General features: G+C 48.9%; 38 protein-coding genes, 2 pseudogenes and 1 riboswitch. Of the genes and pseudogenes, 22 read left to right on the top strand and 18 right to left on the bottom strand.

Features of this window, described 5'->3' with window-relative positions:
• Together WG89_RS32270 and WG89_RS20405 are read right to left on the bottom strand one after the other, a co-directional pair.
• A pseudogene (locus WG89_RS32270) lies at positions 1–168 on the bottom strand (IS5/IS1182 family transposase); the annotation flags it as partial.
• Positions 169–256: 88 nt separating this feature from the next.
• Complete coding sequence (locus WG89_RS20405) at positions 257–1,438, bottom strand: retropepsin-like aspartic protease (protein WP_062269264.1); 1,182 nt, start codon at positions 1,436–1,438, stop codon at positions 257–259.
• Positions 1,439–1,705: 267 nt separating this feature from the next.
• On the opposite strand from WG89_RS20405, the gene elbB reads away from it, so the two are divergent.
• Positions 1,706–2,359, top strand: a complete 654-nt coding sequence (gene elbB, locus WG89_RS20400; protein WP_062269262.1) for an isoprenoid biosynthesis glyoxalase ElbB — start codon at positions 1,706–1,708, stop codon at positions 2,357–2,359.
• Between the two features lie 29 nt (positions 2,360–2,388).
• Here elbB and WG89_RS20395 read toward each other — a convergent pair whose 3' ends face one another.
• Positions 2,389–2,898, bottom strand: coding sequence for an ankyrin repeat domain-containing protein (locus tag WG89_RS20395; RefSeq protein WP_062269261.1), 510 nt, complete (start codon positions 2,896–2,898; stop codon positions 2,389–2,391).
• Positions 2,899–2,955: 57 nt separating this feature from the next.
• Positions 2,956–4,458, bottom strand: a complete 1,503-nt coding sequence (locus WG89_RS20390; RefSeq protein WP_172806872.1) for a catalase — start codon at positions 4,456–4,458, stop codon at positions 2,956–2,958.
• Positions 4,459–4,878: 420 nt separating this feature from the next.
• Here WG89_RS20390 and WG89_RS20385 point away from each other — a divergent pair, with 420 nt between their 5' ends.
• The 6 genes from WG89_RS20385 (at position 4,879) to WG89_RS20360 (ending at position 14,037) form a co-directional block, all read left to right on the top strand.
• Positions 4,879–6,546, top strand: a complete 1,668-nt coding sequence (locus tag WG89_RS20385; RefSeq protein WP_245662948.1) for an amino acid adenylation domain-containing protein — start codon at positions 4,879–4,881, stop codon at positions 6,544–6,546.
• The gene (locus WG89_RS20380; protein ID WP_062269257.1) at positions 6,546–7,862 is read left to right on the top strand and encodes a ferredoxin reductase domain-containing protein; all 1,317 of its coding nucleotides are present in this window, start codon (positions 6,546–6,548) and stop codon (positions 7,860–7,862) included. The genes WG89_RS20385 and WG89_RS20380 overlap by 1 nt, the downstream gene beginning before the upstream one ends.
• Positions 7,863–8,013: 151 nt before the next feature.
• On the top strand, positions 8,014–8,778 hold the full coding sequence (locus WG89_RS20375) for an enoyl-CoA hydratase (RefSeq protein ID WP_062269255.1): 765 nt from the start codon (positions 8,014–8,016) through the stop codon (positions 8,776–8,778).
• A gap of 123 nt (positions 8,779–8,901) precedes the next feature.
• On the top strand, positions 8,902–9,630 hold the full coding sequence (locus tag WG89_RS20370; RefSeq protein WP_062269272.1) for a winged helix-turn-helix domain-containing protein: 729 nt from the start codon (positions 8,902–8,904) through the stop codon (positions 9,628–9,630).
• 24 nt (positions 9,631–9,654) lie between these two features.
• Positions 9,655–11,127: a sensor histidine kinase gene (locus WG89_RS20365; RefSeq protein ID WP_062269253.1), complete on the top strand. Its 1,473-nt coding sequence runs from the start codon at positions 9,655–9,657 to the stop codon at positions 11,125–11,127.
• Positions 11,128–11,364: 237 nt separating this feature from the next.
• Positions 11,365–14,037 carry a hypothetical protein gene (locus tag WG89_RS20360; RefSeq protein ID WP_062269251.1) on the top strand — a complete coding sequence of 891 codons (2,673 nt, stop codon included), beginning with the start codon at positions 11,365–11,367 and terminating at the stop codon, positions 14,035–14,037.
• Positions 14,038–14,046: 9 nt separating this feature from the next.
• Here the strand turns inward: WG89_RS20360 and ftnA are convergent, their stop codons facing one another.
• Complete coding sequence (gene ftnA / locus WG89_RS20355) at positions 14,047–14,562, bottom strand: non-heme ferritin (RefSeq protein WP_062269249.1); 516 nt, start codon at positions 14,560–14,562, stop codon at positions 14,047–14,049.
• Between the two features lie 107 nt (positions 14,563–14,669).
• Here ftnA and tenA point away from each other — a divergent pair, with 107 nt between their 5' ends.
• Both tenA and WG89_RS20345 read left to right on the top strand, forming a co-directional pair.
• Positions 14,670–15,356: a thiaminase II gene (tenA, locus tag WG89_RS20350; protein ID WP_062269270.1), complete on the top strand. Its 687-nt coding sequence runs from the start codon at positions 14,670–14,672 to the stop codon at positions 15,354–15,356.
• An 867-nt stretch (positions 15,357–16,223) separates the two neighbouring features.
• Complete coding sequence (locus WG89_RS20345; RefSeq protein ID WP_062269247.1) at positions 16,224–17,354, top strand: porin; 1,131 nt, start codon at positions 16,224–16,226, stop codon at positions 17,352–17,354.
• Positions 17,355–17,544: 190 nt separating this feature from the next.
• Here the strand turns inward: WG89_RS20345 and WG89_RS20340 are convergent, their stop codons facing one another.
• A complete protein-coding gene (locus tag WG89_RS20340) occupies positions 17,545–18,075 on the bottom strand; it encodes a hypothetical protein (protein ID WP_062269245.1) in 531 nt (176 codons plus the stop codon).
• Between the two features lie 247 nt (positions 18,076–18,322).
• Positions 18,323–18,646, bottom strand: coding sequence for an iron donor protein CyaY (gene cyaY / locus WG89_RS20335; RefSeq protein WP_062269243.1), 324 nt, complete (start codon positions 18,644–18,646; stop codon positions 18,323–18,325).
• 147 nt (positions 18,647–18,793) lie between these two features.
• Between cyaY and lptM the strand changes: the two genes are divergently transcribed.
• The 7 genes from lptM to WG89_RS20305 all read left to right on the top strand — a co-directional run bounded on the left by lptM (position 18,794) and on the right by WG89_RS20305 (position 25,302).
• Positions 18,794–18,916: an LPS translocon maturation chaperone LptM gene (gene lptM, locus WG89_RS32800; protein WP_079253950.1), complete on the top strand. Its 123-nt coding sequence runs from the start codon at positions 18,794–18,796 to the stop codon at positions 18,914–18,916.
• Positions 18,917–19,021: 105 nt separating this feature from the next.
• Positions 19,022–20,290 carry a diaminopimelate decarboxylase gene (gene lysA / locus WG89_RS20330; RefSeq protein WP_062269241.1) on the top strand — a complete coding sequence of 423 codons (1,269 nt, stop codon included), beginning with the start codon at positions 19,022–19,024 and terminating at the stop codon, positions 20,288–20,290.
• Between the two features lie 10 nt (positions 20,291–20,300).
• Positions 20,301–21,131, top strand: a complete 831-nt coding sequence (gene dapF, locus WG89_RS20325) for a diaminopimelate epimerase (protein WP_062269239.1) — start codon at positions 20,301–20,303, stop codon at positions 21,129–21,131.
• Positions 21,128–21,856, top strand: a complete 729-nt coding sequence (locus WG89_RS20320) for a DUF484 family protein (protein WP_062269237.1) — start codon at positions 21,128–21,130, stop codon at positions 21,854–21,856. The genes dapF and WG89_RS20320 overlap by 4 nt, the downstream gene beginning before the upstream one ends.
• 127 nt (positions 21,857–21,983) lie before the next feature.
• Positions 21,984–23,441: an AlkA N-terminal domain-containing protein gene (locus WG89_RS20315; RefSeq protein ID WP_062269235.1), complete on the top strand. Its 1,458-nt coding sequence runs from the start codon at positions 21,984–21,986 to the stop codon at positions 23,439–23,441.
• 146 nt (positions 23,442–23,587) lie between these two features.
• The gene (xerC, locus tag WG89_RS20310; RefSeq protein ID WP_079253951.1) at positions 23,588–24,586 is read left to right on the top strand and encodes a tyrosine recombinase XerC; all 999 of its coding nucleotides are present in this window, start codon (positions 23,588–23,590) and stop codon (positions 24,584–24,586) included.
• A complete protein-coding gene (locus WG89_RS20305; protein WP_062269233.1) occupies positions 24,586–25,302 on the top strand; it encodes an HAD family hydrolase in 717 nt (238 codons plus the stop codon). Before xerC ends, WG89_RS20305 begins: the two co-directional genes overlap by 1 nt.
• Positions 25,303–25,369: 67 nt before the next feature.
• Here WG89_RS20305 and WG89_RS20300 read toward each other — a convergent pair whose 3' ends face one another.
• Together WG89_RS20300 and WG89_RS20295 are read right to left on the bottom strand one after the other, a co-directional pair.
• Positions 25,370–26,842 (bottom strand): SLC13 family permease, encoded by a 1,473-nt coding sequence (locus tag WG89_RS20300; RefSeq protein WP_062269231.1) that lies wholly within the window; start codon positions 26,840–26,842, stop codon positions 25,370–25,372.
• Positions 26,843–27,029: 187 nt separating this feature from the next.
• A complete protein-coding gene (locus WG89_RS20295) occupies positions 27,030–28,457 on the bottom strand; it encodes a class-II fumarase/aspartase family protein (RefSeq protein ID WP_062269229.1) in 1,428 nt (475 codons plus the stop codon).
• A 206-nt stretch (positions 28,458–28,663) separates the two neighbouring features.
• Here WG89_RS20295 and WG89_RS20290 point away from each other — a divergent pair, with 206 nt between their 5' ends.
• Complete coding sequence (locus tag WG89_RS20290) at positions 28,664–29,566, top strand: LysR family transcriptional regulator (RefSeq protein ID WP_062269227.1); 903 nt, start codon at positions 28,664–28,666, stop codon at positions 29,564–29,566.
• 196 nt (positions 29,567–29,762) lie between these two features.
• Here the strand turns inward: WG89_RS20290 and WG89_RS20285 are convergent, their stop codons facing one another.
• From WG89_RS20285 to mutM, 7 genes are all read right to left on the bottom strand, one after another.
• Entirely contained in the window at positions 29,763–30,740 is a 978-nt protein-coding gene (locus tag WG89_RS20285; protein ID WP_245662947.1) for an ABC transporter substrate-binding protein, read from the bottom strand.
• A 37-nt stretch (positions 30,741–30,777) separates the two neighbouring features.
• A complete protein-coding gene (locus WG89_RS20280) occupies positions 30,778–31,518 on the bottom strand; it encodes an ABC transporter permease (protein ID WP_062269225.1) in 741 nt (246 codons plus the stop codon).
• Positions 31,515–32,279, bottom strand: a complete 765-nt coding sequence (locus WG89_RS20275) for an ABC transporter ATP-binding protein (protein WP_062269223.1) — start codon at positions 32,277–32,279, stop codon at positions 31,515–31,517. Before WG89_RS20275 ends, WG89_RS20280 begins: the two co-directional genes overlap by 4 nt.
• Before the next feature lie 10 nt (positions 32,280–32,289).
• Positions 32,290–33,102: a bifunctional hydroxymethylpyrimidine kinase/phosphomethylpyrimidine kinase gene (gene thiD / locus WG89_RS20270; protein WP_062269221.1), complete on the bottom strand. Its 813-nt coding sequence runs from the start codon at positions 33,100–33,102 to the stop codon at positions 32,290–32,292.
• A 68-nt stretch (positions 33,103–33,170) separates the two neighbouring features.
• Positions 33,171–33,273, bottom strand: a riboswitch (TPP riboswitch).
• 234 nt (positions 33,274–33,507) lie between these two features.
• On the bottom strand, positions 33,508–34,260 hold the full coding sequence (locus tag WG89_RS20260) for a hypothetical protein (RefSeq protein ID WP_062269217.1): 753 nt from the start codon (positions 34,258–34,260) through the stop codon (positions 33,508–33,510).
• 647 nt (positions 34,261–34,907) lie between these two features.
• On the bottom strand, positions 34,908–35,534 hold the full coding sequence (locus WG89_RS20255; protein ID WP_245662946.1) for a lysophospholipid acyltransferase family protein: 627 nt from the start codon (positions 35,532–35,534) through the stop codon (positions 34,908–34,910).
• A gap of 14 nt (positions 35,535–35,548) precedes the next feature.
• A complete protein-coding gene (mutM, locus tag WG89_RS20250) occupies positions 35,549–36,379 on the bottom strand; it encodes a bifunctional DNA-formamidopyrimidine glycosylase/DNA-(apurinic or apyrimidinic site) lyase (protein WP_062269215.1) in 831 nt (276 codons plus the stop codon).
• A 270-nt stretch (positions 36,380–36,649) separates the two neighbouring features.
• On the opposite strand from mutM, the gene WG89_RS20245 reads away from it, so the two are divergent.
• On the top strand, positions 36,650–37,996 hold the full coding sequence (locus WG89_RS20245) for an MATE family efflux transporter (RefSeq protein WP_245662945.1): 1,347 nt from the start codon (positions 36,650–36,652) through the stop codon (positions 37,994–37,996).
• 59 nt (positions 37,997–38,055) lie between these two features.
• On the opposite strand, the gene WG89_RS20240 is transcribed toward WG89_RS20245, so the two are convergent.
• Positions 38,056–39,147, bottom strand: a complete 1,092-nt coding sequence (locus WG89_RS20240; protein WP_062269210.1) for a hypothetical protein — start codon at positions 39,145–39,147, stop codon at positions 38,056–38,058.
• A 166-nt stretch (positions 39,148–39,313) separates the two neighbouring features.
• Entirely contained in the window at positions 39,314–40,258 is a 945-nt protein-coding gene (locus WG89_RS20235) for a hypothetical protein (protein ID WP_153301716.1), read from the bottom strand.
• 252 nt (positions 40,259–40,510) lie between these two features.
• On the opposite strand from WG89_RS20235, the gene WG89_RS20230 reads away from it, so the two are divergent.
• The 4 genes and pseudogenes from WG89_RS20230 to WG89_RS20215 form a co-directional block, all read left to right on the top strand.
• Entirely contained in the window at positions 40,511–41,194 is a 684-nt protein-coding gene (locus WG89_RS20230) for an outer membrane protein (RefSeq protein ID WP_062269206.1), read from the top strand.
• A 273-nt stretch (positions 41,195–41,467) separates the two neighbouring features.
• Positions 41,468–42,142: a response regulator gene (locus WG89_RS20225; RefSeq protein ID WP_062269204.1), complete on the top strand. Its 675-nt coding sequence runs from the start codon at positions 41,468–41,470 to the stop codon at positions 42,140–42,142.
• Between the two features lie 24 nt (positions 42,143–42,166).
• Positions 42,167–43,573, top strand: coding sequence for an ATP-binding protein (locus WG89_RS20220; RefSeq protein ID WP_062269202.1), 1,407 nt, complete (start codon positions 42,167–42,169; stop codon positions 43,571–43,573).
• A 309-nt stretch (positions 43,574–43,882) separates the two neighbouring features.
• Positions 43,883–44,113, top strand: a pseudogene (locus WG89_RS20215) (hypothetical protein); the annotation flags it as partial.

Raw genomic sequence — 44,113 nt, 5'->3', positions numbered from 1 at the left:
TTTTGATCCTGTGCCTCGATAAGAATTGATCAGTGGAGACAGGTCGAGCTGGTCAACAACATCCACCACAAAGCGAGCCATATGACCTTCTGGAAGATAATCCTGGATGCTGGCAGGGAAAAGGTCGGGAGTGTTTCGGTCGACCGGTTTGAACTTCCACTTATTCATAGTGCTTTGAGTGTTACTGGTACTGGAATCAGGATTTTACCTGTTTTGCTGGTTAAGTCCGACAGGCTCCTAGGGGTAACACTCGTTTTTAGCGAGGTGACAGAATCAGGTGATTACGATCCTGGTCTATCTGAAAGTGAAACTGACCCAATGCATTCATGCCCAGCAGGCCGTCTGCAAACGGGTATCCCAGGTCCAGTCCGGCCACTTCCAGATTTTTGAGAATGTACTGACCCAGATGTAATTCCTTGACCTGATACAGAGGCGCGAATGCCATGCCATTGGCGGTTTTTAATTCTGTATGTCCGACCCTATAGGCCATCTTTCTTCTCTTGAGTTCCTGCAAAAGTGTATTGGGTAGAGTGGTCAGGCTGGCACCGGTATCGATCAATAAACGGGAGTGACTTCTGTCCAGTGTCTGGGCGGTGGCAATGTAATGATGACCCTCATTCAAAAGTGGAATGGCTGAAGAAGGGATCTCTTCAGGTTCCTCAGGAATGGATGGCAACAGTTGAGCCAGCTGGCGGGAAGCCATGCGGCCAAACTCTTCATCGGTTTGCAGTAATTCCAGTTCCCGGATCGCACTGTCATGATCATCCAGAACTATGTACCCCTGAGCCAGCGCAAATCGGTAGAAGGCATAATCCGGTTCCAGATTGGCCAGTTTCTGGAAGAAGGGCAGGATTTCATGCAGTTGCTGGTTTTTTTGTTTGTTGTTGTAGAGCGTTCGGCTCAACTTGTGGATTTTGTCTGAAGACTTTTCCAGCTCATCAGGGTTGAACGAGAAAGAGCGTGCACTGATCAGTACATCAATGGATTTCTCTAACGCCTGCTGTTCTGTGTAGAGTTCAGACAGTTTATGAAGGAAGGCCAGGTCCTGGTAATAATGCTGGGTAAATCGTTCCAATGCATCGATACCATCGTCCTGGTGGTCGGACCACTCATCAATTTTCTGCAGAAATACCTTTTTCAAACGTTGGCTAAGCTCTGTGTCCTGACGCTCCTGTTGCTGATAAATCACCAGGGCATCATCGTATTTCCGTTCTTCCAGAGCACGCTCAAAATCAATGACTTCCCGGGGAGTATCGGGAAGGTTTAAGGTTGTGCTGTAGTCCTGAATAGGGAACCAGTCACGATAGTCCTGTTCATCAGAGGGTGGCCTTTCCCCTTTCCGGTTCAAAAGTTCATGCCACCACCAGCCCGTGATCAGGCCTGTGGCAAACATCATGATGGAGAGTGTGAGTAGCCTGAATACCAGCAGCTTTTTCAATCGGATTTAGACTCCATTCGAGCTTTTTTGAATCAGTCTAGCTCGACTCTAAAGGGGTAGTCGAAGTAATCTGTTTGGGTCCCTGTATTTGTCGTGAATGTTTTTCATTCATGGCTGATTGGTTTTTGGAATTCGCTGACTGTTCCTCTCTTTTGTCGGCGGACTCTTATGCTCATGATGGGGTTGCGCTGGTGGGCCTATTTGCATTTAAAACAAGAATATTCGGCCTGCTCTTCCCATCATGGCGGTATGAAATGGAGACTCGATATGAGTAAAACAGTAGCTGTCATTTTATCTGGCTCAGGCGTTTTTGACGGCAGTGAAATTCATGAAGCAGTGTTAACTTTGCTCAGCCTTGATCGTCGTGGTGCCAGTTATCAGTGTTTTGCTCCCGACATTGCCCAGCATCATGTCATCAACCATATGACCGGTGAAGAAATGGACGAGAGTCGGAATGTACTGGTCGAAGCGGCCCGTATTGCCCGGGGTGAAGTTCGTCCGGTTCGTGAACTGAAAGCGGATGAGTTTGATGCCCTGATTGTGCCCGGTGGTTTTGGTGCGGCAAAAAATTTATCGGACTTTGCTTTCAGTGGCAGTGACCTCAGGGTTCAGATTGGTGTCAGTACTGCGGCCAAGTCTTTTGCAGAAGCCGGAAAGCCGGTTGGGCTTATGTGCATTGCCCCTGCTATTGCCGGGCGTATTTTTGGTGAAGGTGTCAAGGCGACTATTGGTAATGATGCGGATACTGCCGCTGCACTGGAGCAAACCGGCGTCAAACATGTGGAATGCGCTGTGGATGATATTGTGGTGGATGACAACCACAAGCTGGTGACCACACCGGCTTATATGACTGCACAGAGCATCAGTGAAGCAGCAGAAGGTATCGACAAGCTGGTGGATCGTGTTTTGTTGATGGCTTGATGTTCAGAACATAAGCCACTGTTGCCAGTTCACAGTGGCTTCTTGTCAGTCAGTAGCTTTTCCAGGACTTTTTCCTGACCAAACACCCGGGCAAACTCTTCAGCGGTTTGTCCTGCATTGTTTTTCTGTTGCGTATCACACTCACTCTTCATCAACCGGTAAGCCATTTTCAACTCACCCCGGAAGATGGCTGCCATTAATGCGGTATTACCTCTGTTGTCCTGAAGGCAAGGGTCTGAACCCTCTGACAAGAGCAGTTGAAAAACATTGGGTTGGCCATTGTAAGTAGCGACCATCAGAGCGGTGTAACCTTTGTGATTTTTAGCATTGATTGGAAACCCGGCTTCGACAAAGGTGCTGATGACTTCTGTGTCATTAGTGCGTGCCGCTGCAAAGAAAAAATCCATCAACTGTTGTGCAGCCTGGCTTTGATCAACCATTTCAGAAGTGGGTTGTGTCTCTGCAGGTTCAGCTGCTTCTACCTGTTGATCAAAAGCTGCAAGCCCTAAAAACCATGAAAACAAGATTGCATAACGCATAGTGTCATCCTTCGAAGGATAACTGTGGCACACCCGAAGTGCGCCACAGTATTCAAGTTACCTGGACATGCTCTTGACGGTTTTCATATTTCCGTCCACAGCTTTTGCCAGTTGTTCACCAAATTCCTTATCCGCCTGATAGAAGTGGCTGAGCATGATGTACTTCACTTCTTCGTTGGTGACCCTGCCAAGATCTCCTGCCAGATTGTTAATCAGGTTTTTCCTCTCCTGCTTGCTAAAGCTTCTGTAGAGCTCACCCGCCTGAGCAAACGGCAACTGTTTACTAATGGCGCGTTGCAGGTATTCGCCTTCAACGGGTAAGGAGCTGTAGCGACCTTTGGCTTCTTCCTTTCTTGGGTCCAGTCGGCTGGGCTGATAGTTCACGTCAGATTTCTGGTTCCCCTGGTTGCCTGCACCGTCCTGATTCCAGTTGTTCACAGCCACTTTTGGTCGGTTGACGGGGATTTGTTGATGGTTTGCTCCCAGGCGATACATCTGTGTGTCGGCATAGGAGAAGACCCGGCCCTGCAGCAGTCGATCTTCAGAGGGCTCTATGCCCGGTACGATATTGGCCGGAGCAAAAGCAGATTGTTCTGTTTCCTGAAAGAAGTTATCCGGAGTCCGGTTCAAGGTCATGGTGCCCACTTTGGTTTCTTTCACATCCAACCACATCTTGGTGGCGTCCAGAGGGTTGTAGTCAAAGTCGTCTAGCTGCGAAGGCTTGAGTACTTTGATAAAGAGATCCCATTTCGGATAGTCACCTTTAGCGATGGCGTCATACATGTCGCGGGTCGCATGACTGAAATCTTTGCCCTGGACTTCCATAGCTTCTTTAGCGGTCAGGTTTTTAATGCCCTGACGGCTTTTCCATTGAAATTTCACGTAGGAAACGTCACCACCGTCATCAACCAGTTTGTAGGCATGAACGCCAAACCCATCCATTTGACGCAGGTTGGCAGGTGTTCCGAAATCAGAATAAACCCAGGTCAGCATATGGGTGGATTCAGGAACGTGGCTGAAGAAGTCAAAGAACCGGTTGGGATCCTGCTGGTTGGTGACTGGTGAAGGTTTGAGGGAGTGAACCATATCCGGGAACTTGATGGCATCGCGAATAAAGAAGACCGGAAGGTTGTTACCCACCAGATCCCAGTTACCTTCACGGGTATAAAACTTGGTCGCAAAGCCTCTCGGATCGCGCAGGGTTTCCGGAGAGCCTTTGCCGTGAATAACCGTTGAGAAGCGCACAAAAACCGGTGTGGTTTCACCTTTGTTGAAGACTGCTGCACGGGTCAGGTCGGAAATATCCCGAGTTGCTTTGAATTCACCGTAAACGCCTGTTCCCCTGGCGTGAACCACTCGCTCAGGAATTCTTTCCCGGGCAAAGCGCTGGAGTTTCTGAATAAGCTGTACATCCTGTAGCAAGACGGCGCCGTTCTCACCGGCGGTGTAAGAGTTTTGGTTGTCACCTACAACAGCGCCGTTATCTCTCGTCAGAGGGGCAGCCTGAATACTGGTGGATATGGCAAGGGCAAGTAATGTGCAACGAGCAATGGGTTTCATGGTGATTGTCTCCAACCCCGAGTGCATATTCAAAAACGAAATGCCTGAAGGGGTTATCTCTCATCGTTTTAGTGGGATCTGTCAGAACAGCTGTTTTCAGCTGCCTACGACTAAGGCTGAATTCATTGAATCAATTGGGGCACTGTGGAGACAGTTGGTTTTCTCTATCCGGATCATAGAGAAATCTAATCACTTTGAGTGTGTACTCTGGTTGTCATTCAGGGAGGAATAAAAGTATCGATTGAGGAAAAAGAGAGGTATGGCCGCGGATTTTAAAAATTAGTGAGAAGCCCGTGATAATTCTGTGAGATTTTCCTGTGATGTTTTCAGTCACCGCAATGCAGGTGAAAAGTGTTGTGAGCCCCATCAATTGGCTCCCCCTCTTTTCATCATCTTGTCATTTGACTGGAGATAAAAACAATGAGGATGGAAAGTCACAGTGATCCGGTGAACGCCCTATCGTTGAATCGGTCCCTTGAAGAAGCCGCTGAAAATCGAGGGTTCAACCGACAGGCTCTAAGAGGACTCAGTCCCGACGATCAGAAAAAATTTGAAAGCTATGGCAGGGGGCCGGATCGACAGATCCCACACCCTGCGATACATCAGGCCTTTGAATCTCAGGCTCAAAAGCATGAGAACATGATTGCTGCGCAGCATAAGCAGCAACAGATCACCTATGGCGAATTGAACCGAAAAGCCAGTTGGCTGGCCGCTGAGCTTGCAGCGATGGGTATTGGTCGAGGAGATAATGTCGGACTGTTTCTGGAGCGCTCGATTCCCATGCTGACTGGCCTGATCGGCATACTAAAGACTGGCGCCGCTTATGTCCCTCAGGATGTCAGGATTACACCTCAAACAACACTGGCTGATGTCATGGAATCGGCGGGTATCAGAGTTGTTCTGACTCTGTCGCATCTGGCTGACAACATTCCTGTTCGGGACAATCAAAAGGTACTGGCCATTGATAGTCTCGACTTCCCTCAGGAAGGCGATCGCAATTACTGGTCAGTGATGGTGCCCCGTTCAGCGGCCAGCCACCATGATAATTGTTTTATCCTTTTTACCTCGGGTACTACTGGAAAGCCTAACGGAGTTCAGGTCACTCACGGGAATGTCTGTAATATTCTGCTGACTGAGCCCGGTAATCTGGGCATAAAGCCCGGCTATAAAGTGTCGCAGCTACTGAACATTGCCTTTGACATGGCAGCCTGGGAAATACTGGGGTGTCTTGCCCAGGGTGGCACTCTGGTTATTCGGGAAAAGGATTTTACCGAAGCTGTACGACACTGTGATGTTGTTATTGCGACGCCCAGTATTCTTGCCAAAGTCGATGTCTCCCAGTGTCACAAGATCAAGACTGTAGCGGTTGCCGGTGAACCTTGCCCCAGACCCCTGGCAGAGAAATGGGCTGCAAAATGCCGGTTTATTAACAGTTGCGGCCCTACTGAAACCACCATCATCAATACCGCCCAGCATTTCCGCTCCCATTCTCTGAATCTCACCATTGGCAAACCTACGCCTAACAATACGGTTTATGTACTGGATGAGCACAAACAGCCATGCGCTATCGGTGAAGTTGGTGAAATCTGGGCTGGAGGAAAAGGTGTTTCAGCGGGATACATCAATAATCCGCTGCTGAACACAGAGCGTTATCAGCCCGATCCTTTTATGGCGGATGGCAGCTTTATGTTCAGAACCCGAGATCTGGCCCGGTGGAATGAAGATGGCGAACTTGAACACTTTGGGCGTACCGATGATCAGGTCAAGGTGAAAGGTTTTCGGGTTGAGCTGGATGCTATCTCCAACACGATGGAATCCTCGGGAGCGTGTCAGCAGGCAGTGACCCTGAAGTTGAATGATAAAGAGCTGGTGACCTTCGTCAGACCGGCCAATGCCAGCATTCAAAAATGCCTCAAAGCGGTTGAGAGCAAACTGCCTTACTACTGTCTTCCATCTTCTATCGTGGCACTCCCCGAGTTTCCTGTGACGGCACGAGGAAAAACCGATAAGCGGGCATTGCTCAGCATGATTCAGAAAAAAGACAGTTCGATAAACACCAGAACAGAAAAAGAAGGAGTCATTGCGTGATGGACACGATAGTAGATGAACCATCAGTTGAACCTAGACAGAGCCTTTTCCGAAGAGTGATCAGGCATCGCTATCTTGAGCATTACAATCGTCTGGTTTTTCTGGTGTTTTCCGTCAATGCCGCGATGCTCTGGTATGGACTGACCGAAGCAGGGTGGTGGTCACAGCAGGGCATTAATCTGTCGGCTTTATCCGACATGGTGCTGGCTAACTTTGCGGTGGCCGTTCTGGTGCGACAGCAATATGTCATTAACTTCTTCTTCTGGGTGGCTACCCGGGCTCCGGTCAGCTGGCCGCTCTGGATTCGCTGGACGCTGGCCAAGGTTTATCACTTTGGAGGTCTGCACAGTGGCAGCGCCTTTGCCGGGACACTCTGGTATGGGGCTTTTCTGGCCGGGTTGATCTATCACCAGAGTCATCAGCTCCCAGGTGTGCCTGAGGGGGTAATGGCTGTGACGGTCTCTCTGATGGCATTGCTGGTCTTCATTGTGGCCATGGCCATGCCGCCAGTGCGAAGCCGATTCCATAATCAGTTTGAATGGGTACATCGTTTTGGTGGCTGGTCTGTGCTTATTCTTTTCTGGGTACAAAGCTATATGTTTGCGGGCAGTGTTTCCGAATTGGTTCAGAGCACGTCTTTCTGGGGGCTCTGCGTTATGACCTTCAGTGTCATGCTTCCCTGGTTACGATTGAAAAAGGTCAAAATCAATATTGATTCCCCTTCTTCCCATGTTGCTCTTACCCGATTTGATCATGGTGTGACACCTTTTGCTGGATCATCCACAGCCATCAGTCGAAACCCGCTGTTGGAATGGCATTCCTTTGCCAACGTTCCGGCACCGGGCGAAGAAGGATTCAGATTGACGATTTCCAGAGCCGGAGACTGGACTGGCCAGTTTATTGATGATCAGCCTGAACATATCTGGGTCAAGGGTATGCCTACGGCGGGTGTCGCCAATATTGAAGTTCTGTTCAAGAGAGTGGTCTATATCGCTACGGGCAGTGGCATTGGCCCATGTCTGCCTCACCTGTTGGCAAAAGAAGTACCTGCCAGTCTGGTTTGGTCGACACGGACTCCCCGAAAAACCTATGGCGATGAGCTGGTGGATGAAATCCTTGAAGCCGTGCCCGATGCGCTGATCTGGGATACCAGCAGCAATGGCAAACCGGATCTGGTGAAGCTGGCTCACGAAGCGCTTCTGGCAAGCGGTGCAGAGGCGGTGATTTGTATTGCCAACCAGCCACTGACCCAGAAGGKCGTTTATGAAATGGAGTTAAGAGGTATTCCAGCCTATGGAGCCATTTGGGATTCATGAGTGAAGCCAAGCGTTAGACACTCCGTTCATCCTGAGCCTGTCGAAGGATGCTGTTGGTGCACTTCGACTGGCTCAGCGCGAATGGTACGGATCACAACGCTTGGCTGCACTATAAAGCGATCACCATTAACAATCCGGAAGGAAATAGCTTATGAGCATCATCGTTGAACATAAAAATAAAGTGGTCCTAATCAGGCTAAACCGACCTGAAGCCCTCAATGCACTGAATACAGAAACATTGAATGAGCTACTGGAAGTCATGGAGCCTCTGGATCGTGATCCTGAAGTAGGGTGCTTTGTGATTACCGGCTCTGGGAAGGCGTTTGCTGCCGGTGCCGATATCCGTGAAATGTCAGACAAGTCTTTCTCCGAGATGTTTCAGGAAGATTTTTTTGCCGGTTGGGAGCGTTTTGCCCGACTGCGTACCCCAAAAATTGCTGCCGTATCGGGTTATGCACTGGGTGGTGGCTGTGAGCTGGCCATGATGTGCGACACACTCTATGCATCAGACAATGCAAAGTTTGGTCAGCCTGAGATCAAATTGGGCGTGATCCCCGGGATTGGAGGTACCCAACGATTAACCCGGCTGGTGGGCAAAGCAAAAGCCATGGATATGATTCTGACGGGGTGCATGATTACTGCCCGGGAAGCAGAGCAGGCTGGAATGGTTGCCCGGCTTTTCAATGCTGAAGATCTGATAAAAGAGACGATCAAAGCTGCAGAGGCTATTGCTCAATTCAGCAAACCTGCGGTGATGGTCGCTCGTGAAGCGGTTGATCAGGCTCTGGAGCTGACTCTGAATGAGGGGCTGCTATACGAGCGCCGCGTATTTCATTCTCTGTTTGCGACCCAGGATCAGAAAGAAGGTATGGCAGCTTTTCTGGAAAAAAGGCAGCCGGATTTCAAGGGAATGTAATCCAGTTGTCATGATTTGACAAAGGAAGCCTGCACCTATCACAGTTTTCCTGGTGCAGGCTTCACTCCTTTCCTTTTCTGCGATACAACCAACAGAATGTTCCATTCTGGGTCAGATCAAGCCATGGAAAACAAACGTATCCTGATTGTGGAAGATGAACAGGAGATCGGCGATCTGGTGTCGCTGCATCTGGGAGACCTGGGGGCTCAGGTTACCCATGTGAATGATGGTAATAAGGGCTTGGCAGCGGCCGTTTCTGGAAAGTGGGATCTTCTGATTCTTGATATCCAGCTGCCAGGTGCCAGTGGTCTGGATATATGCCGGCATTTGCGAAGGCAGAATCAGGTGATCCCCATTCTGTTATTAACCTCACGTTCTACTGAACTCGATCGCGTACTCGGGTTGGAAGTGGGTGCTGATGATTACATTTCCAAACCGTTCAGCATGATGGAGTTGATTGCCCGGGTAAAAGCCATTTTTCGCCGGGTTGCTGTCATGACGGATCATCAGAGTTCTGAAGAGGTTATTCAGATAAGAGATCTGGAGATCATGGAAACCCGACGGCTGGTGAAGTTGTCTGGCAGGGCCGTCGAGCTAACTGCCAGGGAGTTCAATCTCCTGATGCATTTTGTTCGACATCCGGGTCGGGTATTCAGCCGAACTGAATTATTGGATCAGGTGTGGGGCTATAACCATGAGGGTTATGAACACACGGTCAACTCTCACATCAATCGTTTGCGCAGTAAGCTCGAACTGGATCCACGACATCCGGAGTATATTATTACCTGCTGGGGAGTGGGTTATAAGCTGCAGGACAGTCCAATCATCTGTACTCAAAAAACGGCTGTTTAGAAAGCATCTGTCAGGAATAGGGAAATGCTGAATACATTGAACAGGAAACTGTCGCTGGCATTGCTGATTATTGTGTCCGGTGTGGGTTTGGCGGCATTGGTTATCGGTCAGTGGGGAATGCGGCTCTACTATGAAGAGCTGACCCAGAAGCTCAATCAGAGCATTGCCATGTACGTGACCAGTGAGCATGAACTGATTGAAGATGATGTCGGCAGTGAGCGAGCCATCAGGATGCTGGCGCATCAGGCCATGATCATTAATCCGGCAGTGGAAGTGTATTTGCTGGACCCTCAGGGCAAAGTATTAACTCACACTCTTGAAGAAGGCGAGCTGGTTCGAGATCGAATCGATCTGGAGCCTGTAAAAAGATTCCTTTCAGGTGATGAGCGTTATCCCATTCGAGCCAACGATCCCCGGCACAGTAATATTGACAAGATTTTTTCAGCTTCCGAAATTCGTGATGCTCACGGGCTTAGAGGGTACTTTTATGTCGTACTGGGTGGCAGGCTTTACGACAATATCAGCGACCGTATTGCCTGGAGCCATATCAGTAAACAGATGTTCTGGTCATTGCTGATCATTGTTGCCAGCAGTGCTCTGGTGGGTTTATTAATTTTCCGGTTGCTGAGCCGACCACTGACTGAGCTTAGTTGTGATATGTCGGAGTTTGCCCAGACAGAGTTGGGTTCTGAGAATCTGTTTTCTCAGGCAGAAGGCCAGAAAACCGATGAGGTGGGTCGGCTGTCTGCGGTTTTTCAGGCAATGTCTGAACGGATCAAAGCCCAGCTGGAGCAACTCAGGGCCACAGACCGACTCAGGCGGGAGCTGGTTTCCAATGTTTCTCATGATCTCAGAACGCCTCTGGCCACTATGCAGGGCTATGTGGAAACCCTGATTATCAAGGATGAGCATCTGGCGGCCAATCAGCGTCTTGAATATTTGAGGCTGGCCGAAAAAGGCTGTCATCGTTTATCCCGGTTAATCTCGGATTTGTTTGAACTTTCAAAGCTGGAGTCGGGCAGTAAACAGCCTGATTTCGAACACTTTCTGCTGGCCGAATTAATGTATGACACGGTTCAGAGCTTCAGACTGACCTTGAAGGAACGAGGCATTTCCCTTTCCATTGAATGTAATGAAAGCCAGACTCAGGTGTTTGCCGATATCGGTATGATCCAGAGGGTATTCGATAATCTTCTGAAGAATGCCATTACCCACACTCCGGAGGATGGCTCGATTCTGATTCGTCTTAACCCCTCTGCGAAAGGGGTTAATGTAACGGTTGAGGATACGGGCAGGGGGATTGACGAGAACGACCTGCCAAGAATCTTTAATCGTTTTTATCAGGCTTCACTGACTGCAGAGCATCGAAGCAAACCCGGAGGGATCGGTCTGGGGCTGGCTATCGTCAAAAGGATACTGGAGTTGCATGGCAGTCATATAGAAGTGACCAGTCGATTGAAGAAAGGGACTTGTTTTCGGTTTACCTTGCCTGTCTAGCCCGCATATTGCATGAAGTATCGAGCTTCTCGCTCTGCTATTTTGTCGACAAAATGCTGTCAGGGTGGGAAAAGAGCTAGCGAGAAGCCGACGAGCGTCCAAATAACAGTTTGTATTATACCCTTCTCATCTATATCCCTTGATGGGCATGGGTGTGAAGGCTTTTTAGAGCAACTTTATGCAATATGCGGGCTAGGAATCTAACCTTATTAGATGGATCCCGGATGAGCCCAGAACATGGACCGTTTTGATGCAGGGGCGAAAGGAAAGCCTCCCTTCCCACCTGAAAAGACTGAACCCCATAAAGCCCTGAAAAAAGATGAAGGGGCTTCTCAAGCCTGCAAGCCGAAAATCCCCAAGCTACCCGAAAGTGTTGAAAAGAGTGTGCCTGGTGATAAGTCGGTTGATGATCGCAGTGTCAATGAATTGCCAGAGGTCCTGACCAATATTGAATGGTTTGAATTTTCTGCAGAGCTTGATCCGAGGGAGTTGAACCTTCGCAGGACGAAGTATTACTGCGACATAAAAAATCTGGAAGCTACTGCTGCAGTCTACGACGCAATGGAGCAGCAAGAGAAAAGAAAGGGGAAAAAGAAGAAAGGCAAACCAAAAGATGTACTCCAGAGAATAGATCTTCCAGATAGCATGAGAGCCAACCGTTGCAGTTTACTTTATGAGTTCGGACGTGACCTGACTCACTTGGGTCAGCTTGAGGAAGCTCAGACTGTACTTTATCAAGCTTTAAAGGATGTCGACGTCTCACCTGAACTGGCTTCAGATATTGCTTACGCCCTGTTTATGAATTACAGCCTGGCGGGTGATTGCAGTAATGCCTTAACCCAGCTGCAGCTGAGTATCCGGCATGGTAATCGTCATGCTTTATGGGAAGTGGCTTTGATCAGGCTGGGGCTGGTTGAAGAATATCGGGTGTTTGCGGATCCGGAGAAGGCGCTTTTGGCTTTAGATGATCTGGTCAAACATATCAGCAAACTGAAAGAGAGGAAGCATCCGGAAGGTTATCTTTATAGTGACACCGCTGATACCGCTTATATGGTGGAAAGTATCTGGGACGCTTTTCGCCTTGTGCTGGCGTGCGCTAGAAGTCGTGAGGAAATGGAAAAGCGGCTTCATAAGGTCTTGAGAGTGGCAAAAAGCGATCAGACCGAGAGCGATCTCCAGGAATTGCTGGAACTGTTCAGAGGGCTGGCGACTTCCATCGGTAGTCAACAAATGGCGCCTCTGGTTAATTTTTATTTTCAGTTCGGGGAAGCAACCGTTGAGAAATTGTGGAAGTTCTGGACTGAAAAAGATGAAGTGGTTGAGTTGGTGGATTCTGACACCAGGGGCTCGAAGCTCGCTCGTTTAAAGAGCCTGCTTTCTTCCGAGTTCTCTCCAGAAGAGCTGAGAATATTAATGCCTGAAGGATCAAGTGAAAGTCTGGTCGAAGCGCTGGATAATTTCATCAATCGAAACGTCTACGATTTTTGGGATTTGTTGCAGATAGCCGTACTGGCTGAAGACTCTCTGTCTCAGCCTGCCTCCAGATTGGAGTTAAGTCTTGAAAAGTTGGTTTTTCAGGCTCATAACTCTCCAGAGTGTGATCATAGATTATCTGCCATGAGTGTGTCGGCTTCTCCTGTATTGTGGGCGAGGGATTGTCTCAGGTCGCTGAAGGGGATGGATCTGGCTCTTGATCTGAAAGCTGCTGTTGTCAGGGCTGAATGTCTGAGAAGACAGAATCCTGGAATGGGGTTGTTTTTGAAAGGGCTTTGCTATGTTCATCCTGCCAGCAATTCATACGCGAAAGCTCTTCCCCTGATTGATGAAGCTGCTCTGGATCATAGTAATCCCGTTGCCATGATCTGGATGGGCGATGCCATATGTCTAAGAGACTCCAAATCCGATCCTTCTAAAGCCAATTTCCAAAAAGCACTCAAATATTACTTGCATGCGGGTCGTTTTGGCTCGGCGACAGGTTATATCAGGGCCGCCGATTTGCTGCTTAGACAAGGAAGAAAAGACTTTCGCCTTTACGAGTATTGTTCCGCGTATTTCGAGAGAGCTTTGGAACTGATGAAAGATCAGGGCGATTTTGAGGAAGTACGCTATTGTCAGGCAATGGCAGAATTGTGCCACGAGACTTATTTATTGGAAAAGGAAAGGCAAACTGAAGTTAATGTGAGCTCTGATAAAGGCAGTGGCAGCACTGAAGAAGGCGGTTCAGACGGCCAATCACACGAGAAGGATGAAAGCAAACCCAGTGAAAAGCAGGTCTTGGATACACCAGGGCCAAAGGCAGAGAAAGATGAAAGAGTGGGGGCTTCCAAAGCGGCCAAGCCGGCGAAAAAGCCTATGGCCGCCAATGAGTTCTGGAAACAATTGAATGAGATAGATACTTTGATCTCGGATGAGCAGTATTACGAGGGGATGGAGGCTCTGAAAAAACTGCAGAAAAAAAAGCTGTCACCCCTGCACTCGGCGTATCTTCTGCAAAAGAAGGCCTGGTTGTGTCTGAATCAAGTGAAAAACCGTTTTCCGGATCCCCAGGAGAGAGCGCTTTTGATCGAAAAGGGTTTAAGTTATTCCACTGAGGGCATCAACAGGCTGACAGGGTTAAATCTGAATAAAGACAATCTGGGGCAATTAAAGCTTTCAGCGGGCGATGTCCCTGTTGAGCATACAAGATGTTTAGGGTCTTTGGTCAGCACGGTTTGTAAATTATCAAATCTGAATGCTGATTTTGGCACAGCCAGAAAACTGATGGCGCCTGGTGGTGGGAAGTTGTTTCGGGTTGCTGATGCAGTGAATCCAGAACGCCTGAACAAGCGACTGAAAGGACAGCAGTATACACAGAGCAAGCTTCAGGTAGTGGACGAAGAAACTTTCAAAGCCATGCAAGCCGCTCTGTGAAAGGTCTTTTTATACGGCTGTGACAGGAGGCATGGACGCGACCAGTTTCGATACTTCCTGATCGATGAAATAAAGCCCCTTGCCTTCAAAGCCAATCATATCGATTTTATCCAGAATGCCCTTGAACAGTTTTTCTTCTTCATGTTGTTCAGACACATACCACTGGAGAAAATTAAACGTAGAATAATCTTTCTCTGTAAAAGCAGTGTGAGCCAGTTCATTGATGCAACGGGTGACTTCGCACTCATGTTCATAAGTACGTTGGAAGATCTCTCTCACTGACTCATACTGGTGTGGCGGTGCAGCAATCGCACCGATGATAGCCATAGCTCCTGTTTCGTTGACGTAATTGAACAGCTTCTGCATATGCTCCATTTCTTCCTGGGCATGGCGGCGTAAAAACTCATTGCAGCCATCCAAGCCTTGCTCTTCACACCAGGAGGCCATTTGCAGGTAAAGGTTGGAGGAATAAAACTCAAGATTGATCTGATCATTGAGTTTGTCGACCATGGTTTGAGTCAGCATGTGTGTAACCTGTTCGTTCAAAAAAACGAATTATAACGGCTTGGTGCTCTACTTGAACAATCAGGGTATGCTTTCGCTTTCTCCCATCGCAGTTAGTGGACAGAGCCATGACCACCCCTTTCGATAATCCCGATACGCTTTACTTCAAGATGAAAACGGCCTGTGCAGAGGATTGGCATGACTATTGTCATCACGAATTTGTTCAGGGCATTGCCGACGGCACTTTGCCACTGGAAAGCTTCAAGCATTATCTGCAGCAGGATTATCTGTTTCTGATTCATTTTTCCCGAGCCTATGCACTTGCGGTATACAAGTCAGAAACCCTTGAAGAGATGCGATCTGCTTCCAATTCCGTAGCGGGTATTCTCTCCGAGATGAATCTGCATCTGGAATATTGCGCCGAGTGGGGGTTGAGTGAGCAGGATGTTGTGAATCAGCCGGAAGCCAGAGCAAATATGGCTTATACCCGCTATGTGCTTGAGCGAGGAATGGCGGGTGATGTTCTGGATCTGCAAACTGCGTTGTCTCCCTGTGCTGTCGGCTATGCAGAAATAGGCCTGAGATTGATCAATGATCCGGCTACCAAAAGGGACGGCAATCCTTATTGGAAATGGATCGAGACCTATGGCGGTGAAGAGTTTGTCAGCGGTGCTATCAAACAGGTTGAAGCTATAGATCAGTTGGCGGCCAGTCGTTTTTCTGAAGGTCGAATGGATTCACTCTGTCGCACGTTCAGGGAAGCAACCCGTCTGGAAGTGGGTTTCTGGGATATGGGATTGAATAGAACTTATTGATGCTAATGGTCAGGTTGGGTTTGAAAGGACTTTTCCTGACCCGGCTGCAGAGCCAGTCAGATTGAAGCAAGGCTTGGTCTGTTAGGATTTGTCTCGAAATAACTTCCCGATTTACACACGGATTCCGTTCACCCTGAGCTTGTCGAAGGGTTGTGGTATTGAGCTTCGACAGGCTCAGCCCGAACGGGTTTTGAGAGGGTTTCAATAAGTGAGTTAATTTCAGGCGAGTTCTTAAGTAAGCACCTGGGTGCTCTTCTTTAATGATGTTTTTTGATTAAAAGCTTCACTTATAAGAATAAATATTCCAGCTCTAGTGGCTTCCTCTTATCTTTCTTTTTCTCAGGCATGCTGTTGTTGTTTGTACTTATGAGCCTGCAGTTCCTGCTTTTGCCTGAATATACATCCAAAGAGTTTTCATTCAGGTCTGTTGTTTAGCAGGGTATATCGCCCCCCTATTTTGATAATAATATAAACGTCGTCGTTTAAATTTGATCCGTATGGACCCTTATTGGCTGAAAATTTTCGGCTTCTTTAGCTTGCTTTTACTGAGTTTTTAAAAAATTTACTTAATGTATTGTGTTAAATATTTATGACAAAAATTCGTATTGAAGAGTTCAATAGGTAAATGTATTTCTTCGATGGGTGTCTGGGTAGGTGTTGTTCGATCTTTTTGTAGGTGTATATCGAGAGCAATTCCAGTTATGGGATGAGCGTATCACTTTTAGTGATATGACGATCGTCCCATAACTTATAAAAATCCGCATATAACTGCTCGATCACAGAATCATTTTTAATAGTTCTTGATCACATATTAAAAGCAGAAAAGATCTACACCACACAACACATTGAGTCAGGAGTCTAGTGACCATGCAGAAGAAACTGCTTGCCACTGTAGTAGCATCCCTCGTTGCCGGTCAGGCAATGGCCCTGGAAGTTTATAACGACGACGTTAACAGCCTGGAAATCGGCGGTAAGATCGGCGTTAAAACCGTTAAGAGCAACGGTGCTGACGCTGAAATGAAAGACGCCAGCCCGCGTATCAACTTCAAATACGCTCACAAGTTCGCTAGCGGCTGGACTGGTTCCGCTGTAGCTGAATGGGGCTTCTACGCTGTTGATGGCGACCAGGACGACCAGTTCTTCAACCGTCTGGGCAACGTTGGCCTGAGCCACGACACCTACGGTGCGTTCACTGCTGGTAAAGCATGGGCCGTAACTTATGACGTATCCGGCTGGACTGACACCTTCGCTATCGGCGGTGGTTCTGCTATGGGTATCTACAGCGGCCGTGATGGTCTGGCTACCGATGCTGACGCTTCTCACGGCAGTGGTGACACCGACGGCACTGCACGTGCTGACGACGTAATCCAGTACCGCAACAGTTTTGGCGGTCTGAACGTTGGTATCCAGTACCAGCTGAAAGGCACCGGTGGCAAGACTCTGGACGACAAGTCCGGAACTCGTGACTCCAGCTACGGTGTTGCTGTGAGCTACGACCTGCCAATGGGTCTGTCTCTGGGTGCTACCTACAACGAAGCCAAGTACGCTAACGAAGCAGGTGTTACTCCAGTAACTGTTCCTACTAACTCTCCAGACTACAGCGGTTCTGACAAGTCTACCTCTGCTACTGTTGGTGCCAAGTTCGAAAACGAAGCTCTGTACCTGGCAGCTACCTACGGTCAGTTCGAAAACAAGACTGCTGTAGTTAAAGGTCAGCTGGACAAAGAATCTACCGGTATCGAACTGTACGGTAAGCTGGCCCTGCCTCAGGTTGTTGACGGTTTCTACCTGCAGTCTGGTTTCAACCAGCTGTCTGCTGACGACACCTACACTGGTGAGAAGACTGACGCTCAGTTCACTGACTACATGGTTGGTGCCATCTATGAAACTGGCCCAATGCAGTTCGCTTTCGAATACACCCGTGGCGAGAAAGTCGCTGCTGATGGCAAGAAAAATCTGGACGACACCTACGCTGTACAGGCTATCTACTACTTCTAGTAGACAGCTGTCAGTTTGACAGTATGTGGTATCTGGGAAGGCTTATTCTGCCTTTCCAGACTCTGTCAAAAAAAGGCGAAACTCTTATCGGGGGTTCGCCTTTTTTTATTGTGAAAATTTTTTCATCCCCCGAGGGTGACGAAAAATGTTTCTTTCGCTCTTGGCTGATTTATTGTGAAAATATTGTTCATCAAGGGATACTGAGCTGCACTCTGTTATAAAGTGATGTGCACCCTTTGAGCACGCAGTGATAATTGGCTTCTACAAAAAAAGCTGCAATCAAAAGCAGTACGCCTGCGATGATTACTACGCCTCCCGCAGTTGCAGGAATGTCTATGGTTGTTCCAGGTTGTTCAGTGGGAGCTTCAGGTGTTACAGGTGATTCTGAGGGTTGATCCGGCATTGACATCATTCCTGAGCCAGATTCTGCAACAGCTTGCCGGGTTTTCAGGCAATGCTCCTGGAGTGGAACCACTGCATGGAGATAGCACAGTCCCTTGCTCTTGAATATCCAGCGGCTGGGCCCCCGGTTTGTATTGATGAATTTATCTGCAACTTCTTTTATCTCCTGATGTTCCGAGAAAGCCGGTGCGAAGGAGCTAGTCAGTAAAATAGCGCCATCAGGAGCCAGGTACTCGCAGAATATCTGGTCGTTTTCCTGTTTCAATTCAAGTCCGTGGATCGATTCAGTCACTTTGCAGACGTAATGGTAAAAAGGCATGCTTTTACTTTTTCCTGGAGCAGACCTCTTTTCCAATAGTGTGCTGATATCTTCTACTAGGGTCTCGGATGGCAAAGGTTGAAGAGGTAGTGGGCCGGAGAAGGCAAGCTGGGTACTGCTCAGGAATAGAACAAGATAAATACATCGCACAGAGTTGTCCTGCTGCAAACATGGATTGATCCGTTTAATTTAGGATACAAACATTTTGCTTTCCGGAAAGTAGGGAAGCAGACTGCTTCCCTTGTGCTTAAAGAGCCAGTTCTACAGATTCACCGTACTGCTCACTCAGGCATCGGTTCAAAGCCTGCATAAACTCTTCGCCGTTGCTGTCAGCAATCCACTGTTCTTTCCCGGCGTCATAATCGAAATGAAAGCCACCGCTCTTGGCGGCCAGCCATAGTTGCAGAACAGGAGTCTGGCGACTGAGGATGACTTTGGTTCCATCTTCGCAGGTCAGGGTCAGAATACCTGCAGCCGTTTCAAAATCAATATCCAGCTCTGCATCTTCTATTGCGTCTTCAATGGCGACCATCAGGTCGTCCAGCAGGTCATGGTACTGGCTTTCGTTCATTTCGGTATCCGTCAGTTGGGGCTATCGCCGCTGTTTGATGCAGATTATACTCAGCTGTTGATCATTGCCGAAACCGTCATGGCTGGAAGTAGCTGTTTTGTTGTTCCGGTAGTGAATGATTATCCACTGTAAATCAAGGAGCCTTTCATGAGAGCCCTTTTTGCCCTCATGTTCACCACTCTTCTGCTTGCCGGGTGCGGTCAGAAGGGAGATTTGTATCTTCCAACGGATGGTGAAGCAAAGCAGTTGACTCATAGCGAGTCAGAATAATCAGTCCCGGAGAGCGAAAGATGCCCATAGCGCGAATGCCTATAGCTTAGAAAAGCGCATAAGGACGCTCTCCAGAAATTTAAAGATAGAGAGTAAGACAGTCTGATGGATTGGTTTCCCAGTCGTGATGGTGAGCTTTACGCTGAACAGGTTCCCGTCACTCGTATTGCCGAACAGTTTGGTACCCCTGCCTACATCTATTCCCGTAAAGGGTTTGAAGAAGGCTTTAAAGCCTATAAACAGGCACTGGAGGGGTGGCCGCACCTGATTTGTTATGCCGTTAAGGCTAACAGTAATCTGGCTGTTCTGAACGTTCTGGCAAAACTGGGAGCTGGCTTTGACATTGTGTCAGTTGGTGAGCTGGAGCGTGTTATTGCTGCCGGTGGAGATGCTTCAAAAGTGGTCTTCTCCGGTGTTGGCAAGCAGCGCCATGAAATCAGAAGAGCCCTGGAGCTGAATATCCACTGCTTCAATATTGAATCGGAAGTGGAGCTTGAGCGAATTCAGCAGGAAGCCCAGGCCATGGGGAAAGTGGCTGCGGTTTCTGTTCGGGTGAATCCAGACGTGGATGCCCAGACTCATCCCTATATTTCCACAGGTCTGAAAGACAACAAGTTTGGTATCGATATCAAGGCGGCGCCAGCGGTTTACCAGAGAGCTGCTGAACTACCCAATATTGAAATCGTTGGGGTGGACTGCCATATCGGTTCCCAGCTGACGACCAAAGAACCTTTTATAGATGCGCTGGATCGCCTGCTGCTATTGGTGGATGAGCTCCGTGAACTGGGAATCATCCTGAAGCATATCGATATCGGTGGTGGGCTGGGCATTTCCTATGAAGAGCATGAAAAGCCACCCACACCTACCGAATATCTGGGGCAGGTAAGAGAACATCTGGCTGCCAATGAGCACCATAAGCATCTGGAAATTGTTGTGGAGCCCGGGCGTTCCATTGCTGCACAAGCCGGTATGCTGGTGACTCAGGTTGAGCTGATCAAACAGTCTGACCATAAAGCTTTCACAGTGGTCGATGCTGCTATGAACGATCTGCTGCGCCCTTCTATTTACAGTTCCTGGCATGGTATTGAACCGGTAGTGGCCGATAGCCAAAAAGAAGAGCTACTGTGTGATGTGGTTGGGCCCATCTGCGAGACCGGTGATTTTCTGGGTAAAGACAGAAAGCTTAAAATAGCGGAAGGTGATTTGCTGGCAGTGCGCTCTGCTGGAGCCTATGGTTTTGGCATGAGTTCCAACTATAACTCCCGGAGTCGTCCTGCTGAAATCATGGTGGATGGTGATCAGGTTCACCTGGTACGACGCAGGGAGAAGCTGACTGACCAATGGGCTGACGAAATGCTGCTGCCAGAAGGATAAGAACTGCGCTATGTTGTTGCACTTTACAAAAATGCATGGGCTGGGCAACGACTTTATGGTTGTTGATATGGTGACCCAGTCAGTACGCATCACCCCAGAAAAGATTCGCAGTCTGTCCGACCGGAATTTTGGCATCGGGTTTGATCAGCTGCTGGTGGTTGAACCGCCTACAGACCCGGACATGGATTTCCGCTATCGAATTTTTAATGCCGATGGCAGTGAAGTTGAGCAATGTGGCAATGGCGCCCGCTGTTTTGCCCGTTTTGTCCGTGATAAAAAGCTGATTGGGTGTGACCATATCCGGGTTCAGACAGCCGGTGGCAATATTGAGCTGAACATTGAAGAAAACGGTGATGTCACCGTGGATATGGGGGTGCCCAGGCTTGAGCCGGCGCAGATTCCATTCAAGGCTCAAGGCACTCAGACCACTTATGATCTCGATGTTGAGGGCGAGAAACTGGCCATAGGCGCCGTTTCCATGGGTAATCCTCATGCTGTCTGGCAGGTAGACGATATTAACCGGGCACCGGTTGAATCTCTGGGGCCAAAAGTGGAAGGGCACAGTCGTTTTCCCAAACGTTGCAATGCAGGCTTTATGCAGGTTCTGGATGCCGGAGAGATCAATCTCCGGGTTTATGAACGGGGTGTTGGTGAAACACTGGCCTGCGGTTCCGGTGCCTGCGCTGCTGTGGTAGCTGGGCGTTTACAGGGCTTGTTAGATGAAGAGGTTCGAGTCAACCTGCCCGGTGGAAGCCTCATGATTCGTTGGCCGGGAGAAGGCCACTCAGTTATGATGTCAGGAAGTGCCACCCGAGTATTCGAAGGACAAACACGGATATGACCGATTCGGCCACCAGTGAAAAGCCAGCATCTACTGAAGAGCAGCCTGCTTCTCTATCAGCAGAGCAGGTTGTCGAGTATCTTAAAGCTCACCCTGATTTTTTTATGAATCAGGATGAATTGCTGCTGGATCTCAAAATTCCTCATGAGCGAGGCGTAGCGATTTCTCTGGTGGAGCGTCAACTGCAGTTGCTCCGTGAGCATAATCTGGAGCTGCGACGCAGACTCGGAAAACTGGTGGATGTTGCCCGGGATAATGATCGCTTGTTTGAACAGACCCGTAAGCTGGTGCTGGGTCTTCTCGAAAGTCAGGATCTTGAGCAGGCAACAGAAACGTTGAAAGACGGTTTGGAACAGGATTTTGAAATCGATTTTCATTCCCTGATCCTCTTTACCCGTCAACCTGCCAACCTCACCATTCGTGAAGAAGACCCTGATACGGCTGATGAAATCCTGGGTGAATTGCTGTCCGGTTTTCGAGACAAACAATCATCCGGTCAGAAAGTCATTTGTGGTCGTATGAAATCCCGCGAGCTGGAGTTTCTGTTCCCTGATAATCACGGTGAAATAGGCTCAGTAGCCTTGGCACCGTTGAACTTCCCGAATAACGTTGGAGTCCTTGCTTTGGGCAGTCGGGACGAAAACCACTTCCGGGCATCAATGGGCAGCCTGTTTATTGGCTATCTCAGCGATGTGACCAGCCGGGTGATGAGTCGCCTTATCTGACTTTCCTGAATTAGCAGGTGGTTATACCGCCTGCGCCTCTATCTGAAAATGTACCGTTATATTCCCTTCTGGCTTTCAGGTCCGATTCTTGCCAGTTTCGGTCGTCCAATTCCAGTATATTCTGCTCATGGATAAGCAATTCTCAAGAAATTATCAGGCTCTGAAAAGCCATGATCGTCGCTTTGATGGCCGGTTGTTTGTGGGTGTCAGCAGCACTGGTATCTATTGTCGGCCCGTTTGTCCGGCGCGATTACCCAAACAGGAAAACTGTCAGTTTTTTTCCAACGCAGCCGCTGCTGAACATTCTGGCTTTCGTCCCTGCAAGCGTTGCAGACCAGAGTTAGCTCCCGGATTCTCATGCGTCGATATGCCGGGCTCTTTATTGAGTGAAGCCTGTCGCCTGATCAGTTGTGGTTTTCTGGATCATTCCACTGTCGAGCAGTTATCAGAAAGACTGGGTGTCAGCAGCCGACATTTACGTCGCCTATTTCAGGACAGTATGGGGATTTCACCCAATGACTTTGCTTTGAATCGCCGGTTGTTACAGGCCGTTCAACTGATTACGGATACCCATCTGCCGCTTTCAGAAATTGCTTTGCAGAGTGGTTTTAAAAGCCTTCGCAGCTTTAATCATCTTTTCCAACAAAAATACCAGCAATCACCCGGTTCATGGAGAAAGTCTGTCAAAAATTCAGACCAGAAAACGATCAGCTTCAAGCTGGGTTACCGTCCACCCTATGACTGGCAGGCGATGCTGAGGTTTTTATCCAATAGAATGATTCCCGGCGTTGAGCAGATTGAGGATGGAGAGTATCGGCGGACAGCCCGGATGGAAAGCGCGTCTGGTGAGCCTATCACTGGCTGGATTGTGGTGAGTCATCTGGAAGATAGTTTTCAATTACAAATTCAGTTGAGTGGATCACTGGCTTCAGTGATGAGTGATGTTCTAGCCCGAGTTCGCAGACTGTTTGATCTCGATTGTGATCCTGAAGCCATTAATGACCAATTGGGGAGTCTGGTGGAGAACCCGGGATTACGTCTGCCGGGTGCTTTTGATGGCTTTGAAATGTGTGTCCGGGCAGTGCTGGGTCAACAGATCACAGTAAAAGCGGCTCATACATTGGCTACCCGGCTGGCCACTGCTTTTGGTCAGGCAATAGAAACGCCATTTTCTGAACTCTCAGTGACTTTTCCCTCACCAGCGACTGTTGCTTCACTTCGACAAGAACAATTAGGGGAACTAGGGGTTGTTCGGCAACGATGCAAGGCTATCTTTGCCATCGCAAACGCAATCAGCCAAAAAGAGATAGAGCTTTCAGCCTTGTCAGATATTCCTGATACTCTGGAAAAGCTTCAAGCTTTGCCGGGAATCGGTCCCTGGACGGCTCAATACATTGCCATGAGAGCATTAAGCTGGCCCGATGCTTTTCCCGACTCTGACCTTGGCATTATCAAAGCCGTTGGCAGCAAGAAGCGCAAAGAGATTCTTGAACTCTCCCAGAAGTGGAGTCCATGGCGAGCTTATGCCGTCATGCACCTCTGGCACAGACCTGCTGATCGGCCACCTCTGTTATCTGACACTTGATGAAAATGGTTTTGAACATTGCATGGATGCAGGAGTTGATGAATCATGAAGAGGCGATGTAGGGGCTGTTGACGTTTTGTTTTGCGGCTCCAGAAACTGCTGAGCGCGAAAACAAAACGTCAACAGCCCCTAATAAAGGTTTTGCCATGCCAACCCTGCAGCAGGATATTGATGATTTTCTCGATTACCTGAAATACGAAAAAAACAGTTCGGTTCACACCTGCTCGGCTTATCAGAGAGATTTAAAAAAACTGTTGAAGCAGGCGGAAGAAGACGGAATCCAGCAGTGGCAGAAGCTGGATGAAAAACAGCTGAGAGCCTGGCTGGCAGGCTGGCATGGCGGTGGTCTTGGCCAAAAAAGTTTGCATCGATTGTTGTCCTCCATCCGCAGTTTTTATCGATATCTGAACCGGCAGGGCAGGGTAGACGACAATCCCGCCCAAAGAGTCAGTGCTCCTAAAGCAGGCAGGAAGCTGCCCGTTACTATGGATGCAGACCAACTCTCTACCCTTCTTGATCAGGATGATGATGATCCCTTAGTTATCCGGGATCTGGCCATTCTTGAACTGTTCTATTCATCCGGATTACGACTCTCTGAACTGGTTGGGCTCAATCTGGATAGTTTTGAGAATGAGTTCAGGCAGGTAAGAGTGCTGGGCAAGGGAAGAAAAGAACGGCTGTTGCCAGTGGGAAGAAAGGCTCGAGAAGCCGTTCAGAAGTGGCTGTCAGCAAGGGTTTTATTTCCGGAAAAAGATATTCATGCCTTGTTTCTTTCCAAACAGGGCAATCGAATCAGTGCCCGTCAGGTTCAGAACAGGGTGAATCAACAGGCTAAAGAAGCGGGACTGTCAGGGCGCATGCATCCGCACTTGTTAAGGCACTCTTTTGCCAGTCATATGCTGGAGTCCAGTGGCGATCTCAGGGCGGTTCAGGAACTGCTGGGTCACAGTGATATTTCAACCACCCAGATTTATACCCATCTTGATTTTCAGCATCTGGCCGACGTATATGATAAGGCTCACCCAAGAGCGCAGAGAGTCAGTAAAGAGCCCTCAGCCGGTAAAAAGCCCTCCAGGGAAGAAGGGCTTGTCAGGGAGCAAGAGCCTGAGCCTGAAGAAAATAATGAATCCCACAGGAAAAAATAATGATAAAACTGATCACCTTCGATCTGGATGACACTCTCTGGGATAACATGCCGGTGCTGATCCGGGCAGAGCAGAAGGCATGGAAACGGCTCTGTGAATACTGGCCCCAAACCCACGAACGAATGAATCCTAAAGAAGTCTTTGAGTATCGGGTTCAGCTCCTTCAAGAGCATCCTGAGCTGAAATACCAGATTACAGAGTTACGTCGTTTCTCACTTCAGAAAATATTGCAGAATTGCGATTGTCCAGGCACCCGGGCTGAGGAAATTGCAGGTGACCTGATGCGGGAGTTTATGGAATGGCGTCACGATGTGAAATGTTTTCCAGAGGTACAACCTGTCCTTTCTCATCTATCGGCAGATTACACTCTGGCAGCGGTCACAAACGGCAATGTGGATGTTGAAAAGTTAACGGTCAGTGAATTCTTTGATTTCTCCATCAAGGCCGAAGATTACAACAGCCTGAAGCCAGAACCTACGCTCTTCGTCAAAGCAATGGAGCGTGCGGGAGTAACACCAGAAGAAACGATACATGTTGGAGATTGTCTGAAAGCCGATGTGGGCGGTGCCGGAGCTCTTGGGATTGGAACCGTCTGGTTTAATCCTGCAGACAGGACGTTTGATGGCGAGCGCAGGCCTGATTATGAAATTCGTTCTTTAACCGGGCTCTTGCGAGTTTTGGATAAAGACCTGCAGCAGAACTCTTTTATTGGCTGACTCTGAAGTCGTCAGAAAGCCGTAATGGGATCAAGAGTGCTGGACAGTACCAGCACTCCAGATTCATTTACGATCCAGCGAAAACAGCACCCACCAGAAAATATCCAGCCAGTGTCACCAGAACTACTCCAACAATGTTCAGAACAAAGCCTGCCTTGATCATATCTCTTATATGCAGCTTGCCAGAGCCAAACACTATAGCGTTGGGCGGAGTGGCAACGGGCATCATAAATGCGCAGCTGGCCGCCAGTGCCGCAGGGGCAGCCAACATAACAGGGTCGATACCCAATGTGACACCCAGTGCGCCCATCAAGGGCAGGAAGGCTGCAGCGGTAGCTGTGTTACTGGTCAGCTCGGTCAGAAAAATGATAACCGTCACAACAAAAGCTACGACCAGAAGAATAGGCATGCCGTTCACTATGCTCATGGCGTCAGCCACCCAGCTGGCCAGACCGGTACTTTTAATCAGTGCCGCCAGACTCAGGCCGCCACCAAACAGAATCAGTACACCCCATGGGATCTCGCGAGCCTTTTCCCAGGACATCACATACTTTTTCTCCTGGTGATTAACCGGAATGATGAACAGGCTGATGGTGGCCGCAATAGCGATAACGGTGTCGTTTAAGCCCGGAATCAGTCCGGACATCATGGGGCGGAAAATCCAGGCAGCCGCTGTCAGGGTGAAAATAACAGCGACGGTTTTCTCTCCACGACTCATTGGCCCCAACTCTTGCAACTGGTCCATGAAGAGTTTGTGAGCTTCCGGATTCTCGCGGTTATCCAGCTTGAACCCCAGCTTGGTCAACCACAACCAGGTCACAGCCATCATGGCGATGGCTACAGGCAGGCCAACCAGCATCCACTGGGCAAAGCCGATTTCGATTTCGTAAGTTTCAGACAGAAACGCAGCCAGCAAAGCATTGGGCGGTGTACCGATCAGGGTTGCCAGGCCACCAATGCTGGCACTGTAAGCAATGGCAAGCAGCAGAGCTTTGGAAAAGTTTTTGTTGGCTTGTGGGTCATCACCCGCTGTCATGGTGGCGACCGACATACCAATAGGCAGCATCATGACACTGGTTGCCGTATTGGAAACCCACATGCTGAGAAAGCCGGTGGCAATCATGAAACCAGCAATCAGACGGTCAGCGCGAACACCGGTTCTCAACATAATCAGCAAGGCAATACGTTTATGCAGATTCCACCGTTCCATGGCCATACCCAGCATGAAACCGCCAAAGAACAGATAAATCGTAGGGTGTGCGTAAGGGGCGGTTACCTGATTGATCTTGGCAATACCCAGCAGAGGCACCAGCAGAATGGGCAGCAGTGAAGTCACAGGAATAGGGATTACTTCTGACACCCACCAGGTAGCCATCAGCAGGGCGATGCCGACCATATACCAGGCTTCTACACTCATACCCTCAGGTGGAGAAGTCACCAGTGTGATAATCAGGAAAAGAGGCCCAAGAAAGAGCGAGAACCAGTAACCCGGACCGGGGGCCTCCCTGGGGAAAGTCTGTTTGGAAGTGAGTACGGTCATTTCAATGCTGTTCCGATTTATTACCGTGAATAAAGTCTGCTTTCACTCACGGCAGAGTTATGCGTCAAAGTGTTTAAATTTTTCAGGTTGCAGCCCATTGCCGAGTGTTGGATAAGGAAGTGGTTACCGGCAAACGATCACTGGAGCCACCTCGGCTCCAGTGTAGGGTTGAAACCTGTGATTGTTGTTACAAGAGGGATTTCCGGACTTCAGCGACAGCATTTTCAACCAGCTGCTCTGAGGAACCAATATAGTTAGCAGGATCCAGTACTGCCTGAATCTCCTGTTCGGTCAGTAGCTGTTTGATCTCTGGCGTGTTTTCAATAATGTCTTTCAAGCCATGGCTGTCAGAAGAGGATCTGATGGCATGTTTAACCAGTGAATAGGCTTTTCCACGTCCGACTTTGGCGGCCAGCTTATTCATCAGGGCTTCAGACATGACATAGTTTTTGGAGTCGCTGAAGTTTTCCAGCATTTTGTCTTCGTTAACGATCAGCTTGTCAAACAAACCGGAAGCACGCTGAAGGGCTGCAGACGTCACCATAAATGACTCTGGCAGGATCGACCATTCCACAATCCACGGGGCACCCTGGCGGGTATCACTGTGGCTCATGATATCCAGAGCGGCCGAGTTGTACATTTTACCCATGCGGGCAAAGGCCCCCATGTACTCAGAAGCACGGGGATTACGCTTTTGTGGCATGGTGCTGCTGGCACCGCCTTCACCTTCCTGAATCTCGTTGATTTGTGTACGGCTGTAGTTGTTTATATCGATGGCAACACGACCCAGGGTGGCATTGACCAGTCCGAGAATCTGTACCGTTTCAGCAAAATTGTCTCGGCTTGGATTCCAGGGGCCGGTTTGAGGTGTTAATCCCAATTCCTTGGCTACACCTTCCTGTAGGTCCAGACCTTTATCACCATAGGCAGACAGGGTGCCAACTGTGCCACCAATCTGGGGTTGCAGGCGTGCAGAAGCCTCATCCAGTCTCTGAATATGGCGGTTCAGTTCCATCATGTAAGTGGTCAGATGTAAACCCAGCGTCGTTGGAATGGCATCCTGTCCATTTGAGCGGGCAATCATGACCGTTGTCTTGTGCTCTTCGGCCAGATCTGCCAGTTGCAGAGCGACTGCAACCAGTTGCTTCCTGATTACTTCATTAGCCGCTTTCACCTGTAAGACAGTAGCCGTGTCCATGATGTCCTGGGTGGTACTGCCAAAATGCAGGTAGGAGCTTACCTGCTCATCGCCTGAGGCTTTCAACTGATCCAGCAAAGGCTTGATGCCTCGGCCCACTTTGTTAGTCCCAGCTCGAAGAGCATCGAAATCAACCTCAAAGTTGTCCGCTGTCTTTTTAATAGAGTGGTAAGCGGATTCTGGAATAATGTCCAGGTCTGCCTGAGACTTGGCCAGGGCTACTTCAACCTCAACCCATCGATTGACCAGGGTCTCATCGCTGAAGATGGAGCGCATGTCTTCGGTGCTGAACAGATCCCGGTAGACTCGGGACTCAAACACGCTAACCGGTGCGGGAGGTTCAGGCATAGTGCTGGCCTGAGTGGTTAAGGTAATGATCGCGCAGCTGGCTGCCAGAAGTGTACGTTTCAGTTTCATAATGCCTCACAGTCTTGAAGACAGGCTGTTGTTTGGCGACGTCAGGGTCGTATATTCGGCGTTGTCTTCCTGATGGTCTGTTTGTTAATTCAGTTAATCGTGTCTTTTTCTACTTGGGCGACACGTTAATGCAGGGTTCAACTTTGGACAATCGCAAATAAACAGGGAATAATTCGACTTTTTGCAAGAGTCGTGAATGCAGAAAGATGAACCTAAAGGCCCTTCAACTCTTCTCTTCTATCATGAGCCTGGGAACTCTGACCCGAGCAGCAGAAGCCCATTTTCTCAGTGAGTCAGCAGCCAGCAGACAGTTGTCCGTACTTGAAACTGAACTGGGTTTTAAATTGTTTTCCAGAGAAAAGCGCAGCCTGATACCCACCCCCCAGGGGCGGAAGTTTTATCTGGAAGCGGAACGTATTCTTTATGGATTGAATGATCTTCCGGATATTGCCCAGGCGATAAAAAGAGAGCAGAAAAGCAGTCTTCGTCTGATTTCGATCCCCAGACTGGTCAGGCAGATCGTCTCGCCTGCGGTGGCTCGATTTTGTCATGAAGATCCGGAATTGCAGGTGAAGGTGGATGTTCAGGCCATGCGTTATCTGCAGCGGTGGGTAGCCGGTTTCCAGTTCCATATTGGGCTGGGCAGGTTGCCTGCCGAACATCCGGCAATAGTGACAAGAAAGTTCTGTTCCCTGCCCACCATGGTGGTTTTACCCCGGGGGCATCGTCTGGCTAATCGCTCAGAGCTGACACTGGATGATCTGGAAGGGGAATCTGTTGTCAGTCTGCTGAAAGATACCCATTTGCGGAAGAACATAGACTCCATTTATCAGGCTGAAGGCAAAACGCTGAGGGCCAGTGTTGAAGTCTCGAGTTCTTATAATGCCGGTTGTATCGTTGCTTCCGGATTTGGCATCACAATAGGCGATCCCTTTGTGGCCCATAGTCTGGGTGATGGGGAGCTGGTGCACGTTCCTTTGAAAACTGATTTTCGATACGACTTTGCTTTTTTTGAGCCTGCCCAGGGAGAACTCTCTGATACGACGAAGTTGTTTATGAAACATGTAGAGGAAGTGGCGCAGGAGTATATGAAAAGGAATGGATTTTAAGAATAAAAGCAGCCACAGATGAGGCTGCTTTTGTCAGGATAGCTGCTTAGGACTTGTCAGAAATTAACTTCTTTGTTGAAACCTTCTCAAAACCCGTTCGGGCTGAGCCTGTCGAAGCCCAATACCACCACCCTTCGACAAGCTCAGGGTGAACGGAATCCGTGTCTAGATCGGGAAGTTATTTCGAGACAAACCCTCAGAGATTCAGCATATAGTCTTTTGCCGGTGGGATATTCTTCAGGTCGCCATGGGCATCAAGGAACTTCGCGAAACGATCGTAACGGCCGGTGTCTTTCGCTGCTGGACGCAGAGTAAAACGGGGCACTGTATCAAACCATGCACGTTTATTGAGTTCATTGTCGAGATTTTCAGGGTTGTAATCCCTGAAAATTTTCCAGGATTCTTCCGGATTATTCACAATAAACTGGGTGCCCAGTTCAATGGCTCGCAGGAACTTTCTGATGGCTTCTTTATCATTCTTTTTGCTGTTGGCGATGAAAATCAGCTCATCGTATGAAGGAATACCATTTTCCTCGTAGTAGAACATCTTGCCCTGACGTCCTTCAATGTCCAGCTGGTTCAGTTCAAAATTCCGGTAAGCTCCCATGATGGCATCAACACGACCTGACATCAGGGAGGACGACATATTCCAGCCTACATTGACCATTTTTATGTCTTTGGAAGAAAAACCGTAAGGTTTGAACAGAGTATCCAGAATGGCGTTTTCGTTGCCGCCCATGTTCAGGCCGATGGTTTTACCTTTCATATCTTTCAGGGATTTGATGGGGCCGTCTTTCAGAACAATCAGTCCGTCCAGAGGGGTGGCAATGAGGGTTCCGGCCCAGGCCAGTGGCAAGCCATTAGCAACACCGTGTATCAGGCTGGGCTGATAATAGACGGCAAGATCTACATCACCGGCAGCTACCAGTTTAGGAGGAAGGTTAGGGTCAGCAGGTTCCTGGATATCAACCTCTAAACCCTGGTCTTTGAAGTAGCCATTCTCCTGGGCAATGATGATGGGTCCGTGGTCCGGATTCACAAACCATTCCAGCATAAGCTTCAGCTCTTTGCTCTTCTCCTCTGCCATCGCAGGTGCAGCGGTCAGAAACAGGGTTGAAGTCAGTATTATTGATAATAACGAAGCTGATTTTCTAATCAGTGTGCGTAAAAACAAGGTCAGTATTCCTCAGCCGAGTGTAAGTCTATGAAAGTCAGGTGGCAGGTTGCCAGGGGATCAGTTTTTTCAGAGCCAGATCTGTTATGAAATAAAGGCTGACAGAGCAGAAGGCCAGAACGGTCAGAGCGGCAAACATCTGGTCAACCCAGAGTCGGGCATTGGCTTGAAGCATCAAATAACCAAGACCGGCACTGGAGCCCACCCATTCACCGACAACGGCACCAATAGGTGCAACCACAACAGCTACCCTGAGACCGGAAGCCAAAGCCGGTAAAGCTGCAGGCCAGCGAACATGACGGAGAATAGCAAACCGGTTTCCGCCCATGGTTTTTGCCATATCGAGCCAGCCTTGATGAGTATGACGCAGACCGTCATAACAGCAGGTTGCTACAGGAAAGAAAATCACCAGGATCGTCATTACGACTTTGGAAGCCAGCCCGTAACCAAACCAGAGCATTAAAATGGGAGCCAGGGCAAACACAGGAATAGCCTGAGTCACCAGAAGCAGCGGCAAAAGCCAGGGCCTGAGCGCTACAAAATAAACCAGCACCATAGCCAGCAGAATGCCAAAGACAACGCCCAGTATCAGGCCGAGCAGCATTTCAGTCATGGTCACAAGGGTGTGTTCCCAGAGCAGAGATGCATTGTCGTACATGCTGATAAACACAGCTTTTGGACCAGGCAGAATGTAGTCCGGCATGGAGAACATTACGACGATGCCTTCCCAGACGAGCAGAAGGAAAAGCACGACCAGAAGAGGTTTGAAGGCTTTCATGGGCGTTCTTCCTCATTTCTGAGCCGTTCCAACAGTTCGCCCTGAAGGCTCATCAGTTCCTTGTTTTCCAAAGAACGGGGTGGAGAGTCCGGCGGCATGATGGCTTCAGTTAACGTCGCAGGCTCTCCCTGCAAATGATAGATATGATGACCCAGTCGCAGGGCTTCCAGAGGATCATGGGTGATGAGCAGAACGGTCCGGTTGGCCAGCAGATCACAGGCCAAATCCTGAAGGTTTAGCCGAGTCACTGCATCCAGGGCACCAAAAGGTTCATCCATTAACACCAAGGGGCGGTTTTCCATCAGGGTTCTGGCCAGAGCAGCGCGCTGTCGCTGGCCACCAGATAAATTCTGGGGCAGCTCAGTGGCTTTATCAGATAAACCGACTTGTTCGAGAATATGCCGTGCCCTATCCAGTTCCTGAGCTGAGACTTTTCTGCGACTGAAGAAACTGTTTCTCAGACGCTCTCCCAGCGTGATGTTCTCAATAACTGAAAACCAGGGCAGTAATAAGTCCTGCTGGGCCATCCAGGCAATACGGCCTTTCAGGGAAAAACCGTCCTGACAGAGCACACTGCCAGAAGTTTCCAGACCTTTGCCTGTGGATAAACCGGCAATCAATCGCAAAAGACTGGTTTTGCCAACACCGCTGCCGCCGAGAAGGCAGGTCCACTCGCCTCCGGCCAGGGTCAGGTTCAGGTCTTTGAAAATGATCCGCTCATCGTAGGCCAGCGCTGCATTTTTTACGACTACATCAAACATTCCGGCCCGATCACCAATACTTGTAGAAATGGTGAACCGGTCCGTTGCCCTGACCTATGGTCAATTGATCAGCGTGGGCAATGGCTTCGGCAATGTATTTTTTGCCTTCAGGAATGGCTTCGCTCAGAGTGTAACCCCGGGCCAGCAGAGCGGTGATGACTGACGACAAGGTACAACCTGTGCCGTGAGTATTGTTGGTTTCGATCCAGTTGGATTCCAAACGGTGAAGGGATTTGCCGTCATGATAAAAGTCGACGGCTTTATCTCCGCTGAGGTGGCCACCTTTTAACAGAACCGTCTGAGACCCCAGGGCTAACAGGGGTTCAACCATATCAATCATCTGATCCAGATTCTCAGGCACCGGACGATTCAGCAGGACAGCCGCTTCATGGAGGTTCGGGGTGATCAGGTTGGCTTTGGGAATCAGAACCTGTTTGAGCTTCTCGATAGCCGTTTGTTGCAGCAGAACATCACCGCTGGTGGCTACCATCACTGGATCCAATACCAGATAAGCCGGGCGATATTCAGCCAGTGCATCGGCTACCGTTGAAATCACTTCAGGCTGACTGAGCATGCCGACTTTGACGGCATTGATGGCAAGGTCGGAAAAAACAGAGTCCAGCTGCTGCCGGATGAAAGCAGGGTCTACATCAAAAATACCCTGGACACCCTGAGTGTTCTGGGCTGTCAGAGCGGTTATCACACTGCAACCATAGGCGCCCGCCGCTGAAAAAGCTTTCAGGTCTGCCTGTATGCCCGCTCCGCCGCCGCTGTCTGATCCAGCAATGGTAAGGGCGATAGGGGTGTTATTGGTCATCGTCATCGTTCGGTTTACTTCTCCGAACTGACGTAGAAAGGTTCTGAAGAGCGGCTTTAAACGATGAACTTGTGCCCGCTCAACCGTCGGTTTCCTACGCCAGCATAATCTGGTTCAGGTTCAATGGGTCTTTCTCAGTCTGGAAAACATTCGTCCCAGACACCCCAACCAACGGTGCGAGTCTATTTTGTTTCTATAGGGATGTCTATGCTTCTGGAAGCGAGGTATGAATGGCAGGTCAGCCAATGTAATGATGAGATTACTTTACATATTCTCGGGGTTGTTTCTTCTAGTTTTAATGCTTACCGCTGAGCTGGGTCTTTATCATAGAGTCAAAACCTTTAGAAAAGGGTACGAGCATGGTGATCACCATATTCTTATCTTCAGGAATGGTATGGCCCTCTCTATGATTTACAGGAAGGAAGGTGAAAATTTTTTATAAACGGTTATTTTAATATTTAAAGGCCACTCAATCGTCATTAGCCTTTCTGTGGATATCGAATAAACCTGATTATTACCCAACATCAACCTGGCAAAAGCTACCCCCTGACCATTGGTTTCTGTGATATCAATCGATGCTATTACTGATCTGGAAATAATTAACAGGTAATGGCCTGGGTAAATGGCCAATGCCTGGAGTGGCAACGCTGCCCGATTGTAGCCAGCTTGTTCCCAGAAGCCAAAATGAGTCTGATAGGTATTTTGATATTGGATATATTGTCTTTTTATTGCTTCAAGGCTCTCCTGTCTCGACAAATCATCTTCATCTATGACTTCCTGTTCTGCAAACCCGAGACTCGAAAAAATCTCCACTAATGACAAGTAGCTTTCCGTCTCCTGATCCGTGCAGTGATGCTGATTTGGCTCAGATACCTCAACGCCACCAACAGCCCCGGCAACGGCATCACCACCAGTAGCAACACTGCTACTACTTATAGATAGAGTGGTCTCTGTCTCTTGTCGACTCGAGAGATCACTTTCATCCATGACTTCCTGTTCTGCAAACCCGAGACTTGAAAGAATTTCTGACAAATAGCTATCCGTCTCCTGATCCGCGCTTTGACAGAGGTTTGGCTCAGGTACCCCAACGCCACCAACTGCACCACCAGTAGCAACACTGTTACCACCCATAGAGAGAGCTGTCGCTTTCACCAGACCATTCAATGAACTGGAACCATATCCTGGTAGGTTGAAATTTAGACAATACCCAAGAGTGGGGCTGAATCCACAACTATCACAGACCTCCAGGCCCCCATCTATGGCCACCAGATTGCCATAAGGACAGTTAGGGCAGTCTCCCCATACGGGCATTCCAAACAATGAGAAAAACAAAACACTTAATAATATGACACTATCGTATAATTTCTCAGATGCTATCACTCAGTCCCCCTATTCACAGAACAGTGCAAAGCAAGAGGTTATTTTGTCAGCCCATATCGGAGTCAAGCATTGAGCTGCACCGAGTTAGCTATTTAGTTTGCCAGACTGTATAGCACCGCACTGGCATTGGCGCCAATGAGGGAGTCAGTAAACACTTTAAACTTCCTGTACACGTGCGCTATACAATACAACGAGCGAACCTGCCCGCCCTCCGCTTAGATACAGCAACATGAAAGGTATACTCTGAGTAACTCGATCTTTTTCCTTGAGCACTTGATAAGGCGGGTTCGTCTGTCTGAATATAAGGCTGTTTATGAAGATGTCGGCTCAGGGCTTCATCAAATAGCAAGAAAAGTTGGGCTTCCTGAGGCAAGTCCTTCGTAATGGTTTCCTGATCAGCTTCTCGCGCTCATGGCTGATTCATGAAGTGGTCACTTCTCAAAAGGCCCGTTACAGCCCAGTTCAGGGTGTCTTGGTTGATAAGGAAGGAAGAATCGGTGCATTTCCTGGAAATCGTGTTCCTGATCACCGGTCATGGCCATGGGCTCACCGAAGACCACCCGTTTGTTGCCAAAGTCGAAAGAGACCGGAACAATCGGAATGTCAGCACTGTTGGCAATGTGGTAGAAGCCGGTTTTCCAGCGTTTTACTTTGGATCGGGTGCCTTCTGGTGTGATGACCAGCACAAAGTTATCGGCCTTGCGAATTTCTTCCGCTGACTGCTCCACTCGATTAATGGATTTGTGACGTTCGATGGCCACACCACCCAAACTTTTCATCAGCCAGCCCAGCGGTGGATAAAACAGGGTATGTTTGCCAAAGAAGCGGATTTTCAGCCCCAGAATCAATTTGGCGGCAGCTCCCACCACAAAATCCCAGTTGGAGGTGTGGTGAGCGACAATGACCACATATTTGTCGATTTTGGGGAGTTCACCTTCCAGCTTCCAACCGCCCATCAGCCAGAGCATCAGACGTCCCAGGCTCTCCAGAATCCTGTTTCGGGAGCCGTAGTTTTTGTCAGCGTTCTGGCTGCTCCAGGTTTTTTTCTCACTCATCATTTTCTTTCGTTTGATTACCGCTGGCATTTTTTGCAGTAGCAGGTACTGCGATTGCCCAGACGGATTTCTACAATCGGTGTTGAACAGGTGACACAGGGTTCGCCCTTGCGTCCATAGACCGCCAGTTCCTGTTTGAAGTAGCCCGGTTTGCCGTCGCCCCCGACAAAATCCCTCAAGGTGGTTCCACCCTGTTCAATAGCTCTGGCCAGAGTTTCTTTGATGCATTGGGCCAGTCGCTCATATCGGGCTTTGGAAATCTTGCCACTGGGGCGGTCAGGTCGAATACCGGCTTTGAACAAGGCTTCATTGGCATAAATATTCCCCACACCGACCACCACATGGTTATCCATGATGAAGGTTTTTACGGGTTGGGACTTTCCTCGTGAAGCCTGGTAAAGCCTTTGAGCGGTAAACTCGTCACTGAGCGGTTCTGGCCCCAGCTTTCTGAGCAGGTCATGTCCCATAACATCGTCGTCAATCCCGTTGTTATCAATCCATAGCACTGCCCCGAAGCGTCTTGGGTCGGTGTATCTCAGCAGGATGCCATTACTGAAAACCAGGTCTACATGATCATGCTTTTCAGCTTCACGAGCCTCAATCAGTATTCGCAAACTTCCGGACATACCTAAATGAACCAGCAATGTGCCTGCATCTGTTTTGATCAGCAGGTACTTTGCACGTCGTGCCACGGAGCGAATAATCTGGCCGGATAACTGTTGCTTTAAATGATCGGGAACCGGCCAGCGCAGACGTGGATTACGAACAATAACATCGGCAACGGTCTGACCTTCAATGTGAGGCGCAATACCTCTGCGGGTGGTTTCAACTTCAGGTAATTCTGGCATCCGCAAACAGTAGCAAATTTGTCATAAAAAGGCGATGAGATAAGCGCTTAAGGCGGTTCGAGCAAGGGGCAGAGATAGGTAAAAATCCCACGTCAATTTTCGAATAATAACGGCAAGTTACCCATATCTAATAGCATAAACAGGCTGGTAAGATAGTCTCACTTTTGCACCGGTTCAGTATGGCAGAAGTGAATATAACAGTGAGAAAAAATGACAACCAGTCCACCTCTATACCAACGGTATTTTAAGGAATTACGAGAACTTATTTATTTGTCTGCCCCTATCCTGGGTGCGCAGCTGGCCACCACAGGCATGGGCTTTGTGGATACCAGTATGTCAGGCCAGTATTCAGCGGAAGATCTGGCTGCTGTGGCTATTGGTTCCAGCATCTGGGTGCCTCTCTATCTGTTGATCAGAGGGATTCTGATGGCAACGACACCCACTGTTGCCCATCTGTTTGGTGCCCGAAAAATTGACGAGATTGCTTCTCCGGTTCGTCAGGCTATGTGGCTTTCTCTGGTGCTAAGTGTGATGGGTATGGTTCTTATGATGAACCCTATGCCATTGCTTAATTTTCTGGAAGTTGATCCGGGCATGGCGGCCAAGACCGAGGCTTACCTTGAGGCGTTGGCCTGGGGTGTACCCGGTATCTGTTTATATCAAACCATGGTCAGTTATTGTGAAGGGCGCTCTATTACCAAGCCGGCTATGCTGATCAGCTTCGCAGCATTGCTGATTAATATTCCGATCAACTATGTACTCATCTACGGCAAGTTTGGCTTTCCTGAAATGGGTGGTGTGGGTTGTGGTTATGCGACTGCGATCTGTTTCTGGGTGATGTGTCTGCTGATGTTCTGTTACACCCGCTACAACCAGAAGCATAAAGAAGTGAACCTTTTTGATCGCTTTGAATGGCCTGAAATGACCCGAATCCTGGCGCATCTGAAACTGGGTGTACCCATGGGACTGGCGATCTTTTTTGAAGCCAGTATTTTCTCTGCTGTTGCTCTGGTCATCGGTAAGCTGGGTGCTGTGACGGTAGCAGGCCACCAGATCGCTTTGAGTCTCGCCAGCATGGCCTTCATGGTTCCACTGAGCATGTCTATGGGAATCACCATTCGGGTCGGCCAGGCACTGGGTGCTGGCGATCCGCAGGCAGCAAGATTTTCTGGTTATGCCGGTATTGTTGCTACTCTGCTGACGGCCACTCTGATGGCTATTGGAATGTGGGTGTTTGCGGATGGACTGACCTCCCTGTATACCCAGAATGCTGAAGTAAAAGTTCTGGCAGCACAGCTGTTGATTTTTGCGGCATTGTTCCAGTATGCCGACGGAATTCAGGTGGCTTCCAACGGAGCGTTGAGGGGTTACAAGGATACCCGGGTACCGATGATCATTATTCTGATAGCCTGCTGGGGCATTGCCTTGCCTTTGGGTTATACACTGGGTCTGACGGATTTGATTGCTGATGAGCCTATGGGTCCTCATGGACTTTGGATCGGACTGGTACTGGCTCTGACACTTTCTGCTGTGTTCTTACTGCTCCGCTTCAGAGCTTTGAGCAGACGGGAAGTTGAGAAACATTCTGTTTCCATGAAAATGGCTTCAGCGATTTAAAGCGGTTTTTCAAACAGAGAGAGCCGGCGAATGCCGGCTCTGGTTAAGGCGCTTTAAAGTTAAAGGTTTTGAACCTCTTCAATTTCCTGCTGAAGTAGAATGTGTTCCTGCTCAATGGCCCGTAGACGTCTATTTTCCTCTTTGTAGTGTTCGTTTTCACGTCTAAGGTCATCTACGCCGGCATCAATTAAGGCCTCAGCTATACCCAGATTACGGTTAGCTTCCTGAAGCTGTTCACGAAGCCTGTTTTCAACTGTGTCTTCTGGGGCATCCAGGAATGCCTCTTCTGCGTTTTCATCGAGCGCTTTGATCACATTTTGGGCCGTACGCAGTTGTTCTAGCACCGTTTCCAATTCTCCCTGCTTCCTTCCTAAATCCTGATTCCGTTCAGTAAGAGCATCTTCAAACCCAAGGCGACGTTCAAGTTCATGATTAAACTGTCTCAGAGTGTCGGTGTCCTCACGCTCTTGCGCACAGAGCTTAGCTTCCGCCCGATGATTCAGAACATGTGTAATCGCACGGGCTGTGATTCCCACGACAGCTGCGGTAGCCGCTACTGTAAAACCAACCTGAGGCAGTACACAAAAGGGTGCCAGAACCGTTACCGAGTGCTTCATCATGTTTTTGAAGCTGAAGAAACTGTCTTTAGCATTTTTCTCATGCTGTTGAGCTTTTGTGTCTGAATTTTTGATTTGTTTAATGGTGGTCGCAAAAGCTGCATCAGAGTCTCTGGCTGCTTGTTGAAGAGCGGTTTTGAGTGCCTTGTTGTTCTCAGATTTTACTTGAACCAGCTCAGAGCTTCTGTTCCAGCTGTTTCGTAGGTAGTTCACAACGGGCAGAACTGTTGGGCCAACTAAAGTAGCGATTGTTCCGACGGAAGTAGAACCAACACCTTCAACCGCTACTTCCTGACCCACTGCTGAAGTCACAGCATCAGGTAGCCAGGTTTTTGCTGCTGCTTGCAGATCTGCAATTCTACTGGTAACCGGTGCAATATAGGGTGCTATGCATCCATTGATGTAGTTTTGAGCACTTTGGATCAAGGTCGCGTTTTTATCCATAAAGTCAGCCGCGACCGTCGTATTGGTCGGCTCAAAATACTGCACATAATGCGTACCGTTGTAGACGAATGTCTTTGCTGTCATATCCATGCTGTTTCCTCCATGTTTGAGCTTGGTTCAGAGCCCTTCTCTGGGACCTCTATTAATAAGACTGTTCTTGAAGGAGGAAGTTCTGGTGTGGGACTGACAGGATGGTTAGTCGCTTTGGCAGGCATAAAAAAAGCCGGCACCAGGCCGGCTTGTAGTTCAATGTCAATTACAGATCGAGAGGAGCGTCATCATCATCGTCGATAGGAATTGCCACATGTGGTGGGCGAGGGAGGTTCCTCAAGCGCTGGATTTCAGCGTCATTGCGAGCAATTCTAGCTGTCTGCCGCTCAATCAGATCAGCGCTATTGGCCAAGGCATCAGCTTGCAGCTGAGCAGCTTCATCAATAGCAACCTTCTCTTCATGAGTATCCTTCAGCTCCTGCAGTCTGTTTCTGAGCTGTCTCAGTGAAGCAGTGCTCTTGTGCTCTTCAGTAGCCTGACTGGCTTCACCACGGTAGTTCAGGACGTGAGTCACTGCTCGTGTGGTAAGACCGACCAGAGCCGCTGTTCCTGCTACGGCGAAGCCAACCTGTGGTAGAACACAGAAAGGAGCCAGTACAGTCACAGTGTGCTTGAGCATATTTTTGAAGCTGAAGAAGCTGTCTTTAGCATCCTGCTTATGCTTGCGAACCAACAGGTTGGTCTTGGCAATCTGAGCATCAGCGGTTTCAATTGCACCATCGATATCCCTGTCAGACTTAGCCAGAGCATCCAGAAGTACTTTGTTGTTTTCTGCCTGAAGATTGCTCAGCTCGGAGCTTCTGTTCCAGCTGTTTCGGAAGTAGTTCACGATAGGCAGAACAGTTGGGCCAGCCAACGCGGCAATGGTGCCAACGGTGGTAGAACCTACACCTTCAATCGCTACTTCCTTGCCTAGAGCTGAGCTAACAGCTTCCGGTAGGGCTGTTTGCAGTTCAGCAATCTTGCTGCTTACTGGTGCCACGTAAGGCGCTACAACACCGTTGATGTAGTTAGATGCACTGGTGAATGCAGTAACGGTTTTGCCGAAATAATCGGCAGCCATCTCAGTGGCCATTTCCACTGTGCTGGGCTCTATAAAGGGCACATATTGAGTGCCGTTATAAAGAAAAGTTGCTCCATTAGCGTCCATGTTTCTATCCTCCATGATTTTGAGCTTGTAGTCGGTTAGGGACAATCCCTGTCACCCGATACCAATTCAGACTGGTGTTGTGGCAGAGAGTTCGAAAAGTTGCCTAACAGAGGTGTTAGTTAGGCTTAATAAGGGCAGAGCTTTTGACCAAAGTCGTAGGTAGTTACATTAAAAGAGATTAGAAATTCAGTTTTTATTCATTGCTATGAAATTACTGTGTGCACGTACCCTCAAACACACAGGTAGATAACAATGCAATTCAAAAAAATCTTGCTGGCTGGCGCTGTAGCGGCTGTTGCTTCTTCCCAGGTTATGGCTGGTGATATCTTTATTGGTGGCGTGTATGGTCGAATTGGTCAGGATATGAACCTGAAATCCAATGGCACGACCCTTCGTTCCGATATCACGGATGCAAGAATCGAGAACAAGCTGGAAAACCGCGATATGGTCGGTTTCAGACTGGGCACCTGGTTGAATGACAATACCCGTATCTACGGTAACTTTATTCTGGACGACAAGAGTTACAAGAAGCGTCATTCAACAGACAGTGGCAACACAACCAGTGAGAGCTATCGCTACAAAAACTATGAACTGAGCCTTTCCGCCGATTATGTCATTCCACTGACCGACTCCGGCAATACCCAGTTCTACGCCGGTGGTACTGTTGGCCTGAATAAACTGAAATACTCTCAGAGTCAGCATGCCGACAAGGTAACCAGTCAGCATAATGGCAGCCGCACCAAGCGTGATACCGCTCTGATGTACGGTGTTCAGGCTGGTTTCCTCCAGAATCTGACCGATAATCTCTCTGCGGAACTGGGCTATCGCTATACCCGCTCCAACAACGAGATTACAGGCACCTTTAACGGTGAGCGTCTGAAGCTCGAGAGCAAATCCCAGCAGTCTGCGTTCCTGGCGTTAAACTATAGTTTCTGATTTATTGCCGAAACTTCTTTCAGGGCAGTCTCGAAAGCGGCAGCCCTGACCCGGTTCACTGACAGTTCATTCAAGTTCAGGCAATCTGGTGCAGTTAAGCGCTAAACCCCATACCGTTCGCACTGAGCCTGTCGAAACGCATTTCCAAGATCCTTCGACAAGCTCAGGATGAACGGAGTATGTTTGAATATTAACGCTTGGCAGCACTAGCAGCCTGAAAGTTCCACTGTATAAATAGCCCGACTGTTTATATAGAAAAGACAGGACAATTCCATGAAGTTTATGGTGGTGGAAGACGACGATCTGCTTCGTCATCACATCAGTTACCAGCTGGGTAGCCTGGAGCATAAAGTCTATTCGGCTCCTGATGCCCGTGAAGCACTCTATTTTGCTGACCAGTACACGCCAGATGCAGCCATTATTGATCTGGGGCTGCCCGGTATGGATGGGCTTGAGCTGATCAGAACATTGAGAGATCAGGGCAAGAATTTCCCCATTCTGATTCTGACTGCCCGTGGTAACTGGGAAGACAAGGTATCGGGACTGGAAGCCGGAGCTGATGATTATCTGGTCAAACCTTTCCGTTTTGAAGAGTTGAAAGCCAGACTGAATGCGCTGGTCAGGCGTTCATCAGGCTTCAGTCAGCCCCGTATCAAGGCCGGCCCGTTGATGCTGGATCTGTCTCGCAAGCAGGTCTGGTGTGACGACAAGAGTCTTTCCCTCACAGCTTATGAGTACAAGATTCTGGAATATATGATGCGCCATGCCCAGCAGGTGGTTTCCAAGCGGCAGCTGATCGACGAACTTTATGAAGATGAAGGGCGTGACAGTAATGTACTGGAAGTGCTGGTGGGCCGACTCAGGAAAAAGCTGGAAGGTGAAGGGGTCGATAACCCTATAGAAACCATTCGCGGGCAGGGGTATCTTTTTACTCTGTCCTGTTCCTGAAGTCATTCATACAGCCATGTGCTCATGAAAACATTGTTTAGCACCCTGAGTCTTTCCAAGGTATTTGATATCAAGAACTCTCTGCGGCTCAGGGTCTTGCTGGCCTCTGGCATTATGCTGCTGGTCAGCCTTATCCTGGTGATGCTTTCAGTCATGGCGTCTTTTGAAAGTGCCCAGTTTGGCGCTATCCGAAAAGAATTGGCTGCTGATGCCAATGTACTTCTTACCGCTGCCCGCATCGAAGAGGGTCGGCTGGTCATGCCTGATAAATTGCCGGATGAAAAATTCAACCAGGTTGAATCGCCGGTACTGGGCATAGTTTATGATATGTCGGGCAATGCCATCTGGCGCTCCCGGTCGACACTGGATGAAGTCATTCACTATGTTCCCGACAACGATGGCGAGATCACCGAGTTTGATCTTTCATCGGATCCCACCGGCAAGTACTTTTTCTACGACATTGATGTATCGCTGGATGGTATCCCTCTCATTTTTGTCACCCTGACCCCCGCCACAGAATATTTTGAGGTGCTTAACTCTTTCCGTCGTTCATTATTGTTCTGGCTATTGTTTACGGCATTGGGCATGTTGCTGGTGGTTTGGCTGGGCATGCAGTGGTCGCTTCATCCTATTCGACAATTGACTCGTAATCTCAGGGATATTGAATCGGGTAGCAGTGATCGTTTGGAAGGTGAATACCCAAGAGAACTGACCAAGCTGACTGCTGCCCTGAACCAGCTTCTGAACAATGAGCGCAGCCAGCGGGAACGTTACCGGGATGCCATGGCGGATCTGGCTCATAGTTTGAAAACGCCTCTGGCTGTTTTGCAGACAGTGCAACAGAGTGAGGATTTGCAGAAACAGTCTGGTGATGCTCCTCTACCTGATAAAGAAAGTATTGTTGAGGAGCAGGTTCAGAGAATGAACCAGATCATCAGCTATCAGTTACAGCGAGCGGTTACCCGCCAGAAAGGATTGGTCAAAAATCACATTAATGTTCAGCAGGTAATTGAACGTATCACCCGGACTCTGGACAAAGTTTATCACCACAAACATATCCAGCTGGATAGCCATGTTCAACAAGGGTGTGAGTTTACCGGTGAAGAGCAGGATCTTATGGAGATCATGGGCAATATGCTGGAGAACGCATACAAGCTTTGTCTCCAGAATGTCAGGGTTTCCATTGCTTCATTCCGGGATAAGAGAGCCCGGTTGTATCTGGAACTGGTAATAGAAGACGATGGCCCTGGAGTGCCCGCAGACCGAAGAAACGACATTCTGAAAAGAGGGGTTCGTGCCGACAGCCGAACACCCGGGCAGGGTATTGGTCTGGCTATAGCCATGGAAATCATTGATAGCTATGAAGGGCAACTGACCATTGAAGATTCTGAACTGGGCGGTGCTCTGTTTCGGGTAAAACTTTATAGCTGACCCTTCACTATTGATTTGTCTCGAAATAACTTCCCGACTTATACATGGACTCCGTTCACCCTGAGCTTGTCGAAGGGTGGTGGTATTGGGCTTCGACAGGCTTGTATGTTTAACCTGTCTCTAATTATTTGTATAAGGTGAGGGGCATCGACTGCTTACTGCCTTTCGGACAGACTGACTGAGAAATCCCCACCCACAAGCATGAGCGACGATTAGGAGCACTCCTACCTTACGGTAGACAATTTTTGCAAGCTAACGCCAGCTTGTGGTCACCCCCCCCCGTATGAAGATTAGATCTAGGTGACCGTTATGGAAACAATACTTAACTTCATTGGTATTGATGTGTCTTCGCAATGGTTAGACATTTGTAGTCAGGATGGTTCTTTCAAACGTATTGCTAATTCACCCACAGAGATCACGGAGTGGGTTCTCTCTCTGCCCCAGTCAACAGCCCTGGCTATGGAAGCAACGGGCTGTTACCACCAGCTACTGGCCTCTATTGCGTTCGAAAGAGTCCACGAAGTCTATGTGCTCAACCCC

The organism is Endozoicomonas arenosclerae (assembly GCF_001562015.1).
GTDB lineage: Bacteria > Pseudomonadota > Gammaproteobacteria > Pseudomonadales > Endozoicomonadaceae > Endozoicomonas_A > Endozoicomonas_A arenosclerae.
This window is presented reverse-complemented; position numbering and strand designations above follow the sequence as displayed.

Coding starts and splice junctions, on each gene's coding strand:
- WG89_RS20370 (WP_062269272.1), top strand. CDS start 8,902: ATGGAAAACAAACGTATCCTGATTGTGGAAGATGAACAGGAGATCGGC.
- WG89_RS20255 (WP_245662946.1), bottom strand. CDS start 35,534: ATGATGAGTGAGAAAAAAACCTGGAGCAGCCAGAACGCTGACAAAAAC.
- WG89_RS20230 (WP_062269206.1), top strand. CDS start 40,511: ATGCAATTCAAAAAAATCTTGCTGGCTGGCGCTGTAGCGGCTGTTGCT.
- WG89_RS20290 (WP_062269227.1), top strand. CDS start 28,664: ATGAACCTAAAGGCCCTTCAACTCTTCTCTTCTATCATGAGCCTGGGA.
- dapF (WP_062269239.1), top strand. CDS start 20,301: ATGTTGTTGCACTTTACAAAAATGCATGGGCTGGGCAACGACTTTATG.
- WG89_RS20315 (WP_062269235.1), top strand. CDS start 21,984: ATGGATAAGCAATTCTCAAGAAATTATCAGGCTCTGAAAAGCCATGAT.
- WG89_RS20295 (WP_062269229.1), bottom strand. CDS start 28,457: ATGAAACTGAAACGTACACTTCTGGCAGCCAGCTGCGCGATCATTACC.
- WG89_RS20300 (WP_062269231.1), bottom strand. CDS start 26,842: ATGACCGTACTCACTTCCAAACAGACTTTCCCCAGGGAGGCCCCCGGT.
- WG89_RS20345 (WP_062269247.1), top strand. CDS start 16,224: ATGCAGAAGAAACTGCTTGCCACTGTAGTAGCATCCCTCGTTGCCGGT.
- WG89_RS20320 (WP_062269237.1), top strand. CDS start 21,128: ATGACCGATTCGGCCACCAGTGAAAAGCCAGCATCTACTGAAGAGCAG.
- xerC (WP_079253951.1), top strand. CDS start 23,588: ATGCCAACCCTGCAGCAGGATATTGATGATTTTCTCGATTACCTGAAA.
- ftnA (WP_062269249.1), bottom strand. CDS start 14,562: ATGCTGACTCAAACCATGGTCGACAAACTCAATGATCAGATCAATCTT.
- elbB (WP_062269262.1), top strand. CDS start 1,706: ATGAGTAAAACAGTAGCTGTCATTTTATCTGGCTCAGGCGTTTTTGAC.
- mutM (WP_062269215.1), bottom strand. CDS start 36,379: ATGCCAGAATTACCTGAAGTTGAAACCACCCGCAGAGGTATTGCGCCT.
- WG89_RS20340 (WP_062269245.1), bottom strand. CDS start 18,075: ATGCCTTTTTACCATTACGTCTGCAAAGTGACTGAATCGATCCACGGA.
- WG89_RS20235 (WP_153301716.1), bottom strand. CDS start 40,258: ATGGACGCTAATGGAGCAACTTTTCTTTATAACGGCACTCAATATGTG.
- WG89_RS20365 (WP_062269253.1), top strand. CDS start 9,655: ATGCTGAATACATTGAACAGGAAACTGTCGCTGGCATTGCTGATTATT.
- WG89_RS20390 (WP_172806872.1), bottom strand. CDS start 4,458: ATGAAACCCATTGCTCGTTGCACATTACTTGCCCTTGCCATATCCACC.
- tenA (WP_062269270.1), top strand. CDS start 14,670: ATGACCACCCCTTTCGATAATCCCGATACGCTTTACTTCAAGATGAAA.
- WG89_RS20275 (WP_062269223.1), bottom strand. CDS start 32,279: ATGTTTGATGTAGTCGTAAAAAATGCAGCGCTGGCCTACGATGAGCGG.
- thiD (WP_062269221.1), bottom strand. CDS start 33,102: ATGACGATGACCAATAACACCCCTATCGCCCTTACCATTGCTGGATCA.
- WG89_RS20225 (WP_062269204.1), top strand. CDS start 41,468: ATGAAGTTTATGGTGGTGGAAGACGACGATCTGCTTCGTCATCACATC.
- WG89_RS20395 (WP_062269261.1), bottom strand. CDS start 2,898: ATGCGTTATGCAATCTTGTTTTCATGGTTTTTAGGGCTTGCAGCTTTT.
- WG89_RS20375 (WP_062269255.1), top strand. CDS start 8,014: ATGAGCATCATCGTTGAACATAAAAATAAAGTGGTCCTAATCAGGCTA.
- WG89_RS20305 (WP_062269233.1), top strand. CDS start 24,586: ATGATAAAACTGATCACCTTCGATCTGGATGACACTCTCTGGGATAAC.
- WG89_RS20220 (WP_062269202.1), top strand. CDS start 42,167: ATGAAAACATTGTTTAGCACCCTGAGTCTTTCCAAGGTATTTGATATC.
- lysA (WP_062269241.1), top strand. CDS start 19,022: ATGGATTGGTTTCCCAGTCGTGATGGTGAGCTTTACGCTGAACAGGTT.
- WG89_RS20385 (WP_245662948.1), top strand. CDS start 4,879: ATGAGGATGGAAAGTCACAGTGATCCGGTGAACGCCCTATCGTTGAAT.
- cyaY (WP_062269243.1), bottom strand. CDS start 18,646: ATGAACGAAAGCCAGTACCATGACCTGCTGGACGACCTGATGGTCGCC.
- WG89_RS20240 (WP_062269210.1), bottom strand. CDS start 39,147: ATGGATATGACAGCAAAGACATTCGTCTACAACGGTACGCATTATGTG.
- lptM (WP_079253950.1), top strand. CDS start 18,794: ATGAGAGCCCTTTTTGCCCTCATGTTCACCACTCTTCTGCTTGCCGGG.
- WG89_RS20360 (WP_062269251.1), top strand. CDS start 11,365: ATGGACCGTTTTGATGCAGGGGCGAAAGGAAAGCCTCCCTTCCCACCT.
- WG89_RS20280 (WP_062269225.1), bottom strand. CDS start 31,518: ATGAAAGCCTTCAAACCTCTTCTGGTCGTGCTTTTCCTTCTGCTCGTC.